The 56992-nt window shown below is 68.3% G+C and carries 48 protein-coding genes, 1 tRNA gene and 1 pseudogene (2 of these 50 cut by a window edge); 21 read left to right on the top strand and 29 right to left on the bottom strand.

Going from position 1 to position 56992, the window contains the following annotated elements; all coding sequences use genetic code 11:
* The 3 genes from EV666_RS11575 to EV666_RS11565 form a co-directional block, all read right to left on the bottom strand.
* A protein-coding gene (locus EV666_RS11575; RefSeq protein WP_132007826.1) for a glutamate synthase subunit beta crosses the window boundary here: on the bottom strand, positions 1-731 show its 5' portion. The gene continues 688 nt to the left of window position 1, outside the view; 731 of the gene's 1419 nt are visible here — the first part of the coding sequence; it begins with the start codon at positions 729-731; its stop codon lies beyond the left edge, outside the window.
* A 270-nt stretch (positions 732-1001) separates the two neighbouring features.
* On the bottom strand, positions 1002-5759 hold the full coding sequence (gene gltB / locus EV666_RS11570) for a glutamate synthase large subunit (RefSeq protein ID WP_132007823.1): 4758 nt from the start codon (positions 5757-5759) through the stop codon (positions 1002-1004).
* Between the two features lie 481 nt (positions 5760-6240).
* The gene (locus tag EV666_RS11565; RefSeq protein WP_132007820.1) at positions 6241-6744 is read right to left on the bottom strand and encodes an Hsp20 family protein; all 504 of its coding nucleotides are present in this window, start codon (positions 6742-6744) and stop codon (positions 6241-6243) included.
* A gap of 173 nt (positions 6745-6917) precedes the next feature.
* Between EV666_RS11565 and EV666_RS11560 the strand changes: the two genes are divergently transcribed.
* Entirely contained in the window at positions 6918-7940 is a 1023-nt protein-coding gene (locus tag EV666_RS11560) for an alpha/beta fold hydrolase (RefSeq protein ID WP_132007817.1), read from the top strand.
* Positions 7941-8007: 67 nt separating this feature from the next.
* Here EV666_RS11560 and EV666_RS11555 read toward each other — a convergent pair whose 3' ends face one another.
* The 3 genes from EV666_RS11555 to EV666_RS11545 all read right to left on the bottom strand — a co-directional run bounded on the left by EV666_RS11555 (position 8008) and on the right by EV666_RS11545 (position 10350).
* Positions 8008-8445 (bottom strand): HIT family protein, encoded by a 438-nt coding sequence (locus EV666_RS11555; RefSeq protein WP_132007814.1) that lies wholly within the window; start codon positions 8443-8445, stop codon positions 8008-8010.
* Positions 8446-8506: 61 nt separating this feature from the next.
* The gene (hisN, locus tag EV666_RS11550) at positions 8507-9295 is read right to left on the bottom strand and encodes a histidinol-phosphatase (protein WP_132007811.1); all 789 of its coding nucleotides are present in this window, start codon (positions 9293-9295) and stop codon (positions 8507-8509) included.
* A gap of 164 nt (positions 9296-9459) precedes the next feature.
* Positions 9460-10350 (bottom strand): N-formylglutamate amidohydrolase, encoded by an 891-nt coding sequence (locus EV666_RS11545; protein WP_132007808.1) that lies wholly within the window; start codon positions 10348-10350, stop codon positions 9460-9462.
* Positions 10351-10690: 340 nt separating this feature from the next.
* Here EV666_RS11545 and cpdR point away from each other — a divergent pair, with 340 nt between their 5' ends.
* The 4 genes from cpdR to EV666_RS11525 all read left to right on the top strand — a co-directional run bounded on the left by cpdR (position 10691) and on the right by EV666_RS11525 (position 12437).
* Positions 10691-11053, top strand: coding sequence for a cell cycle two-component system response regulator CpdR (gene cpdR / locus EV666_RS11540; protein WP_132007805.1), 363 nt, complete (start codon positions 10691-10693; stop codon positions 11051-11053).
* 226 nt (positions 11054-11279) lie between these two features.
* Positions 11280-11354 (top strand) — tRNA-Val (locus EV666_RS11535).
* A gap of 145 nt (positions 11355-11499) precedes the next feature.
* On the top strand, positions 11500-11625 hold the full coding sequence (ykgO, locus tag EV666_RS11530; protein ID WP_132007802.1) for a type B 50S ribosomal protein L36: 126 nt from the start codon (positions 11500-11502) through the stop codon (positions 11623-11625).
* 182 nt (positions 11626-11807) lie between these two features.
* Positions 11808-12437: a tetratricopeptide repeat protein gene (locus EV666_RS11525; protein ID WP_245514367.1), complete on the top strand. Its 630-nt coding sequence runs from the start codon at positions 11808-11810 to the stop codon at positions 12435-12437.
* Positions 12438-12676: 239 nt separating this feature from the next.
* Here the strand turns inward: EV666_RS11525 and pyk are convergent, their stop codons facing one another.
* Together pyk and EV666_RS11515 are read right to left on the bottom strand one after the other, a co-directional pair.
* Positions 12677-14125 (bottom strand): pyruvate kinase, encoded by a 1449-nt coding sequence (gene pyk / locus EV666_RS11520; protein WP_132007799.1) that lies wholly within the window; start codon positions 14123-14125, stop codon positions 12677-12679.
* Positions 14122-14547 carry a DUF1036 domain-containing protein gene (locus tag EV666_RS11515; RefSeq protein ID WP_132007895.1) on the bottom strand — a complete coding sequence of 142 codons (426 nt, stop codon included), beginning with the start codon at positions 14545-14547 and terminating at the stop codon, positions 14122-14124. Before EV666_RS11515 ends, pyk begins: the two co-directional genes overlap by 4 nt.
* Positions 14548-15152: 605 nt before the next feature.
* On the opposite strand from EV666_RS11515, the gene EV666_RS11510 reads away from it, so the two are divergent.
* The gene (locus EV666_RS11510; RefSeq protein ID WP_132007796.1) at positions 15153-15419 is read left to right on the top strand and encodes a DUF2312 domain-containing protein; all 267 of its coding nucleotides are present in this window, start codon (positions 15153-15155) and stop codon (positions 15417-15419) included.
* A 318-nt stretch (positions 15420-15737) separates the two neighbouring features.
* Here EV666_RS11510 and EV666_RS11505 read toward each other — a convergent pair whose 3' ends face one another.
* From EV666_RS11505 to EV666_RS11495, 3 genes are all read right to left on the bottom strand, one after another.
* On the bottom strand, positions 15738-17618 hold the full coding sequence (locus EV666_RS11505) for a peptidoglycan L,D-endopeptidase MepK (RefSeq protein ID WP_245514366.1): 1881 nt from the start codon (positions 17616-17618) through the stop codon (positions 15738-15740).
* Positions 17619-17944: 326 nt separating this feature from the next.
* Positions 17945-20221, bottom strand: coding sequence for a L,D-transpeptidase family protein (locus EV666_RS11500; RefSeq protein ID WP_165909990.1), 2277 nt, complete (start codon positions 20219-20221; stop codon positions 17945-17947).
* Between the two features lie 463 nt (positions 20222-20684).
* Positions 20685-22277, bottom strand: coding sequence for a sigma 54-interacting transcriptional regulator (locus EV666_RS11495; RefSeq protein ID WP_132007790.1), 1593 nt, complete (start codon positions 22275-22277; stop codon positions 20685-20687).
* Between the two features lie 404 nt (positions 22278-22681).
* Here EV666_RS11495 and EV666_RS11490 point away from each other — a divergent pair, with 404 nt between their 5' ends.
* From EV666_RS11490 to EV666_RS11475, 4 genes are all read left to right on the top strand, one after another.
* Entirely contained in the window at positions 22682-24538 is a 1857-nt protein-coding gene (locus tag EV666_RS11490) for a M3 family oligoendopeptidase (protein WP_132007787.1), read from the top strand.
* Between the two features lie 53 nt (positions 24539-24591).
* Positions 24592-25005, top strand: coding sequence for a RidA family protein (locus tag EV666_RS11485; RefSeq protein ID WP_132007784.1), 414 nt, complete (start codon positions 24592-24594; stop codon positions 25003-25005).
* Between the two features lie 85 nt (positions 25006-25090).
* On the top strand, positions 25091-26404 hold the full coding sequence (locus EV666_RS11480; RefSeq protein WP_132007891.1) for an ABC1 kinase family protein: 1314 nt from the start codon (positions 25091-25093) through the stop codon (positions 26402-26404).
* 132 nt (positions 26405-26536) lie between these two features.
* A complete protein-coding gene (locus tag EV666_RS11475) occupies positions 26537-26692 on the top strand; it encodes an aa3-type cytochrome c oxidase subunit IV (protein ID WP_132007781.1) in 156 nt (51 codons plus the stop codon).
* Between the two features lie 225 nt (positions 26693-26917).
* Here the strand turns inward: EV666_RS11475 and EV666_RS11470 are convergent, their stop codons facing one another.
* Positions 26918-27751: a tetratricopeptide repeat protein gene (locus EV666_RS11470; RefSeq protein ID WP_132007778.1), complete on the bottom strand. Its 834-nt coding sequence runs from the start codon at positions 27749-27751 to the stop codon at positions 26918-26920.
* Between the two features lie 422 nt (positions 27752-28173).
* Positions 28174-28392: pseudogene (gene rpsU, locus EV666_RS11465) on the bottom strand (30S ribosomal protein S21); the annotation flags it as partial.
* Between the two features lie 271 nt (positions 28393-28663).
* Between rpsU and EV666_RS11460 the strand changes: the two are divergent.
* Positions 28664-29200: a sugar O-acetyltransferase gene (locus EV666_RS11460; RefSeq protein WP_207906400.1), complete on the top strand. Its 537-nt coding sequence runs from the start codon at positions 28664-28666 to the stop codon at positions 29198-29200.
* Position 29201: 1 nt separating this feature from the next.
* On the opposite strand, the gene EV666_RS11455 is transcribed toward EV666_RS11460, so the two are convergent.
* The 3 genes from EV666_RS11455 to EV666_RS18905 form a co-directional block, all read right to left on the bottom strand.
* Positions 29202-30269: a 5-(carboxyamino)imidazole ribonucleotide synthase gene (locus tag EV666_RS11455; protein ID WP_132007889.1), complete on the bottom strand. Its 1068-nt coding sequence runs from the start codon at positions 30267-30269 to the stop codon at positions 29202-29204.
* Positions 30270-30328: 59 nt separating this feature from the next.
* Positions 30329-30859: a 5-(carboxyamino)imidazole ribonucleotide mutase gene (gene purE / locus EV666_RS11450; RefSeq protein ID WP_132007769.1), complete on the bottom strand. Its 531-nt coding sequence runs from the start codon at positions 30857-30859 to the stop codon at positions 30329-30331.
* Between the two features lie 93 nt (positions 30860-30952).
* Positions 30953-31228 carry a YdcH family protein gene (locus tag EV666_RS18905; RefSeq protein ID WP_132007887.1) on the bottom strand — a complete coding sequence of 92 codons (276 nt, stop codon included), beginning with the start codon at positions 31226-31228 and terminating at the stop codon, positions 30953-30955.
* Between the two features lie 380 nt (positions 31229-31608).
* Here EV666_RS18905 and EV666_RS11440 point away from each other — a divergent pair, with 380 nt between their 5' ends.
* Complete coding sequence (locus EV666_RS11440) at positions 31609-31809, top strand: YdcH family protein (protein WP_132007766.1); 201 nt, start codon at positions 31609-31611, stop codon at positions 31807-31809.
* 334 nt (positions 31810-32143) lie between these two features.
* Here EV666_RS11440 and EV666_RS11435 read toward each other — a convergent pair whose 3' ends face one another.
* Positions 32144-33772 (bottom strand): acyl-CoA synthetase, encoded by a 1629-nt coding sequence (locus tag EV666_RS11435; protein ID WP_132007763.1) that lies wholly within the window; start codon positions 33770-33772, stop codon positions 32144-32146.
* 456 nt (positions 33773-34228) lie between these two features.
* On the opposite strand from EV666_RS11435, the gene EV666_RS11430 reads away from it, so the two are divergent.
* Positions 34229-36109 carry a propionyl-CoA synthetase gene (locus EV666_RS11430; protein WP_280990837.1) on the top strand — a complete coding sequence of 627 codons (1881 nt, stop codon included), beginning with the start codon at positions 34229-34231 and terminating at the stop codon, positions 36107-36109.
* A gap of 332 nt (positions 36110-36441) precedes the next feature.
* Here the strand turns inward: EV666_RS11430 and EV666_RS11425 are convergent, their stop codons facing one another.
* From EV666_RS11425 to EV666_RS11415, 3 genes are all read right to left on the bottom strand, one after another.
* Entirely contained in the window at positions 36442-37392 is a 951-nt protein-coding gene (locus EV666_RS11425; RefSeq protein WP_132007757.1) for an aldo/keto reductase, read from the bottom strand.
* Between the two features lie 197 nt (positions 37393-37589).
* Positions 37590-38321: a DUF1013 domain-containing protein gene (locus EV666_RS11420; RefSeq protein ID WP_132007754.1), complete on the bottom strand. Its 732-nt coding sequence runs from the start codon at positions 38319-38321 to the stop codon at positions 37590-37592.
* 230 nt (positions 38322-38551) lie between these two features.
* Entirely contained in the window at positions 38552-39559 is a 1008-nt protein-coding gene (locus tag EV666_RS11415; protein WP_245514365.1) for an NAD(P)H-quinone oxidoreductase, read from the bottom strand.
* A 145-nt stretch (positions 39560-39704) separates the two neighbouring features.
* Here EV666_RS11415 and EV666_RS11410 point away from each other — a divergent pair, with 145 nt between their 5' ends.
* From EV666_RS11410 to EV666_RS11375, 7 genes are all read left to right on the top strand, one after another.
* Complete coding sequence (locus EV666_RS11410; RefSeq protein WP_132007751.1) at positions 39705-39908, top strand: DUF1192 domain-containing protein; 204 nt, start codon at positions 39705-39707, stop codon at positions 39906-39908.
* Between the two features lie 8 nt (positions 39909-39916).
* Positions 39917-40732: a 2-hydroxychromene-2-carboxylate isomerase gene (locus EV666_RS18665; RefSeq protein ID WP_245514364.1), complete on the top strand. Its 816-nt coding sequence runs from the start codon at positions 39917-39919 to the stop codon at positions 40730-40732.
* A gap of 331 nt (positions 40733-41063) precedes the next feature.
* Positions 41064-42770 carry a 30S ribosomal protein S1 gene (gene rpsA, locus EV666_RS11395; protein WP_132007748.1) on the top strand — a complete coding sequence of 569 codons (1707 nt, stop codon included), beginning with the start codon at positions 41064-41066 and terminating at the stop codon, positions 42768-42770.
* Positions 42771-43042: 272 nt separating this feature from the next.
* The gene (gene sppA, locus EV666_RS11390; RefSeq protein WP_132007745.1) at positions 43043-43999 is read left to right on the top strand and encodes a signal peptide peptidase SppA; all 957 of its coding nucleotides are present in this window, start codon (positions 43043-43045) and stop codon (positions 43997-43999) included.
* Positions 44000-44125: 126 nt separating this feature from the next.
* Positions 44126-44455, top strand: a complete 330-nt coding sequence (gene ihfB, locus EV666_RS11385; RefSeq protein ID WP_132007742.1) for an integration host factor subunit beta — start codon at positions 44126-44128, stop codon at positions 44453-44455.
* A gap of 79 nt (positions 44456-44534) precedes the next feature.
* Positions 44535-44864: a LapA family protein gene (locus tag EV666_RS11380; protein WP_165909989.1), complete on the top strand. Its 330-nt coding sequence runs from the start codon at positions 44535-44537 to the stop codon at positions 44862-44864.
* A 322-nt stretch (positions 44865-45186) separates the two neighbouring features.
* On the top strand, positions 45187-45771 hold the full coding sequence (locus EV666_RS11375) for a DUF1465 family protein (RefSeq protein WP_165909988.1): 585 nt from the start codon (positions 45187-45189) through the stop codon (positions 45769-45771).
* Positions 45772-46037: 266 nt separating this feature from the next.
* Here EV666_RS11375 and rpmE read toward each other — a convergent pair whose 3' ends face one another.
* Positions 46038-46268, bottom strand: a complete 231-nt coding sequence (gene rpmE, locus EV666_RS11370; RefSeq protein WP_132007735.1) for a 50S ribosomal protein L31 — start codon at positions 46266-46268, stop codon at positions 46038-46040.
* A 440-nt stretch (positions 46269-46708) separates the two neighbouring features.
* On the opposite strand from rpmE, the gene EV666_RS11365 reads away from it, so the two are divergent.
* Positions 46709-48505, top strand: coding sequence for an ABC transporter transmembrane domain-containing protein (locus EV666_RS11365; protein ID WP_132007732.1), 1797 nt, complete (start codon positions 46709-46711; stop codon positions 48503-48505).
* A gap of 201 nt (positions 48506-48706) precedes the next feature.
* On the opposite strand, the gene EV666_RS11360 is transcribed toward EV666_RS11365, so the two are convergent.
* The 8 genes from EV666_RS11360 to EV666_RS11325 form a co-directional block, all read right to left on the bottom strand.
* The gene (locus EV666_RS11360) at positions 48707-49729 is read right to left on the bottom strand and encodes a peptidoglycan -binding protein (protein ID WP_132007729.1); all 1023 of its coding nucleotides are present in this window, start codon (positions 49727-49729) and stop codon (positions 48707-48709) included.
* The gene (locus EV666_RS11355) at positions 49729-50820 is read right to left on the bottom strand and encodes a flagellar motor protein MotA (protein WP_132007726.1); all 1092 of its coding nucleotides are present in this window, start codon (positions 50818-50820) and stop codon (positions 49729-49731) included. Before EV666_RS11355 ends, EV666_RS11360 begins: the two co-directional genes overlap by 1 nt.
* 339 nt (positions 50821-51159) lie before the next feature.
* Positions 51160-51975, bottom strand: coding sequence for an inositol monophosphatase family protein (locus EV666_RS11350; protein ID WP_132007723.1), 816 nt, complete (start codon positions 51973-51975; stop codon positions 51160-51162).
* A gap of 292 nt (positions 51976-52267) precedes the next feature.
* A complete protein-coding gene (locus EV666_RS11345) occupies positions 52268-53473 on the bottom strand; it encodes a tetratricopeptide repeat protein (protein ID WP_132007720.1) in 1206 nt (401 codons plus the stop codon).
* Positions 53470-54096, bottom strand: a complete 627-nt coding sequence (locus EV666_RS11340; RefSeq protein ID WP_132007717.1) for a thiamine phosphate synthase — start codon at positions 54094-54096, stop codon at positions 53470-53472. The genes EV666_RS11345 and EV666_RS11340 overlap by 4 nt, the downstream gene beginning before the upstream one ends.
* A 494-nt stretch (positions 54097-54590) precedes the next feature.
* Positions 54591-55607, bottom strand: coding sequence for a class I fructose-bisphosphate aldolase (locus tag EV666_RS11335; protein WP_132007714.1), 1017 nt, complete (start codon positions 55605-55607; stop codon positions 54591-54593).
* Positions 55608-55757: 150 nt separating this feature from the next.
* The gene (locus EV666_RS11330; protein ID WP_132007712.1) at positions 55758-56951 is read right to left on the bottom strand and encodes a phosphoglycerate kinase; all 1194 of its coding nucleotides are present in this window, start codon (positions 56949-56951) and stop codon (positions 55758-55760) included.
* A 5-nt stretch (positions 56952-56956) separates the two neighbouring features.
* Positions 56957-56992: the 3' portion of a hypothetical protein gene (locus tag EV666_RS11325; RefSeq protein WP_132007710.1), read on the bottom strand. It continues 357 nt past the right edge of the window; only the last 36 of its 393 coding nucleotides appear in the window; its start codon lies beyond the right edge, outside the window; it ends in the stop codon at positions 56957-56959.

Raw genomic sequence — 56992 nt, 5'->3', positions numbered from 1 at the left:
AGGTCGCGCGGGTGCTCGGCGCCGCCGGTCAGCACCATGGCGTCGTGATCGGCGAGGATCGAATCAACCGTGACGTCGACGCCCACGTGGACGCCGTAGTGGAAGGTGACGCCCTCGGCCTCCATCTGGGCGACGCGGCGGTCGATCAGATGCTTTTCCATCTTGAAGTCCGGGATGCCGTAGCGGAGCAGGCCGCCGGCGCGGGCGTTCTTCTCATACAGATGCACGTCGTGGCCGGCGCGGGCGAGCTGCTGGGCGCAGGCCATGCCGGCCGGGCCGGAGCCAATGATGGCGACGCGCCTGCCGGTTTTCGCCTGCGGCGGCTGCGGCGCGATCAACCCGTGCTCCCAGCCGTGATCGACGATGGCGCACTCGATGGTCTTGATGTTCACCGGGCTGTCGGTGAGGTTCAGCGTGCACGACGCCTCGCATGGCGCGGGGCAGATGCGGCCGGTGAACTCCGGGAAATTGTTGGTGGAGTGCAGGTTGCGCAGCGCCACGTCCCAAGCGCCGTTGTAAACCAGATCGTTCCAGTCGGGGATCTGGTTATTGACCGGGCAGCCGTTGTGGCAAAACGGGATGCCGCAATCCATGCAGCGCGCCGCCTGGTCACGCACGCCCTGCTCGCCCAGCGGAATGACAAATTCCCTGTAGTGACGGATACGGTCCGAAGCTGGCCGGTACTTGCGATCCTGGCGGTCGATTTCGAGAAAGCCGGTAACCTTGCCCATCGTCTGCGTTTGCCTTTTCCAGGCGGCGTCGAGCCGCGGCGCATTGCGGGAGCGGCCTGGCGCTGGCGCGCGGAACCGCCCGAACCTCTGGTTGATCTGGGACCCGGCCATCCTGACGACAACCGGAACGCACTCAAAAGCATTTCCGGTGAAGCCCGGCTCGCAGAAATGCTATATGTCTTTGGTTTTACGCATTTTCTTCACGAAAACGGAGCCGTTTTCCCGAAAATGCTCCGGGCGACCCGTGGGCCGCCCGGCGGGCCGTGCGCCTTATTCGGCGGCGACGGGGCGCTGGGACTGCTCAATCTCCTGCAGGGCGCGACGGTATTCCACCGGCATCACCTTGACGAACTTCGGCAGGTAATCCGCCCAGTTGTCGAGGATCTGCTTCGCCCGGGCCGAACCGGTGTAGCGCAGATGGTCGGCGATGAGCTGGCGCAAGCGCTCCGCATCCTGGCTGGACATGTTGGCCAGCACGTCGATGCGACCCTTGAAGTCCAGATCGCCGGACTGGTGGCGCTTCTCCATCAGCTCCTCTTCCTCGGTGACCGGTTCAAGGTCGACCATGGAGAGGTTGCAGCGGCTGGCGAAATCACCGGCCTCGTCCAGCACATAGGCGACGCCGCCCGACATGCCGGCCGCGAAGTTGCGGCCCGTCTGGCCAATCACCACCACGACGCCGCCGGTCATGTACTCGCAACCGTGGTCGCCCGTGCCCTCAACCACGGCGATGGCGCCGGAGTTGCGGACAGCAAAGCGTTCGCCGGCGACGCCGCGGAAGTAACATTCGCCCGCGATGGCGCCGTACATCACCGTGTTGCCGACGATGATCGACTTCTCGGGAACGATGCCCGAGTGCGCCGGAGGACGCACGACAATGCGGCCGCCCGAGAGGCCCTTGCCGACATAGTCGTTGGCCTCGCCGGTGAGGTCGAGGGTGACGCCGGCGGCGAGCCAGGCGCCGAAAGCCTGGCCGGCGGTGCCGGAGAGGCGGATGTTGATGGTCCCGTCCGGCAGACCAACGTGACCGTAGCGCTGGGCCACCTCGCCCGACAGCATGGCGCCGGTGGAGCGGTCGACGCTGCAGGTGGTCATGTCGATGTCGACGCGCTCGCCGCGCTCCAGGGCGGGCGCCGCGGCGGCGATCAGCCGGCGGTCGAGCACCGCCTCCAGATGATGGTCCTGGAACTCGTTGTGGTAGATGGCCTTCGGGCCGTCAGCCTCCGGCTTGTGGAACAGCTTCTTGAAGTCCACGCCGCGTGACTTCCAGTGCGCGTCCACCTGGCGGCGGTCGAGCATGTGCATCTGGCCGACCATCTCGTCGAAGGTGCGGTAACCCAGGGCGGCCATCAGCTCACGCACTTCCTCGGCGACGAAGAAGAAGTAGTTGATGACGTGCTCGGGCTGGCCCGTGAAGCGCTTGCGCAGCACCGGATCCTGGGTGGCGACGCCAACCGGGCAGGTGTTGAGGTGGCACTTGCGCATCATGATGCAGCCGGCGGCGATCAGCGGCGCGGTGGCGAAGCCGAACTCGTCGGCGCCAAGCAACGCGCCGATCACCACGTCGCGGCCGGTGCGCAGGCCGCCGTCGACCTGAACGACGATGCGGCTGCGCAGCTTGTTGGCCACCAGGGTCTGGTGGGTTTCGGCGAGGCCGATCTCCCACGGCGAACCCGCGTGCTTGATCGAGGTCAGCGGCGAGGCGCCGGTGCCGCCCTCGAAGCCCGAAATGGTGACGTGGTCGGCGCGCGCCTTGGCGACGCCGGCGGCGACCGTGCCGACGCCGATCTCCGACACCAGCTTCACCGAGACGTCAGCCTTCGGGTTGACGTTCTTCAGGTCGTAGATGAGCTGCGCCAGATCCTCGATCGAGTAGATGTCGTGGTGCGGCGGCGGCGAAATCAGGCCGACGCCCGGGGTCGAGTGACGCACGCGGGCGATCACCGCGTCGACCTTGTGGCCAGGCAGCTGGCCGCCCTCGCCGGGCTTGGCGCCCTGGGCCATCTTGATCTGGATCATGTCGGCGTTGACCAGATATTCCGTGGTCACGCCGAAGCGGCCGGAGGCCACCTGCTTGATGGCCGAGCGCATGGAGTCGCCATTGGCCATGGGGCGGAAACGATCCGGCTCCTCGCCGCCCTCGCCGGTGTTCGACTTGCCGCCGATCCGGTTCATGGCGATGGCGAGGGTGGTGTGCGCCTCCCGCGAGATCGAACCATAGGACATGGCGCCGGTGGCGAAGCGGCGCACGATGCTGGCGGCGTCCTCCACCTCTTCCAGCGGAACCGGCTGGCGGCCATCATCCTCAGCGGTGCGGATGCCGAACAGGCCGCGAATGGTCAGCAGGCGCTCGCCCTGTTCGTTGATGCGCTGGGCGAAGGCCCGGTACTTGTCGCGGGAGTTGCCGCGCACCGCGTGCTGCAGGTCGCGCACGGTGTCCGATTCCCAGGCATGCGCCTCGCCGCGCATGCGCACGGCGTAATCGCCGCCCACATCCAGGGCGCCGAGGTAGATCGGCGCGTTGCCGAAGGCGTCGCGGTGGCGCCGGGCGGTTTCCTCCGCGACCTCCGCCAGGCCCACGCCCTCGATCGGGGTCGCGGTGCCGGTGAAGAAACGGGCGACGAAATCGCTGGACAGGCCAACGCCGTCAAAGATCTGGGCGCCGCAATAGGACTGGTAGGTCGAGATGCCCATCTTGGACATGACCTTGAGCAGGCCCTTGCCCACCGACTTGATGAAGCGCTTCACCGCTTCCTTGCGGTCGACCTCTGCCGGGAATTCGCCCCGGGCGTGCATGTCGAGGATGGTGTCGAACGCCAGATACGGGTTCACCGCTTCCGCGCCATAGCCGGCGAGGCAGGCGAAATGGTGCACCTCACGGGCTTCGCCGGTTTCCACCACCAGGCCCACGGAGGTGCGCAGGCCCTTGCGGATCAGGTGATGGTGCACGGCGGCGGTGGCCAGCAGCGACGGGATCGGAATCCGGTCCGGGCCAACCTGACGGTCCGACAGCACGACGATGTTGTAGCGGCCGCGCACGGCGTCCTCGGCGCGCTCGCACAGGCGCTTCAGCGCCTCTTCCATCCCCTCCGCGCCCTTGTCGGCCGGGTAGGTGATGTCGAGCGTCTTGGTGTCGAACTGGTCTTCGACCGCGCCAATGTTGCGGATCTTCTCCAGATCGCCATTGGTCAGCACCGGCTGGCGCACCTCAAGGCGCTTCAGGCGGGCGGTGCCCTCATGGTCGAGCAGGTTGGGGCGCGGGCCGATGAACGACACCAGGCTCATCACCAGCTCCTCGCGGATCGGGTCGATCGGCGGGTTGGTGACCTGGGCGAAGTTCTGCTTGAAATAGTTGAACAGCGGACGCGGACGGCCGGACAGGGGCGCGATCGGCGTGTCGGTGCCCATGGAGCCGACAGCCTCCTGGCCGGTAACGGCCATGGGGGAGAGCAGCAGCTTCAGGTCTTCCTGGGTGTAGCCGAACGCCTGCTGGCGATCGAGCAGGGCGACGTCGCCGCGCGCGGCGCGCGGCTCCACCGGCGGCAGGTCCTCAAGAACGATCTGGGTGCGCTCCAGCCACTCCCGGTAAGGGTGGATGGTCGCCAGCTCCTTCTTGATCTCGTCGTCGGAGACGATGCGGCCCTTCTCCAGGTCGATGAGCAGCATGCGGCCCGGCTGCAGGCGCCACTTCTCGACGATGTCCTCTTCCGGGAAGGTGAGCACGCCCATTTCCGAGGCCATCACCACGAGGCCGTCGCGGGTGACGAAATAGCGGGCCGGACGCAGGCCGTTGCGGTCCAGCGTCGCGCCGATCTGGCGGCCGTCGGTGAAGGCGATGGCGGCGGGGCCGTCCCACGGCTCCATCAGGGCGGCGTGGTACTCGTAGAAGTCGCGACGCTCATCGTCCATGAGCGGATTGCCCGCCCAGGCCTCGGGAATGAGCATCATCATGGCGTGGGCGAGCGAGTAGCCGCCGCGCACCAGGAACTCGAGCGCGTTGTCGAAGCAGGCGGTGTCCGACTGGCCTTCATAGGAGATCGGCCACAGCTTGGAGATGTCCTCGCCGAACAGGGGCGACGACACGGAAGCCTGACGCGCCGCCATCCAGTTGACGTTGCCGCGCACGGTGTTGATCTCGCCGTTGTGCGCCACCATGCGATAGGGGTGGGCCAGCGACCAGGTCGGGAAGGTGTTGGTGGCGAAGCGCTGGTGCACCAGGGCGATGGCCGAGGTCATGCGCGGATCGTTGAGGTCGCTGTAATACTCGCCAAGCTGGTTGGAGAGCAGCATGCCCTTGTAGATCAGGGTGCGCGACGACAGGCACACGGCGTAATAGCCGGCCATGCGCGGATCCTGCCGGTCATAGATGGCGTTGGAGATGACCTTGCGCACCAGATAGAGGCGGCGCTCGAACTCGTCCGCGCCGGCTTCGCCGGCCTGCATGTCGGCGCCGCGGCCGATGAACACCTGGCGGTGATCCGGCTCGGTCGGCAACACGGAATAGCCAAGGCCGGAGTTGTCGACCGGCACGTCGCGCCAGCCGAGCAGCACGAGGCCTTCAGCGGCGACCTTGTCGGCGACGATCGCCTCGATCTCCTTCTTGCCGTCGGCGTCGCGGGGCATGAAGAAGTGACCGACGGCGTAGTCGCCAGGGGCGGGCAACTGGACGCCAAGCGGCGGGCAGACGGCGGCGAAGAACTCATGCGGCATCTGCAGCAGCAGGCCGCAGCCGTCGCCGGCCTTGGGATCCGCGCCAACCGCGCCGCGATGCTCCAGATTCTTCAGGATCGACAGGCCATGCTGCACGATGTCGTGCGAGCGGTGGTTGTGCATGCTGGCGACAAAGCCGACGCCGCAACTGTCGTGCTCGTTGGCGGGGTCGTACAGGCCGGCCGGGGCGGGGAAGCCCGGATCCGTCACGCGACGGGTCGTCACCGCGGCGGCGTCGACGCTGCGCGCATGGCCAGCCGCGGCGGGGAGGCTGGCGTTATCGTTCGTGCTGGCGAAACGGCCTGGATTGTCGCGCATGTTGTGCTGGCCCTCGACGTAAAACTCTTGCGCCGCCGGCGAGCGGCGGCTCAGCGCCAGATTGGTCCCACGCCGGACATTCGGTCATGTCCATTGCAGGCGGCAGTCATCGAGGGTCGGTCGCTCTGGCCTTGCGCCCGCTCCTCGCGGGCCCGTTGATACCGGTCAGGCCACGCGTGCGTCAGCGATCCGCTCGGTGCGGATGGTAGTTTCCAGGCTTTTTCGCTCAGCCGCGTTCATAGCTTCGCCGATCTGCCTCGCCAGGGGGGGCGCCTGTTGCGCCCGATAATGGACAGTAGCACTGTCCTAAACGCACTTTGGCAGATTTCCAGACTACGCACAAGATACGTGGGGCCAGGAATGTCAGCACAAGTTTTGTGCAGACAAGGCGAACATGCAGGCAAATGCAAAAAGGCGCCCCGAAGCCGGGACGCCCGATAACCTGAACCAGGCAGGACCAGGTCAGACTGTCAAAAGCGCGTCAGTGCGCCGCGCGCGGCGGTTCACCCGCATCAGCGTCGGCCTGCAGGGTGGGGCCGAGGTTCCGGGCCGGGCTGCCGCCAGCGGCGATCGGGATCATGCGCGGCTTCTTGGCTTCCGGAATCTCGCGGACCAGCTCCACATGGAGCAGGCCGTTGTCGAGCCGGGCGCCGGTCACCAGCACATGGTCGGCTACCTGGAACTTGCGCTCGAAGGCGCGGGCGGCGATTCCCTGATGCAGGAATTCCGTGCGGGCGTCTTCGGCCGGCGGGGCCTTTTCGCCGCGAACCGTCAGGGTATTTTCCTTCAGTTCAAGCGACAGTTCGTCAGTCGTGAAGCCGGCGACGGCGACGGTGATGCGGTAGGCGTTCTCACCCGTCCGCTCGATATTGTACGGCGGATAGCCGGACGCGCCGTCAACGGCGGCGAGCTTGTCCAGCATGTTGAACACGCCGTCGAAACCAACGGTGGAACGGTAAAGGGGAGAAAGATCGAAGTGTCGCATGGCATATCCTCCTGTGAGCGACATGCAGTCCGCCTCTTTTGAGCGCGGACAGGCAGGTATTACGCAGCCAGTGTGGCCTGCGCTCCCTTCAGTTCGGGGCGCAACAGCGGTATTTCAAGAGGCGCGGCCAGTCTGGTTGCGCCCGGGCGATGTTTTCATGGGGCGATGTTTTCATGGCGACTGAAGGATGGCGTTTCGCTGAAACCGCAGGCTACCGCCTGCCTGCCGGCTACGAGGCGCTTGCCGTCGCCACCGCCGACGGCAAGACCTTGCGCGCGGTCCGCTGGCCGGCCCGCCTCGATCCGCGGCGCATGCCGGCCCCCCAGGGCACGATCTGCCTGATGCAGGGGCGGGCCGAATTTATCGAGAAATACGCCGAGACTGTCGAAGACCTGTTGCAGCGCGGCTTCGCCGTGGTGACGTTCGACTGGCGCGGGCAGGGGTTGTCGGACCGCGACCTGCCCAACCGGTCGAAGGGGCACATCGCCGATTTCCACCTGTACCGGAACGACCTGGAGGCGGTGATCGCCCAGACGGTTCCGGATTACTGGCCGCGCCCGCTGTTTGGTCTGGCCCATTCCATGGGCGGCGCCATCCTGTTGCAGGCGCTGGCGCATGGCTTCAATCGGTTCGCCCGGGTGGCGCTGACGGCGCCGATGGTCGATATCGCCCTGCCCATGGCGCCGGGCGCCGCCCGGGGGCTGGCCCGCGCCCTGAACATGGCCGGGCTGGCGCGCTCCTGGATTCCCGGCGGCGGCGCCCAGTCGATTTCCGTGAAGCCGTTCGAAGGCAACCCGCTAACAGGGGACGCCGGGCGCTATGCCCGCAACGCCGCCCTGCTTGCGGCGGCGCGGGAGGCCGGGCTGGACATCGGCGTCGGCGATCCCACCGTGGGCTGGCTGAACGCCGCTTTCCGCTGCATTGCCGGCATGGCGGAGCCGGCGTTTACGCGCGCCATCGCCACGCCGGTGCTGATTGTCGCCGCCGGGGCCGATCGCATCGTGTCCACGCCGGCGATCGAGCGGCTGGCGCTGCGACTGAAAACCGGCCGGGCCATCGTGTTGCCGGAGGCGCGGCACGAAATCCTGATGGAGCGCGATGATATCCGCGCCGCCTTCTTCGCCGCGTTCGACGCCTTTATTCCTGGCAGCGCCGCCGAATTCGCGCCGCAACCCCTGCGCGGCGGCAAGGTTTGAGCGGCGGCATTTTCCTGGTCGTCCGTGGACCAGCGCCGCCCGTGGACCAATACCGTCGTAGCCAGGGTCAGGCCGGATTGAGCACGGCCCTCAGTTTTTCACCGGCGGCGCGCAGCTCCTCGGGCGTCGCGCGCGGCGTGGGGCGGAATGTCAGTTTTTCCTCGGCGATGTAGCGCCGCGAGGTCAGGTCGGTGGTTTCGTGCATCGGCACGACATGGGCGTGGACGTGCGGCACGTCGACGCCGGTGAACAGGAAGCCGGCGCGCGCCACCCCATACAGCGCCTTCTGCGCCCTGGCGATTTTCTGCCCCATGGCCACGACTTCCGCCGCCAGCTCCGGCGGCATGTCATCGAAGAAGGGGTAGTGCCGGCGCGGAACGATCAGCGTGTGGCCCTCGCGCACCGGCTGGATGTCGAGGAAGGCGACGAGGTTTTCGCTTTCGCAGACGATCTGCGCCGGGATGGTTCCGGCGGTGATGGCGCAGAAAAGGCAGCCGTTGCTCACGGGTCGTTCCCCCTGATTTCCTGATTGAAGGTTTTTTCCTGGCGGGCGGCGGCGGCCGGAATCAGGCGGCGCCGGCCAGCAGCCGCATGGCCGCCGCGTGGAGGGTGGGATCGCCGGCGGCGATGATCCGTCCGCCATGGGTGGCCGGCTGGCCGTCCCAGGTGGTGACGACGCCGCCCGCGCCCTGAATGATGGGAACCAGCGGCGCGATGTCGCACGGCTTCAGTCCAGCTTCAATGACCAGATCGATGTGGCCGGCCGCGAGCAGGCAATAGGCGTAGCAGTCGGCGCCGTAACGGGTGAGGCGCGCGGCGCGGCGCACCCGGTCGAAGGCCCCGGCCTCGGCTTCACTGAACAGGTGCGGCGAGGTCGAGGACAGGGTGGCCTCCGCCAGCGAGGCGCAGCGGCGGGTGCGGATGACGCGGGTTTCCGCGCCGCGCTGGTAACGGCTCTGGCCGCAGTCGCCGTAGAATTTCTCGCCGATGAACGGCTGGCACATCATGCCGTAAACCGGCGCGCCATTGCGCTTGAGGCCGATCAGCGTGCCCCACAGCGGCAGGCCGCTGATGAAGGCGGCGGTGCCGTCGATGGGGTCGAGCACCCAGACGTATTCGGAGGAGGCGCGTTCATCGCCGTATTCCTCGCCCTCGACGCCATGGGCCGGAAATGTCTGGCGGATGCGGGCGCGCATTGCGGCTTCGGCGGCGCGGTCGGCTTCCGTCACCGGGTCGAAGGCGCCGTGCCCGGCCTTGTTCTCCATGGTCATGGCCGAGCGGAAAAACGGCGCGATGGTGCGGGCCGACAGGTCGGCGAGGTCGTTCACGAACGCGGCGAAATCAATGGCCGTCACGATGCTGTCTCTCTCCACCGGCGTTGGCGCGGGCGCGCGCCCCGGGCGTGACGCGGGGCCGGGTCGCATGGCGCGGGAATCCACGCCCTGCCCCATACCTTTGCGTCTGCCCCCGCGTCGCCCATTCATGCCACAGCGGTGAGAAAATTGCGATGTCGGAAGCCCTATTCGGCCGCAAGCCGCTGCGTTGGCAGGCTGGCGGTGAGCATGGGCAGGAAGCCGGCGAACACGCCCAGCAGGTTGCGGCTGAACGCGGCCCAGCCAGGCCCGGGCTCGATCCGCTGCTCATCCATGTAGAGCGACCGGTTGATCTCGACCTGCACCGCGTGGCGGCCGGCCAGCGGCGCGCCGTAGTGTTCGGTGATGAAGCCGCCGGCATAGGGCGCGTTGCGGGTGACGCGATAGCCGGCGTCAACGAAACCCTGTTCCAGGGAATCCATGATCGCCGGAGCGCAGCTCGACCCATACCGGTCGCCCAGCACGATGTCCGGCGTGCCGCCGAGACGGCGCGGCGTGCTGGTGGACGGCATCGAATGACAGTCCACCAGCACCGCGACGCCGAATTGCCGCTGGGTGCGGGCGAGCAGCCGCCGCAAGGCGCGGTGATACGGTTTGTAGAGGGTGTCGATGCGGTGCAGGGCGGCTTCCGGCGGCAGGCGCTCGCGCCAGATGGGGCGGCCCTCCGCGACCACCCGCGGGATCGTGCCGAGACCGCCGGCGACGCGGGGTGAGCGGGTATTGGCCCACGCCGGCAACGGGGCGCTGAACATCTCCGGGTCCAGCTCCCAGGGCTCGCGGTTCAGGTCGAGAAAGGCGCGGGGGAAGCAGGCGTGCAGCAACGGCGCGCCCAGTGAAACCGCCGGCGCCGTGAGCAGATCGACGAAGGCGTCTTCCGAGCGGCGCAGCTCCAGCGCGTCAAGCTGGCTGGCGGCGACGAACTCCGGCGGATAGTCTCTGCCCGAATGCGGCGCGTTGAACACCACGGGAGCGACCTGCAGCATGGGTTCGGTGACCACGAACGGGGGATCGAATACGGGCTCCGTTGCAAGGGGCATGCATCAGGTCCTGCGGTGGTCGGGCCGGAAAGCGGCATGAACACGGACAATGGCTCAACCGGAGTTGGGGCCAACGGCCGGTTCGGGACGCCTTCTTGCGCCATCGTCGGCGCGCCGTCGTTCCGTGGTGGCGGCCAAGGCTATAGTGGACTGCAGTCGCGGCGGCTTGTCCAGAGCGCAGCCGCCGGATCACGGTCGCCATCGCCTTGTGGGGCTGGCGTCCTTTTGGGCTTCGGGTCGGGGTTCGGAAGGCGTTTTGCGCCAGAGGCGAAAATTCACCGCTTCTTTACGGCGACGTGGTTAAAAACTGTAGCGAGACAATGGGCGACATGTGATCCCGATGATGAACAAGATCCTGCTGGCTGAAGACGACAACGACATGCGTCGCTTCCTGGTCAAGGCGCTGGAAAACGCCGGCTATGAAGTTGCGTCGTTCGACAACGGTCTTTCAGCATACAACCGGCTGCGCGAGGAGCCGTTCGAACTTCTGCTGACGGATATCGTCATGCCCGAGATGGACGGCATCGAGCTGGCGCGTCGCGCCACGGAGCTCGATCCGGATCTCAAGGTCATGTTCATCACCGGTTTCGCCGCCGTGGCGCTGAATGCGGACTCGCAGGCGCCGCGCGACGCCCGGGTGCTCTCCAAACCATTCCACCTGCGCGATCTGGTGGCCGAGGTGGAGAAAATGCTGGCGGCGTGATTTTTCCCCAGCCGTGAAGTTTTCCCGGGTGATGTGAAGTTATCAACACAGGGGGGTGTTGCCAGCGGTCAGGGGAGGGGCTATTAGCCCACTCACTTGCTGAGCGCCCGGCTCTGCAAGGCTCCAGCAGGCGGGGCGCCGCAAGGCGAACCACACGCTGGTGATAAAAATTCCTTTCCGGATGACTTGTCATGGCCCCGGTTTTGGGGCAGACAGCGGCGGAAATGGGCGCGTAGCTCAGCGGGAGAGCACTACGTTGACATCGTAGGGGTCACAGGTTCAATCCCTGTCGCGCCCACCATTTCATTAAAGCACTGTGAGGCCGCAACCGGCCGGCGGGGCTTTGAACCCAGTCAGACGTGTTTCATGGTTCGCGACGCAAGGCGCTTTCTGTGAGATGCGCCAACCGGCGAGGCGGTTGCGTCGCGCCATACAGGAACCGGAACATGAAGGTCCGCAATTCTCTGAAGGCCCTGCTCGGCCGCCATCGCGACAACCAGCTGGTGCGTCGCAAGGGCCGCGTCTTCATCATCAACAAGACCCAGAAGCGCTACAAGGCCCGCCAGGGCTGATTGGCCGCCGCCGGCAAGCCCCCAGAGGCCAGCCGGCGCGCCAGATACGCTTTCAGGACGCCCGCGCTTCGCGCGGGCGTTTTTTTTGTTGCCGCGCGGATCAGGTTTTCCGTCCGTCGCGGTCGGGTTGGCGCAGGCCGCGTTGCTTGAACGGGTTCGGGGCGCTGGCGTACTATGGGCGCATGACCTTGCGATCCCCCGTCTCCGCGTTTTCCATCATGCTGGCCTGTGTGCTGCTGGCTGGCGTTGCTCCAGCGTCTGCGGCGCCAGCCTCGCAGACGGCTGGGGAAGGCGCGGGCGTGAAGGAGGAGAAGGCTGCGCCGCAGCCGGGCGGCGACCCGGTCGATCGCCTGTTCGAACGCCTCGGCAAGATTACCGACGAGGAGGAGGGCGAGGGCGTCGCGCGCCGGATCGAGGAGCAGTGGCTGCGCTCGGGCAGCCCGACGGCCGACCTGTTGATGCGGCGGGCCGTGGCGGCGACCCTGGGCGGCGACCAGGCGCTGGCGGTGGAGTTGCTGGACCGGGTGATCGTGCTGCGCCCCGGCTGGGCCGAGGCCTGGAACCGCCGCGCCACGCTGTTCACCCTGCTGGGCGACGACCAGCGCGCTGCTGTCGACCTGAAGCGCGCCCTGACACTGGAGCCGCGCCACTATCAGGCCCTGGCCGCCCTCGGCGTGATTTTCAGCCGCAATGACGACAGCCGCAACGCCCTGAAGGCGTGGCGCCGGTCACTGGCGCTGAACCCGTTCCAGCCGGAGCTGAAGCAACGCGTCGACCGGCTGGCTCCCGACGTGGACGGGCGCGACCTGTAGCTGTTCGCGCCCGGAACGCGCATTTGAACGGATTGCAGGGGGCATGCCCGGGCGCGCAAGGCCCGGCCATTTCATGCGCCTGCCTGGCGTCAGATCGCGCACGCTGCGGCGCCCGCGACCTGCAAGGCTCACATCAGAAGGCTCACATCAGCGAGAGCCTGCCCCCACGGCGCATGGCTTGCGCCGCCAGGGAGCGCCAGCCCCTTCTAGCAGACCCGGCAGGAGCCCAGGGGGGCGCGTCAGGCCGCGCCCTTGCCGGTGGAGCCGATGAAGGCCATGCGCAGCATGTTGGTGGCGCCGGGGGAGCCGAAGGGCACGCCGGCGACGATCAGCACCCGGTCCGCTGGGGCGGCGAAGCCTTCCGAGCAGGCGAGGGCGCAGGCGCGGCCGGTCATGTCGTCCACGTCATGGGCGTCTTCCGTCACCACCGCGTGCACGCCCCACGCCACCGCGAGACGGCGGGCGGTGGTTTCGCGCGGGGTCAGGGCGATCATCGGCGTTTGCGGCCGCTCGCGGGCGATGCGCAGGCCGGTGGCGCCGGACGCGGTCCACGCCACGATGGTGCGGATGTCCACCGTTTCGGAAATGGTGCGGGCGGCGGCGGCGATGGCGTCGGCGCCGGTGGATTCCGGCTGGGTGCGCTGCGCCGTAATGATGGTGCGGAAGTTGGGATCGCTCTCCACCTGCTCGCCGATGCGGTTCATGGTGGCGACCGCTTCGACCGGGAACTGGCCGGCGGCGCTCTCCGCCGACAGCATCACCGCGTCGGCGCCCTCGAACACGGCGGTCGCCACGTCCGACACCTCGGCGCGGGTCGGCACCGGCGAACTGATCATCGATTCCAGCATCTGCGTGGCGACGACCACCGGCTTGCCGAGGCGGCGGCCCATGCGGGTAATCTGCTTCTGGATGCCGGGCACCTGCTCCAGCGGCATTTCCACGCCGAGGTCGCCGCGCGCCACCATGACCCCGTCCGCGAGTTCGAAAATCTCGTCGAGACGGGTCACCGCCTGCGGCTTCTCGATCTTGGCCATCACCAGGGCGCGGCCGCGCGCCGTCTTCTTGACGTCGGCCACGTCCTCGGGACGCTGGACGAACGACACGGCGATCCAGTCGACGCCGCATTCCAGCGCCGCGTCGAGGTCTGAGCGGTCCTTGTCGGTGAGGGCCGACACCGGAATGGTGGTGTCCGGCAGGCTGACGCCCTTGCGGTTGGAGACGGCGCCGGGAACGACAACGGTGGTGGCGACCGCGACCTTCTGCTTCGTGCGCTTCACGCCCGTCACCACCAGCTCGACCTTGCCGTCATCGACGAGGATGCGGTGGCCGACGTCAAGGGCGTCGAGAATCTCCGGGTGAGGCAGCCTGACCCGGTCAACGTTGCCCGGGGCGTCGCTGTTGTCGAGGGTGAAGCTCGCGCCCCGGTCGAGGGTCACCCTGTCGCCGGCGAAGACGCCGAGGCGCAGTTTTGGCCCCTGCAAGTCGGCGAGGATGCCGATCGGCCGGCCAACGCGGGCTTCCACGGCGCGAATGTCGCCGACGCGCTCGCGCAGGGCGTCGCGGGAGGTGTGGCTCATATTGATGCGGAACAGGTCCGCGCCGGCGCGGAACAGCGCCTCGATCCTGTCGGCGGTGGAAGAAGCCGGGCCTAATGTGGCGACAACCTTGACCCGTCGCATACGTCTCATCTGGAATTCTCCGGCGTCCTTGGCGTGTCGGTCAGCTGGATGGTCCAGCTTTTCTGCTCTCCGGTGTCCACCTCGAAGAAGCCATTGCGGTCGTAACCCCGCGCCAGGCAATTCTCGACGCCGCGAATGGAGAACTCGCGGTCGCGGGTGCACATGAAGGCCTTGCCGGACCATTCGCCGCCGCGGTCGTAATCAACCGCATATATATAATAGAAGCGGGCGGCGAGCGCTCCGCGCAGCAGGGTTTCACAACCTTTCGCCCCGAGATTCCACCACCCTTCGGTGATCCACCCCTGGGCGTCGCGATAGCCCAGCGCGACGCCGATGCGACTGCCCGTCATGTTGCACATGCGCAGATCGGCCCGCGCGGCCCCGGCGGCCAGCGTCAGCGCGCCCCCAGCCACAGCCAGACACAGCGCCATGCGGACGCCCGCGCGAATGGCTTTTGCCGGAAAACCTGGCGACGACATTGCAAACAGCTCCACGCTGAACCTGACAGGGAAAAGGGACGGCGACATGACAACCGGAGCGGGAACTCCGCGGGGAGAGAAAAATTCCGTCTGACCGGACAGAGTTTTTCCTCTATTCTCTGTGACTTCACGCGTTTTCCGGCGGCAGGGCGGCGGGCGCCCCTGCCGGGAAACGCTCCAGGGCAAAGCGCAAACTGCGCCCGGGCGGCGGCGAATATGTGGCGCCGGGCGCGCGCCCGGGGAAACGGGCGTCTGGCGCCGGCGGGACGAATCGCCTGCTGTCATCATGCCTTTCAGGGGGCTGCGCGGCCAGACTGAAGTTGCACCGCTGCAACGCCACGGCGGCGCCAGCCTGGGTATGGACGGGAAGGCGATCCGCCGCCCCGGAGCCGGCCGTTTCGGGGGCGCCGCGATTAACGGATTTGATTTATTTGGCGCAGTATATAACCGCGTCATCCCCGGCCGGGCGCGCGCCCGGCCCGAGGGCGCTTCTGGCGTCAGGCCCGTGAGCCCGCGCGCCGGACGCGCCGTCATCCACACAAGGAAACCGGACACCCATGAGCAATCCTGGCATGGCTGACGTCGCCGACTCCGGCGTCGCGGCGGACGAGCTGAAGCAGTTCATTGAGCGCCTTGAGCGCCTTGAGGAGGAGAAGGCGGGCATCGCCGGCGATATCAAGGAAGTGTTCGCCGAACTGAAGGGACGCGGCTTCGACGCCAAGGCGGTCCGCCAGATTCTTCGCATTCGCAAGAAGGATCAGGCTGAGCGCCAGGAAGAGGAGGCGATCCTCGAACTGTATCTCCAGGCGCTCGGCATGGCGTGAGCCCGGCCGGCGCGCCGGCTCCGGCGGGCAAGGCCCTTCCCGCCGGGCGGGGCGCCGGCGCGCCGTCATCCCGCATGATGGGCATGCCTACCGCGGCCCTGATGCCAATGACAAAAAACCCTGGCTGGCCAGGGTTTTTTTATGGGCGGCTCCGGGTTTCCTGTCAGGGGCGCGACAAGCCCCGCCTGGTTGGCGTGATCCCGCCTGGTGGGTCTTGCCTGGAAATCTGCCCCGCCTGATCTTGCGGCGTGACGCGGCGTGACGCGGCGTGCGCGCAGCCGCGCCCATTGGCCGGCGCGGCTTCTGGCGCGACTGGTGTCAGTCGACCTTGCGGCGCGCCAGCAGGGCGCGGGCGAATGCGGCGCCGGTGTCATCCTTCTCCGCCTCGCTGGAGAACGTGGCGTCGGAATAGGCGTTGGCGATGCGATCCGGCAGGCCGCCGGTGTTTTTTTCCTTCTTGCGCGCCGGGGCGCTGGCGGTTTCGGGCTGACGGCGGGGCTGCGTGGTCGGGGTGCTTCTGGCCGCCGGTTGTTTCCGTTCAGCTTTCGGAGCGACGGCGGCGCCGCGCAGCTCCATGGGCCGCATGGGCGGCAGGGGCGAGAGGGCCGAGGTCGTCTCAGGCGAGGCGGCGTAGGCGAGGGCGTCGCCGGCCAGGTCCGACCTGCGCCGGCCGGACGTAATGGCAGCCACGGCGCGTGCCTCGGGCGACGGTCCGCCCAGGTCCGCCGGGCGCGCGGGCGGCAGGGGCGCGGCTGCGACGGCGACAGGCGCGGCCTCATCCGTGGCGATATCCGTGGCGATGTCCGTCGCGGGCGCTCCCTGGCCGGAGGCGCCGCCGAGGCCATGGGGGCGGACGGGCGGCAGCGGCGCCATGGCCGCGTCAATGGTGTTGGCGGCCACGGCGTCGGAGCTGAGCGCGGCGGTGGCCATATTGAGCTGCGGATCATCCGGGCGGCGCGGCGGCAACGGCACGATGCCCATCTGCCCCGTTTCCGGGCTGGCGTCCGGCTGGCCGTCGTCGTCAGGCCGCATGGCCGCCAGCGAGGCCGGGTCCTGCGGCCGCGCGGCCGGAACAGGGGCCATTTCGGCAATGCGGGTGGATTGCGGCTCCAGCGGCGGCAGACGGTCGGCGGACGGCGGCGGCGCGGCCGCCACGGCGACCGGCTGGGCCTGCTGCTGTTTGCCGCCGCCAAAGAAGCCGAGCAGGCCGGCGTCGCCCGTCGTCTGGTTGCCTTCGGCCCAGGCCACCTGCTGGGCAGTGGCGGCCGCTTCCTTCGCCGTGCGCGGCTTGTAAGGCGGTGCGGCCGCGATCGCCTTCTGTTCGGCGACGTCCTCGCCCTCATCGGCGCCGCCGCCAAACAGTCTGGCCCAGAAGCTCTTCTTCGGCGCGTTTTCCTGCGCGGCGTAGGCGGTGGCCCCGGCCACCGAGCCGCCCCGGGCGAGAATCTCGGCTTTCGCCTGCTCATAGCGCGCCATCGGCCGGCCGTTCGCCGGAATGTGCACCGTCTTGCCGTCAGGGAAGATGCTGGCCAGCTGTTCATAGGACAGGCGCGGCCAGGCCCTCACCGAACCCACGTCGAGGTGAACGAACGGGTTGTACGAGGACGGATAGTAGCCGACGCCGCCGCGTTGCAGGCGCACGGCCGCGGCGCGGATGCGGGCGGCCGGCACGTCCGGCAGGTAGAAGTCCATCGCCTTGCCGAGCATGTGCTGGCTATGCTCCGCGACGCGGCTGGAACGGCGCCGCAACATGGCGTTGGTGGCCGGCGCGCGGTAGGCGGAGAGCACGTGAATCGTCTCGCGCGAGCCCAGTTCGCGATGCACTTCCCACACCAGGTCGAACAGGCGCGGGTCCATGTTCGTGGGCTCTTCGCGGCGCCAGTCGCGCAGGAACCAGTTCAGCTGCTTCAGCGCCGCCCGGTCATAGGAGCCGAAACGCTTGAAGGTGACGGAGATCGTCTCCTTGGTGTGGGCGTAATACAGGTTGAGGGTGCGGGTGTCGCCATTGGCGATGGCGTTCTGGGTTTCCGAGGCGCCGGTGAGCGTGGCGCCCGCCAGCGCGACGGCGCCGAGCCCCACCCTGAAGCCGCCCGAGCCCGTCAGGCCGCTGATCCGCCGCCAGAGGCCGCTGGCGCGGGACAGGCTGGCCGCGCGCGCGGCCACAGGACGGAAAGGAAAATGGAGCCGTGGCAACGACAAGCTGGTTCACCCCTGATGGATGACCGGCGGGCGCGCGCGCCGCATGCCGGCCATATAACCAGCCCTTGGGCCAGTTGACTGTTCCCGCGCCGGGCAAGGAAGCCGCCGGCACGATTGCGTATCCCTGCGCCAGACTTTTCGACCAGAAGCCTTAACGCGAGGTTAGCCTGCTTCGCCGTTTCCCGCCATAAAGCTGGGCGCCCGCGATGAATTTTTCGACAAATCGCTGGCAGGTAACGATTTTCCCGCGCGGCGCCTGTGTGTCATTTCCGAACGGGCGGCTGGCGCCCGTCCGCTGCATGGCTTTCGCGGCGCCGCATTGGCGACTAACGGCGCGTCTGGCCGAGCGCCGCCTGCATGCGGCGGTCCAGCCCGTAGATATCCTCGCGGGCGTGCAGCTTGCCGGCCGCATCCACGGACGCGGTGAAATAGGCGAGGTGGATCGGCAGCGGCTCCTGCAGGCGCACCGTGCGCTCACCGCGACCGATCAGCTTCCTGATTCGCGTCTGCGGCCATTGCGGGCCGAGCACCAGTTCGGCGAAGCGCAGCGGATTGTCGACGCGCACGCAGCCATGGCTGAAGGCGCGCCTGTCGCGGCCGAACAGGGCGCGTGAGGGCGTGTCGTGCAGATAGACCGCGTGATCGTTGGGGAACATGAACTTGATGTGGCCGAGGGCGTTGCGCTCGCCCGGCGGCTGGCGCACGTGGATGCTGTTGCCGCGGCGAACCACTTCGTAGCCGCGCCGCGCCGCATAGTTCGGGTCGCGGGCCAGCCCCGGCAGGAATTCCTTCTTCAGGATCGACGGCGGCACATTCCAGTACGGATTGACCACGGCGTATTGCATCGTGTCCGAGAATACCGGCGTCGGCGTTTCCGCCTTGCCAACCACCACGCGCGCCTCGTGCGCCAGATGGCCGTCGCGCACGACGCGCATGCGGTATTCCGGAATGTTCACGAAGATGTAGTTGGGGCCCAGCTCGCGCGGCAGCCAGCGCCAGCGCTCCATGTTGACGATGAGGGCGGCCTCGTCCTGCGCGGCAAGCTGGTCGAACCGCACGCGGTCACCCGCCATGGCCACCACGGTCTGCCGGGTCAGGACGCCGGTGGGTTTCAGCCCGCTGCGGCGCTGGAACCCGGCCACCGCCGCCGCCAGCTCGCTGTCGTAGAGCACATCTTCGGAGGGCGTCAGGCCGAGGCGGCTGCGCACCAGCGAGACGCGCGGATCGCTCATGCCGACCCGCAGCGCCGGGCCATCGGGGATCCGCGCCGTGGGCGGCTCCGGCGGACGGGCCGCGCGCAGCTCGATCAGCTTGCCGCGCAGGGCCAGATAGCCAGGGTGCTTCGGATTGTAATCGCCAAGCAGGGCCGCGACGTCGCCATTGTGCGCTGATGCGTCGGCGAGGCGGCCCAGCACGCTGGCGGCGCCGGGCAGGTCGAGCTTCGGGGTGATCAGTCGCGACAGGCGCGGCAGGTCGATGCGACCGCCCGACGCGTCACGGGCGTATTTCACCGCATTGACCGACTGGCGGACTTCTGCGGCCGCAAGCACATCGGGCGATGCGGCGACAGCGGGCAGACCGGCGGCCGGGTAATCCGCCGGCTCCATGCCCTCTTCCCAGGCCCGCTCCAGCTTGTCCTGCACGGCGCGGGCGGCTGCCGTCCACTGGCCGCGCCCGATCCACAGCGGCGCGGTGCGCTCCGCATAAAACTTGCGCAATTCCGCCTGCTGGGCGGCGTCGAGGCGGCTGCCCGCGAACGTGGCGGGCGCGTCGAGCAGGGCGCGGGCCTGCAAAAGGATGGTGTCGGCCAGCAGCGCGTTGGCGTCGACTTCAGGCGGCGGCGGAAGCTCCGGAAAGGCTTGCGCCGCGTTGTCGTTGGGGAGCGACGCTGTTTGCCCGCCCGGCGCGGGCGCGCTGGCATCGCCGGCTTCTGGCGGCGCGATGGTGGGGCGCATGGCGTCGGCGGCGCGGGGCATTTCACCCGGAAGGGGCGCGGCGGCGTCCGGCGCGTCGCGTCCGGCGTCGGCCGATGGCGCGCGGCTGATCGAGGCAGTGACGTCAGGGCTGGCGCCCGCCGGCGGCGCGCCAGCCTGGGTCTGGCCTGGCGCTGGCGCGTGGGGGAGCGGCGTCCGGTTCGGTTCCGGCTCATGGTAGAGGGTGATGATCTGCTGCGACCGGTCCATGCGCCGGGTCTGCTGCATGTCTCCGTTGTCGGCGCCGTCGGGCGCGTCCGGGGACTGTTGCTCCTGCTGATGCCCCTGCCCCTGGCCGTGCCCCTGTCCCTGGTCCCACTCATCGCCGGGTCGTGCGTCGGGGTGCTCAGGCGGCGTGGGCGCGCGCCAGTCGTCCTGTTCGCGCTCCTCTTCGCGGGGGGCGGGGTGGTCCCGGGGCGTCTCTTCCTGGGGCGACCGGTCAAGAAACTCCCGCTGATCCGGCGCCTCGCCCTGGAAGTCCTGCTCCGGCTCCCCGGGCTCCGGTCCGTCCCAATCCCTGGCGTCGTCATCATCGCCGGACTGCGCATCCTGCGAATCCAGTATCCACGCCTGGGCTGCATCCCGGGGCAACGGCCGGGCGTACGGTTGCGCCCCGGCGGCGCCGCTCACGGCCAGCGCCGTGGCGAGGGCAAAGACGCTCAGGGCCTGTCTGAAAAGCTCAGGCGGGTTGGCCCGGCGGCTTTCTTCCCGCCCCGCGGCGCCGGCAATCCTGCCCGCGTCAATGGCTGTTGGCGGCGGGCGCCTTCCGGCATGGCGCAAGAATTCCCCGTCGGATCCCCGCCGCTGAATTCCCAAACAGGCTCTCAGAATCGACCTGTCAGCACGCAGCATCATGCCAGCACGGCTCCCCAAACCTTGTATGTGCGCGCCGCTCTGGTCTGGCGCTGTCCCGGCGAAGCGTCCGCCTTGTGAAACGTTTGCCTGTGAAACGTCGGCCGGCGTATGTTCTGCCGGCGCATGTTCCGCCGGTGCGTTTCCAGCCCGGCGAGTTCATGGTGATTCGCCTGGCATTACGTAAATCGGCGCGTAAATCGGCGGCGTCGGTGGCCCCGGCGCCCCCGCGGGGCCTCGTTCAGGAGGGCTGGGCCGCCGCGCCCTCGGGCCAACTGCGGGCCGCGTCGCAATCCGCCAGCGCGTCCCGCTCCGGCATCATGTCCAGATCTTTCAGCTTCCGGTAGAGCGTGGAGCGACCAATCCCCAGGCGGCGGGACACCTCCGACATCTGGCCGCGATAGTGCCGCACGGCGAAGCGGATAACGCCGGCTTCAATCTCCGCCAGCGGTCGCAGATCGCCCTGACCGTCAAAAATATCCAGAATGTCGTGAATCTGACCGCATGGCGTCGGCGGGCCGGCGGCGTGGGCAGCCTGGCTGACAGCGGCCTCGTCCATCAGCCAGAAACCGTGGTCGCCGGTGGGTTCATCGTCGCCGGCAAGTTGATTGGCGAGGCGCGGCGGCGCGACGTGGTCCGCGGTGATGATGGGACCAGCGGCCGCATGAGCGGCGCGCATCACCCGCGCCCGCAACTGGCTGGCGTTGCCTGGCCAGTCTTCGGATTGCAGCCGCTGCAATGCGGCGTCGCTGAAGGCGTCGGGCATATCGCGCTGCAACGGCGCGGCGCGGCTGGCGCGCAGGCGCTCCAGCATGGCCTGGGCCATGCCGGAAATATCTTCCGGGCGCAGGGCCAGCGGCGTCAGGGTCAGGGGCGCCACCGAGAGCAGGTAATACAGGTCCTCGCGAAACCGGCCCTCCCGCACCAGATCGATCAGCGGCTGGCGTGAGCCGGCGAAAATGCGTAACGGCGCAACGGCGGCGACGCGGCCATGGCGGGCGCCGCGACGCCGCAGCAATTCCGCCAGCTCTGCCTGGGCGACCGTTGGCCAGCGGTCGACGTTGCGCAGATACAATGATCCGCCAGCTTCGTCGTTGATCAGGCCGCGCTCCACGTCGACGCCCATGGCGGCGGTCGCGGCGCCAAGACCGGCTTCCAGCATCGGCGCGTCGAGCTGCCGCAGCGGGCGCTGGCGACGCATGCCGGCGGCGTGCAGGGCGCGGACCAGGGTGAGTTTTCCGGCGCCGCTGGGCCCCTCCACCAGCACCGGCAATCCGGCGCCCAGGGCGCGCCGGCCCTGGGCGACCGCCCGGGCCATGGTTTCGCCAGTGGCGGCGAGATCGTCCAGCGACAGTTCAGCGCGGCGCTCGCCGCGCCGGCCGCCGGGGGCGTCGCCCGCGGCTTGCAGCCGTTCCTGCAAACTGCGCATTTGCCGCTCGGGGGTGACGCCAGCCAGGAACTCCACGCCGGCGTCCTGCAACGCCGCCGCCTCCGCCGGGGTCAGCGCCGCCGGGGCCGCCAGCAGCGGCGCGCTGGCGCCGTGCATCCGCAAGATTTCCAGCAGGTCGAGCACCGGGGCCGCCGTGTCCGCGTCGGCGGCGACCACCGCCCTGGGCGCCCGCGTCTGTGTGGCCAGAATATTCCGCGCGGCGGCAAGGCTGGGGGCGATCTGGAGCACCACGCGCGCCTGTGCGGCCAGCCCGGCGAGGGCGGCGCGCAATGGCCGCTCTGGCTGGCCATTGCACACCACGAGCACCACGTCGTCTCCCGGCCCGTCCGCGGGAAGCCGCGCGCCGCTGACGGGGGACGCGGTGTTGCTGGGCTGTATCGCCATAACCGGGATCGCCATGCGCGGCTGTCGCTTTCATGCTCCGGGCGCAACGCCAGGCTGACCGGCGGCTCGCCCCCTGTCCATCCGTCCATGGGCAGCCGTCGGGCCAGGCGGCCGGCCGACGGAAATTGCCGATGGACTCGCGGGTGTGTCGTTACGGGGCATGCTGGCGCACAACGGTAAAGTCCGTGTTAACGCTGTCGGCAGATTTTCCAGATTGCCGATGGAATATGCGAAGCCGCGCTGCATGGAGCCGGGGCCGCGCGCGCGCCAGCAGGGCGCGGGGATTTTTCGAGGGCTTCGCGGATGCGCCGACGCATTGCCACATGGCTTCCGCATCGCCACCTTAGGGACGCGGCGGCCGGTTCCCGGTCGCATGACCCTGGAAAGAGATCTGGAGAGTTTTGATGTCGCGCGCCGTTTCTGTGACGAGCAGGTTGTCCGCCGCCCGCAGCCCGGAAAAGGCGGGCGCCGGCGTCGCGCCCGAACTGGGCGACCTGCCGCGCTGGGATCTGTCGGCGCTCTATCCAGGCATGGATTCGGAGGCTTACAAGGCCGACTTCAACGGTATTGAAGGGCGTTGCGCTGATTTCGCCGACGCCTGGCGCGGACGCATCGCCGCGCTGGCCGGAGAGGCTGATGGCCCGGGGGAGCTGGACAGGGCGATCCGCGCCTTCGAGGCGATTTCCGAAACCCTCGGCCGCATCATGTCCTACGCCGGGCTGATTTATTTCGGCGACACCTCCGCGCCGGCCCACGCCAAATTCTATGGCGACGCCCAGGAGCGCGCCACCGCGGCCAGCGCCCATCTGCTGTTCTTCCAGCTGGAGCTGAACCGTCTCGACGACGCAGCCTGGGGGCGTCTGCGCAACAGCCCGGAACTGGCGCACTGGCGTCCGTGGCTGGACGACATGCGCAAGGAGAAGCCCTACGAACTGTCCGACGACATCGAGCGGCTGTTTCACGAAAAATCGGTGACGGGCGTCAGCGCCTGGAACCGCCTGTTCGACGAGACGATCGCGGCGCTGCGTTTCGAGGTCGACGGCGCCAGCCTGTCGATCGAGCCGACCCTGAACCTGTTGCAGGACGCCGATCCCGAAAAGCGCAAGGCGGCCGCCGCGGCGCTGGGCAAGGTGTTCTCCGACAATATCCGCACCTTCACGCTAATCACCAACACCCTGGCCAAGGACAAGGATATCTCTGACCGCTGGCGTGGTTTCAGCGACGTCGCCGACGCCCGCCACCTGGCCAACCGGGTGGAGCGCGAGGTGGTTGACGCCATGGTCGCCGCCGTGCGCGACGCCTATCCGCGCCTGTCGCACCGCTACTACCGCCTGAAGGCGCGCTGGTTCGGCAAGGAGCAGCTCGACTATTGGGACCGCAACGCGCCGCTGCCAAAGGCCGCGCAGCGGACGATCGGCTGGGACGAGGCGCGCGATACGGTGCTGTCGGCCTATGGCGAATTTACCCCTGAGATGGAACGCATCGCCCGCCGCTTCTTCGACGAAAACTGGATTGACGCGCCGGTGCGGCCTGGCAAGGCGCCGGGCGCCTTCGCCCACCCGACGGTGCCCTCGGCCCATCCTTATGTGATGCTGAATTATCTGGGCAAGCCGCGCGACGTGATGACCCTGGCCCACGAACTCGGCCATGGCGTCCACCAGGTGCTGGCCGCCCGCCAGGGCGCGCTGATGGCTCCGACGCCGCTAACCCTGGCGGAAACCGCCTCGGTGTTCGGCGAGATGCTGACCTTCCGCCGCATGCTCGACGCCGCGCCGCCGCAGGAGCGCAAGGTCATGCTCGCCGCCAAGGTGGAGGACATGATCAATACGGTGGTGCGCCAGATCGCCTTCTACAGCTTCGAGCGCAGGGTGCATGAGGCGCGTCGCCAGGGCGAGCTGACCAGCGAGCGACTCGCGGCCTTCTGGCTGGAGGTGCAGACGGAGAGCCTTGGTCCGGCGATCCGGCTTGACGACGATTATGGCGTCTGGTGGGCCTACATTCCCCACTTCATCCATTCGCCGTTCTATGTCTACGCCTATGCCTTCGGCGACTGCCTGGTGAATTCGCTCTATGGCGTCTATCAGAACGCCCGCGAAGGCTTCGCCGGGCGCTATCTGGAGATGCTGGCGGCCGGCGGCACCAGGCACCACTCGGAACTGCTGGCTCCTTTCGGCCTCAACGCCGCCGATCCGGCCTTCTGGCAGATCGGCCTTGGCATGATCGAGGGCTTCATCGCCGAGCTCGAAAGCCTGCCGGACTGAGCGTCGCCTCGGGCGGCGGCAACAAACGCGCAACGACAAACGGGAGGAAACATATGTCGGACATCGGTTTCACGGCGGTTTTGCCGGAAGGCTGGCCGCGTCCGCGCGGCTATGCCCAGGGCGTGGTGACCACGGGCGGGCGCGTGCTGCGCGTCGCCGGCCAGACCGGGGTTGCTCCCGGCGCGCAGCATGTGGCGCCGGACGCTGATTTCGGCGCGCAGTTCACCCAGGCGCTGGCCAATGTCGTGGCGGTGGTGCAGGCGGCGGGCGGCAAGGCGGAGCACATCGTCTCGCTGCGCGCGTATCTGACGCAAATTGGCGACTTCAACGCCCACGGCGCCGCGGTGGGCGCTGCCTGGGGCGCATCGCTTGGCCGGCATTTCCCCGCCATGACCATCGTTGGGGTGACGGCGCTGCTCGATCCTGCGGCGCGGGTGGAAATCGAGGCGGAAGCCGTGCTGCCGTAAGGCGGGCGGGGAAGAGCCCAGGGTTACGGAAAGGACGAGGGTGAGCGGCGAGCAGGACAGGGAAGGCAACCGCTTCGGCGCGCGCATGGCGCGTTATGCCCGCGTCGGCGCCGGGCTTGGCGGCGCGGCGGCGCGCGTGGCCGGGGCGCGGCTGCGCGGCGGTGATCCGGCGGCCGAAGCGGTGGCGCTGGCCGGGGCGCTGGGCGGGCTGAAGGGGCCGCTGATGAAGGTGGCGCAACTGGTCGCCGCCATTCCCGATCTGGTTCCGCCGGAATATGCGGCGGAGTTCCAGAAATTGCAGTCGCAGGCGCCGCCCATGGGGCCGGCCTTCGTGCGGCGGCGGATGATGGCCGAGCTGGGCGCCGGCTGGCGCGAACGCTTCGCTGATTTCGACCTCACTCCGGCGGCGGCCGCCTCCCTCGGCCAGGTGCACCGGGCCCGCAGCCTCGATGGCGAGAGCCTCGCCTGCAAGCTGCAATATCCGGACATGCAGTCGGCTGTCGCCGCCGATCTGAAACAGCTCGACGTGGCGTTGGCGCTGCACCGGCGCATGGGCGCGGCGATTGATACCCGCGACATCGCCGTGGAGCTGGCCGAACGTTTGCGCGAAGAGCTGGATTATGTGCGCGAGGCGAAGCATGTGGCGCTCTACAACCACATGCTCGCCGATGTGGCCGAGGTGCGCACGCCGCGCGCCCGGCCCACGTTGTCGACCGGGCGGCTGCTGACCCTCACCTGGCTCGACGGCGGGCCGATGCTGGAGCGGCGCGATGAGCCGCAGGAGACGCGCAACCGGCTGGCCCGCGCCATGTTCGCGGCTTGGTGGCGGCCGTTCGGCCGGTTTGGCGTCATTCACGGCGACCCGCACCCTGGAAACTATACGGTGTTCACCGACGGGTCGGGGGACCCGGCGGGCGTCAATCTGCTCGACTACGGTTGCGTCCGGGTGTTTTCGCCGCGGTTCGTTGGCGGCGTCGTCGACCTGTACGAGGGACTGCTGCACGACCGCGCCGATCAGATCGCCCATGCCTATGAAACCTGGGGCTTCGCCAATCTGAACGCCGATGTGATCGCGGTGCTCAATGTCTGGGCGCGCTTCATCTATGGGCCGCTGCTCGATGACCGGGAGCGCACGATCGCGGATGGCGTCGCGCCCGGCGCCTACGGGCGACGCGAGGCGTTTCAGGTGCATCAGGCGTTGCGGCGGCTCGGGCCGCTGCGGATTCCACGCGAATTCGTCTTCATGGACCGGGCGGCGGTGGGGCTGGGAGCGGTGTTCCTGCACCTCGACGCCCGGCTGAATTTCCACCGGCTGTTCGCGCAGACCATCGCCGGATTCACCAGGGAGGGGCTGGCGGAGCGTCAGGGAGCCGCCCTGGCGCAGGCGGGCCTGTGCTGAGGGCGCGCCTCATGCAACAGCCATTTGCAAGCCGCCCGCGCTTCGGCTAGATCAGCATTGAGTTTTTGCGTCCGCCGCCGCGTGGACGGCCGCACGATAACGAAACGCTCTCAATCGGGGAAAACCAGCAACATGGCGAACCATTCGAACGCCGTCACGACGGGCGGACATCCGGACATGGACTATCCGGCGCATGAGAACACCTATGCGGGCTTCCTCAAGGGCTCCAAGTGGGGCATCGGCGCCATCATCCTGATTCTGGTGCTGATGGCCTGGTTCCTGCTCTGAAGCGCGCAGGACCCGCGGCCTGGCCGCGCGAGACCTTATCCATATAAAAATGCCCGGCTCCGTGAGGAGCCGGGCATTTTTGTTTGCGGCGCCCAGGGCGCGCCGCAGACTGGAAAAGACGCGCCGCAGACCGGAAAAACCGGCGCAGGCCTCTGGAGGCTGCGCCCTGCGCCGGGTCGCGGCGGCGCGCGATCCGCGACCACGCAGGCCGCCGCCGGGTCAGACTCAGCTGCCGAGACGACGCAGCGCGGCGCGGGCGATCTCGTTGTTGGGATCGACGCCGAGGGCGCTGTTGAAGGAGCTGCGCGCCTCCTGGACGTTGCCCAGCTTTTCCTGGGCGAGGCCGCGGCCGGCCCAGGCGTCGGCCAGCTTGTTGTTGACGTTGAGCGCGGCGTTGAAATCCTCCAGCGCCTTGTCATTGCGCCCCAGCGCCAGCTCGCTCTGGCCGCGCGCCGCATAGGGCGCCGCGACGAACGGATTGCGGTCGACGGCCGAGCTGAAGTCCTGCACCGCCTGAGCGTGGCTGCCCTGGCGCTGGTAAACGAGGCCGCGCGAATGCCGCGCTTCCGCCGATTCAGGGTTCAGGCGGATGGCGTTGTCGAGATCGGACAGGGCGCCGGTGAGGTCGTTCTGGGCGCGGCGCAGGTTGGCCCGGGCGATGTAGGCCGGCGCATAGTTCGGGTTGGCGGTGATGGCGCTGGAGAAATCCTGCGCCGCCGCCTGGCTGTTGCCGGTCTGGCGGTGGGCGAGGCCGCGATTGTTATAGGCGGCCGCGTCGTTCGGATCGAGGCGGATGGCCTGGTTGAAGTCGTCGATCGCCTTGCGATAGTTGCCGGTGCGGGCGTAGGCGGCGCCGCGGGTGTTGTAGGCGCGGGCGTCGTTGGGATTGGCGCGAATGGCTTCGCTCAGGGAGCCGATGTTGGCGCCGGTCACCGCCGGGTCCTGGTTCACGACCTCGGCGATATTGGTCGAACGCTGCGGATTGACGGTTTCGCCGCAGGCCGCAAGGGCAAGGGCGAGCGCAGCGGCGGACAGGGCCGCGACGGCTGGTCTGGACATGGACAGTGGCACGGCGATCCCCCGAACAGATACGGCTGGCGACGCTTGCCGCCGGCGACCCAAACTGAAAGCTGGTTCATTGTCCATGCAGCCAATCTGGGCAAGCTTGTGGCGAACGTTGAACCAGGCGCCCGCCAGGCGCGCGCTGACAGCGTGGCGTGGCCGCGCCGCACCGGTCCAGGTCAGGCCGTTTCCAGCATATGATGGATGCTGGTTAACAAACCGGCGCCGACTTCGCGAGACAGCAGCCCAGAAACGACAAACGGCCCCGTGGGGCCGTCAGACGCGTCTGCGCATTGCCTGAATGTCAGACCGGCGTTCATGGGCGGACGTCGCCCAAACCGCCAGGCCCTTCGGCGAACCGCCGCAGACACGCGAAACCACGGCGCCAGGGCCGTGGCTGGCGGGCCTTAGCGGCTGGCGCGCGCCTTCATCGGCAGCAGGCCTTCGCGCTGCAGCTTCTTGCGGGCCAGCTTGCGGGCGCGGCGGACGGCTTCAGCCTTTTCGCGGGCGCGCTTCTCGGAGGGCTTCTCGTAATGGTCGCGAAGCTTCATCTCGCGGAAAACGCCTTCCCGCTGCAGCTTCTTCTTCAGGGCCCGGAGGGCCTGGTCGACGTTGTTGTCACGGACAAGTACCTGCACGCGAAATCGTCCCAAGGTTTGAATTGAAAAAAGGCCACCGTTCGGAGCGAACGATATATGGCTCCGTTAGGCTTGCGGTACCAGATAACCGCCATCGTGTCCATAGAGCATGATGCGTTTGCGCGTTTCTGGAGCCGCTTGCGGGCAACGGCTGAATCAGCGTCTCACGCCGCTGCCGGCCGACACGAAATCGCCGCGGCGCCTGTTTATGGCCGGAGCGACCTGGCGGGAAGAGGAGCCGGCCGTGACGCAGCGCAGCGAGAAACAGAAAATGCTGGCCGGCGACCCCTACGACCCGGGCGATGCGGAATTGCAGGCCGAGGCTGGGGCGACATTCGCCTGGCTGGCGCGCTACAACGCCGCCCTGGCGGCGTCGCCGGAGGCGCGCCGGGCCCTGCTGGCCGAGCGGCTGGGCGGCGTGGGAGCCGGGGCCGTGGTGCGGCCGCCATTTCACTGCGACTATGGCTTCAATATCACGCTGGCCGACGGCGTTTTCCTGAACTTCAACTGTGTCATTCTGGACGTGTGCTCCGTGGCGATCGGCGCGCGCACGCAGATCGGCCCCATGGTGCAGATCTATGCGGCGGATCATCCGCGCGACGCGGCGAGCCGGGCCAGGGGAATCGAATTCGGCCGGCCGGTGCGCATTGGCGCCGATGTCTGGATCGGTGGCGGGGCGATCATCACCCCCGGCGTCACTGTTGGCGACGGGGCCATCATCGGCGCGGGCGCGGTGGTGACGCGCGACGTGGCCGCCGGCGTCACGGTGGTCGGCAATCCGGCGCGACCTGTCAGGCTGCCGGAGTGACCTATTCCGGCAGGATCCGGGTGACGTGGCCCATCTTGCGGCCCGGGCGGGCTTCAGCCTTGCCATAGAGGTGGAGGCTGGCGCCTGGCTCGGCCAGGATTGCCCGCCAGGCGTCGATATCGTCGCCGATCAGATTGGTCATGGTCGCCCGGCCCAGCCGCGAGGTGTCGCCCAGCGGCCAGCCACAGACGGCGCGGACATGCTGCTGGAACTGGGAGGTGCGGGCGCCTTCGATGGTCCAGTGGCCGGAATTGTGCACCCGCGGCGCGGTCTCGTTGACCAGCAGCGTCTCGCCATCGGCCAGCACGAACATTTCGACGGTCAGCACGCCGACATATTCCAGCGCGTCGGCGATGGCGCGCGCGGCGGCGACGGCCTTCTGCCGCAACGGTCCTGGAACCGCGGCGGGGACGGTGGTGACGTCGAGGATATGGTGACGGTGAACGTTCTCGCAGACGTCGAAGGCGGCGAATTCGCCTGTGGCGCTGCGGGCCGAGATCACGGAAATCTCGCGATCGAACGGCACGAAGCCCTCGAGAATCGCCGGCGCCTGGCCGATGGCGGCGAAAGCGGCGGCGGCGCTGTCGCCGTCGTTGATACGGACCTGGCCCTTGCCGTCATAACCGAAGCGGCGGGTTTTCAGGATCGCCGGCCGGCCCAGTTTTTCCAGCGCGGCCTCAAGGTCGGCGACGCCATCGACGCGGGCGAACGGCGCCACGCCGACGCCAAGGCTGGCGACGAAGGTTTTTTCCGCCAGCCGGTCCTGCGAGGTTTCCAGCGCTTTCAGGCCGGGAGCCAGGGGCTTGCGCGCCATCAGGAAGGCGACGGTCGCGGCCGGGATGTTCTCGAATTCATAGGTGATGACATCAACGCGGGCGCAGAAATCCGCGAGCGCCGCCTCGTCGTCCCAGGCGGCCTGGATGTGGCTGGCGGCGACCTCGAAGGCCGGACTGCCGGCGTCCGGGCAATAAACGCATGCCTTCAGACCGTAGCCGGCGGCGGCGATGGCCATCATCCGGCCGAGCTGGCCGCCGCCAAGAATGCCAATGGTTGCGCCTGGTTGCAGCATCACGTTTCAGGTCTCTCCGGTGCGCGCCGTCGCGCACGGCCGCTGTCAGGGGGCGGGTGTCAGTCGTCCGTGGGGAATTGCGCGACGCTGGCGGTCTGGCTGGCGCGCCACGCGTCCAGGCGGTCGGCGAGGGCGGCGTCATTCAGGGCGAGCACGGCGGCGGCGAGCAATGCGGCGTTGATGGCGCCGGCCTTGCCGATGGCCAGGGCGCCGACCGGCACGCCGCCCGGCATTTGCACGATGGAGAGCAGGCTGTCCTGGCCGGAGAGGGTCTTTGATTCGACTGGCACGCCGAACACGGGCAGGGGCGTCAGCGCGGCCGTCATGCCAGGCAGGTGGGCGGCGCCGCCAGCGCCGGCGATGATGACCCTGAAGCCGGCGTCGCGGGCGCCGCGGGCGAAGTCATAAAGACGCTCCGGGGTGCGGTGGGCCGAAACGATGCGGCTTTCATGGTCGACGCCCAGCGCCGCCAGCGTTTCCGAGGCGTGTCGCATGGTCGCCCAGTCGGACTGGCTGCCCATGATGATGGCGACGGGAACCGTCGCGTCAGCGCCCTTTTTCGGGGACCTGTCGCCCGTGCTTCTGGCCATTAAAATCTCTCACGCAGAAAAAGGGCTGTTATCGGGAGGCAGGGCGGCGCGCAAGTCTTTTCAGGCGAACGGTCTTGCGGCGGGGGCGAACCGTCAGGCGATGATGTCGGGGGTGAGTTCATCCTGCAGACGCCGGATGCGGTCCTTCAGCAGGAGTTTGCGCTTTTTCAGCCGTTGCAGCTGCAGCAGGTCGACGCTGCCGGCTTCGCTCAGGGCGACGATGGCCGCGTCGAGGTCGCGGTGCTCCTGGCGCAGGCGCGCCAGCTCGGCGCCGAGCCGGTCAGCGAGGTCCTCCGTGGCGGCGTTCGCGGCCCGGCCGGCAAGGGCGAGCGCCGCGGGTTCGGAGCCTGGCTCGTTGGACTCGATCATCATGCATCCAGATCGTTACTGCGGGCATTGGTGACGGAGCTGGCGGGCAAGCTGCAGGCAAGCGCCAGCTTGGGGCGAGGCAGGTTTCATGCTGTCGCGCCGGGCAGATTTTCCATCCCGGATTATGCGGTCCAGCGTCCTGGAGAGCAAGATGTCACAATCTCGTGATGCGCCGCGTCGCCGGTTTGGGCGCGCCTGTCGCGATCCGCAAACGGGCCGGGCGCGAACCGGGGGAAACGCCACGAAACTGTCCCGCGTCGCAATGCGCTCAGGGATGGAGCCCGCAGATCGATGTATCCAGTCGCCCGAACGGGGGGCCTTCCAATGGCCATCTTCAGCATGTCACACTTCCGTCGTCCGCAACGACGAAAGGATACGCCATGAGCGTGCAGTCCCATCTGTCCGAACTGGAAAAGCGTCATCGCGCTGTCGAACGGGAACTGGAAGTCGCACGGAGGCAACCTGCGACGCCTGATGTCGCCCTCAGCGAGCTCAAGCGGAAAAAGCTGCAACTGAAGGACGAGATCACGCGCTTGCGCCAGCAGGTGGATGCTCCGCTTGCGGCGTCCTCCCTGCACTAGCAGGCCCGCCGCGCTGTCGCGGCCGGTTCGCAAATGGGCCAGACATATGGGCCGACAGGAACGCCGCGCAAGCATCGCGTCGGGTTTTGGTGATCTTTCAAGTCTGGGGTTCGGCGGACAGCGCCGCGCCCTTTTTTATTGCCCGGTTGGCGCGAAGCAGGTTCTCGCGCCCAGGCTGCGCAGGGACGTGGCCGCGCAGCGCATGCGGTGTGATGCGGCGGCCGGGGGCTGGCCATTGGCCGGCGCCTCGACGACCTTGGGGCCTGACTATCTGGCGACCGGTGGCCGCGCCTGGTCCGGCCGCTTGCCGTGAGGCTCCCGCCGGGTTTCGCTGTTACGGCAGGTTGCGGGCTTTCTCGCGCAGCTGGAATTTTTGCAGCTTGCCGGTTGAGGTCTTCGGGATCTCGGCGAAGACAATGGTCCGGGGAACCTTGTAGCGGGCCAGGTTCTGGCGGCACCAGTCCAGCAGTTCCTCCACCGTCGCCGTCTTGCCCGGCTTCAGCTCGACGAAGGCGCAGGGGGTCTCGCCCCATTTGTCGTCAGGCTTCGCCACCACGGCGACGCTGGCGACGGCCGGGTGCTTGTAGAGCGCGTCCTCCACCTCGATCGACGAAATGTTCTCGCCGCCGGAGATGATGATGTCCTTGGAGCGATCCTTGAGCTGGATGTATCCGTCGGCATGCATGACGCCGAGATCGCCCGTGTGGAACCAGCCGCCGGCGAAGGCCTTCTGCGTGGCCGCCGGGTTCTTCAGATAACCCTTCATGATGACGTTGCCGCGCATCATCACCTCGCCGAGGCTTTCGCCATCGGCGGGCATGGGCTCCATGGTGTCGGGATGCAGCACCGCGAGGCCGTCCAGCACCGGATAGGGCACGCCCTGGCGGGATTTCTTCGCCGCCTGCTCCGCCGCCGGCAGGGCGTTCCATTCTTCATGCCATTCATTGACGACGGCGGGGCCGTAGCTCTCGGTGAGGCCATAGACGTGGGTGACCTCGAAGCCGGCGGCGGCCATGCCGGCCAGCACCGCCTCGGGCGGCGGCGCGGCGGCGGTGGTGAAGGACACCTTGTGGCTGAAGGCGCGCTTCTCATCGTCGGGCGCATTCAGCAGGGTGGCCATGACGATCGGCGCGCCGCACAGATGGGTGACGCCGTGATCGGCGATGGCGGCGTAAATGGCGCCGGCGCGCACCTGACGCAGGCAGACATGGGTTCCGGCCACGACCGACACCGTCCACGGGAAGCACCAGCCGTTGCAATGGAACATCGGCAGCGTCCACAGATACACTGGATGCTTCTGCATGCCGCAGCTGATGACGTTGCCCATGGCCAGCAGCGCCGCGCCACGGTGGTGATAGACGACGCCCTTGGGATCGCCAGTGGTGCCGGAGGTGTAGTTGAGCGAGATGGCGTCCCATTCGTCATCCGGGTGGGCCCAGGAGAAATCCGCGTCGCCAGCGCCGATGAACGCCTCATAGTCCTGCGGCCCAAGACGGTCGCCGCGTCCGTCGAACTCCGGGTCATCGACGTCGATGACCAGCGGCGAAACCTTCGCCAGTTGCAGCGCCTCCTTCACCACCGCGGAAAATTCGCGGTCGGTGATCAGCACCTTCGTTTCCGCGTGGTCCAGCGTGAAGGCGAGGATGGCGGCGTCGAGGCGCGTGTTGAGGGTGTTGAGCACCGCGCCGCACATGGGGACGCCGTAGTGGCACTCCACCATTTCGGGCGTGTTGGTCAGCATCACCGAGACGGTGTCGAGGCGGCCGACGCCGGCCTGGCGCAGGGCCGAGGCGAGGCGGCGGCTGCGGGCGTAAAGCTCGCGGTAACTGCGGCGCAGGCCGCCATGGATGACGGCGGTGTGATCCGGGAATGTCGCCGCGGCCCGCGCCAGATAGGTCAGCGGCGTCAGCGGCTGGAAATTCGCCGGAACGCGGTCGAGATCGCGAGCGTACATCGACGTCATGGCAGCAGGTCTCCGGAAGGCAGCGTTTTCTGGCGGAATGGACACCTTTCGGCGCGCGCTGGCAATCCGGCGAAGGTCGAAACGGAAAAATGTTTTCCGGTGCAAGGCGCGGATCATCGCCGCCAGGCGTCTCGCCCTGATCCTGGGGGGCGTCATGCACAGGTTGAGGGTGCGCTGGCGCACGGCTGGCGATATGATCGGGGTGGTTCGCGCCAGCGGCGACGCCGGTCACGCCCGGTACAGACGGGCTCCGGGAGGTCGGAAACACGCTGCGGGCGCGGGCGACCGTGCGGCTGACGCCGGCTGGCCATGGGCTTCATGTCCTGCCTTCCGGCGCCGCCGCATCGTTACCCAGGGCGCGTTGCGTTGGCGCGCGCTCCAACCCTGAGGAACAACGTGATCCAGAAGTCGGGGGCCGCGGGCGCGCCAGCAGCGAACGCCAGCAGCTATTTCAGCATCCGGGAACGCGCCATGCGCAACCCGGAGGAATTCTGGAAGGAAGCGGCGCAGGGCATCGACTGGATGCGGCGGCCGGCCAAGATTTTTGATGCATCCGCCGGCGTCTATGGCCGCTGGTTCGAGGGCGGGCGCCTGAACGCCTGCTATAATGCGGTGGACCGCCACGTGGAGCGCGGTCGCGGCTCCCAGCCGGCGATCATCTATGACAGCCCGGTCACCGGCGCGAAACGGGTGATTTCCTACAATGGCCTGCTGGCGGAAGTCACGCTGCTCGCCGCCGTGCTGCACGATCTGGGCGTCGGCAAGGGCGACCGGGTGGTCATTTACATGCCGATGGTTCCCGAGGCGGCGTTCGCGATGCTGGCCTGCGCCCGGCTTGGGGCCATCCATTCGGTGGTGTTCGGCGGCTTTTCCGCCCGCGAGCTGGCGACGCGCATCGCCGACGTCAAGCCCAAGGTGGTTCTCGCCGCATCGTGCGGGATCGAAGGGGCGCGCATCGTGCCCTACAAGCCGCTGCTGGACGACGCGCTGGAGATGTCGGAGGCGAAACCTGGCGCCTGCGTGATCCTGCAACGTCCGCAAGCCGAAGCGAAACTGTGCAAGGGCCGCGACCACGACTGGGCGACGCTGGTGGACAGGGCCCGCGCCGCCGGAAAGTCCGTCGACTGCGTGGCGGTGGACGCCACAGCGCCGCTCTACGTGCTCTATACCTCCGGCACGACTGGCAAGCCCAAGGGCGTGGTGCGCGACACCGGCGGCTATCTGGTCGCCCTCAACTGGTCGATGAAGGGGCTTTACGGCATCCGGCCGGGCGAGGTGTTCTGGACCGCTTCGGACGTGGGCTGGGTCGTCGGGCACAGCTATATCGTCTATGCGCCGCTCGTCTATGGCGCGACCAGCGTGCTGTATGAGGGCAAGCCGGTGAGCACGCCCGACGCCGGGGCGTTCTGGCGGGTAATCTCCGAGCACGGGGTGAAGGCGCTGTTCACCGCGCCGACGGCGTTGCGCGCCATCCGCAAGGAGGACCCCGAGGGCAAGCTGATCGCCAAATACGATCTGAAGGACTTCCGCACCCTGTTTCTCGCCGGCGAGCGCGCTGACCCGGAAACCATCCAGTGGGCCGAGAAGGTTCTGAAGGTTCCGGTGATCGACCACTGGTGGCAGACGGAAACCGGCTGGGCCATCGCCGGCAATCCGGTGGGGCTTGGCCAGCTGCCGGTCAAGTATGGCTCAACCGGCGTGCCGATGCCGGGCTACGACGTGCAGATCCTGGACGAGGCCGGCAAGCAGGTTCCGGCGGGGACCATGGGCTCAGTGGCGATCAAATTGCCGCTGGCGCCGGGCTGCCTGCCGGACCTGTGGCGTGACGAGGCGCGGTTCCGCTCCAGCTATCTGGAGGATTTCCCTGGCTACTACCGCACGGGCGACGCCGGGTTCATCGATGCGGATGGCTATATCTTTGTCATGGGCCGCACCGACGACATCATCAATGTCGCTGGCCACCGGCTGTCCACCGGCGGCATGGAAGAGGTGATCGCCATGCATCCGGCGGTGGCCGAGTGCGCGGTGATTGGCGTGAAGGACGCCATCAAGGGCGAGATTCCCTGTGGCTTCATCGTGCTGAAAAGCGGCGTCAGCCAGAGCCCGATCGATATCGAGAAGGAAGTGGTGGCGCTGGTGCGCGAGAAGATCGGCCCGGTCGCGGCGTTCAAGACCGTGGTCACGGTCGGGCGGCTGCCAAAGACGCGCTCCGGCAAGATCCTGCGCGGCACGATGAAAAAGATCGCCGACGACGAGGCGTGGACCATGCCGGCGACCATCGAGGACGCGACGGTGCTGGATGAAGTGGCCGACGCCCTCGGCAAAACGCGCGGCTGAGGCGCGAGAAACTGGGGCGCCGAGACAGGGGCGCGAAACTGGGGCGCGAAACTGGGGCAGGCTCCGGGGCGAGGTCGCGGTTGTTTTGCCTTGCCGCTGTCGCCGGGCCTCTGCTGGGGAGGCGCCAAGAAGCGGGGGTTGCTTGAATGGCCGGACCTGTTCCGGCCATTTCGCGTCTGCAAGCCGTGAAAACCCGACACGCCCCCGGGCGTCGCCTGTCAGACAGGGGGCGGGGGGCTGCGCCGGATCACGGCCGGGGCATGGCCGGATCACCGCCCCATGGGGCCCTTGGACCTCTTGGACCTCTTGGACCCCCTGGCCCCCTGGCAACCTCAGGCGGCGCTGGCGGCGTCGAGGTCGCGCAGGTCGGGGGCGGTGAGCCGCAATTGCGACGCGGCGACCAGTTCCTGCAACTGGCTCAGGCTGGTGGCGCTGGCGATGGGCGCGGTGATGGTTGGTCGCGCCATCAGCCAGGCCAGGGCGATGCGGGCGGGGGTGGCGTCATGGCGGGCGGCGACGGCGTCGAGCGCATCGAGGATGCGCAGGCCGCGCGGGTTGAGATATTTCTGGATTGACCGGGCGCCCCGGGCGCTTTTGCCAAAATCCGCCTCCGAGCGATATTTGCCGGTGAGAAAGCCGGCGGCGAGGGCGAAATACGGAATGACGCCGAGCCCCTGGGCGGCGCACAGCTCCTGCAACGGGCCCTCATAGCTGTCGCGCGCATAGAGATTGTATTCCGGCTGAAACGTCTCGTAGCGGGGCAGGCCCCGGCCGCTGGCGGCCAGCGCCGCAGCCAGGCGCTCCGCCGAAAAATTGGAGGCGCCGATGGCCCGCACCTTGCCGGCCTGGATCAACGCGGCGTAGGCCTCCAGCGGCTCTTCCACCGGCGTGTCCGGATCGTCGAAATGCGACTGGTAGAGGTCGATGTAATCGGTGCGCAGGCGGCGCAGGGAATCCTCGACGGCCTTTTCGATCCACGCCCGCTTCAGGCCCTTTTTGTCCGGCGCCAGCTCGGCCCCGACCTTGGTGGCGATGATCATTTTGTCGCGACCGCCGCGCGCCGCCAGCCAGTCGCCGATCACCGTCTCCGATTCCCCGCCCACATGACCAGGCGCCCAGACCGAATAGACGTCCGCCGTGTCGATGAAATTGAGGCCCGCTTCACGCAGCCCGTCGAGCAGGGCGAAAGAGGTGGTGGCGTCCGCGGTCCAGCCAAAGACATTGCCGCCGAAGCACAGCGGCGGAACGTGAATGCCCGAACGACCCAGTTCCCGCTTTTCCATGAAACGTCTCCCTGCCGGTTGGCTGCGCCGCGTGGCCGCGCAAGTCATGGCGGGCAGGGTGGACAACGCCGGCGCGCGGCGCAACCGGGAACAGCCGTTTCTCCGCAAGTTGAAAGGCGCCGGGTCTTTGAAATGAAAAATGGCCGGGCAAGTCGCCCGGCCATTTTGCCGTTATCCCTGCAGCCCTGAACCGGGCCTCAGAGGTCGTCGTCGTCCTCGTCATGGCCGCGCTTCGAGGCGCCGCCCAGCTTCGAGAACACCGAGCCGACGTCGATTTTCTCTTCCTCGCGGCGCGGCGGCTTGATCTCGCCGAACGGATTGCCGCCAAACGGGCTTTCCGGCGCGGCGGTGGTGACTTCCGCCGGCAGCAGGGTCTGGCCGCCTTCGTCCATGGATGGCGGCCGGTCCTTGGCCGCCTTGCTCACTTCCAGGTCCAGGTCGATCTGCGAAGCGAGGCCCAGGGTCACCGGGTCCATCGGGCTGAGCGAGGCCATGTTCCAGTGGGTCCGCTCGCGGATCTGCTGGATGGTGTTCTTGGTGGTGCCGACCAGGCGCATGATCTGCGCGTCCTTCAGCTCCGGGTGGTTGCGCAGCAGCCACAGGATGGCGTTGGGGCGGTCGTGGCGACGCGACACCGGCGTGTAGCGCGGACCACGCGACCGCTTCACCTCCGGCAGACGCACGCGCGATTCCTGCAGCTTGAGGCGGTAGTCAGGGTTCTTCTGGCCCTTCTCGATTTCCTCGCGGGCGAGCTGGCCGCCCGTCACCGGATCGAGGCCCTTGATGCCGGCGGCGACTTCGCCGTCGGCGATGCCCTTCACCTCAAGCGGGTGCAGCTTGCAGAAGTCGCCGATCTGCTCAAAGGTCAGGGAGGTGTTGTCCACCAGCCAGATGGCGGTGGCTTTCGGCATCAGCGGTCCGGCGGACATGAATCAATTCCTCCGATGGGTTCTCGACGCGCCGCGCGCGGAGAACGGAAAAAAGCAAACTCCTCCTGTGCTCCGACCCGGCTTTCGGCCGGAGCGCGTATCGCGTGGATACGAAAATCAGAACGGGAGGGGAACGTGACAGATATAAACCCCGGCGGGCCGGAGCGCAATGATGTCCGCGCCCCGTTCCCGGGTTTCCTGCCGGCGCCCGGCGTAAAAGTGAAGCCGGATCAGGGAACCAGCACGATCTTGCCCACATGGGCGCTGGATTCCATCAGGGCGTGCGCCGCGGCCGCCTCCGCCAGCGGAAACCGGGCGTGGATCACCGGGCGGATGGTTTTGGCCGCCAGCAGCGGCCACACCTTTTCCTCCAGCGCCCGGGCGATCGACGCCTTGGCCGCCACCGGGCGGGCGCGCAGGGTGGAGCCGGTGTGGGTTAGCCGCTTCATCATCAGCCGCGTGAAGTCCACCGTGGCCTTCGGGCCGTTGAGGAAGGCGATCTGGACGATGCGCCCGTCCATGGCGGCGGCCTCGTAGTTCTTCTGGATGTAGTCGCCGCCGACCATGTCGAGAATGACCTCGACGCCGCCGCCGCCGGTGGCCGACTTCACCTCCTTCGCGAAATCCTGGGTGCGATAGTTGATGGCGAGATCAGCGCCGAGGCGCAGGCACTCCGCGCATTTCTCATCGGTTCCGGCGGTGGCGAACACCTTCGCCCCGAAGGCTTTCGCCAGCATGATGGCCGTGGTGCCGATGCCGGATGTTCCGCCATGCACCAGCAGGGTTTCGCCGGCGACAAGGCCGCCGCGCTCGAACACATTGGTCCAGACCGTGAAGAAGGTTTCCGGCAGCGCCGCCGCCTCAATGTCGCTGAAGCCAGCGGGGACGGGCAGGGCGTTGCTCTCGTGCACGACGGCGTATTCCGCGTAGCCGCCGCCGGCGACGAGCGCGCAAACCCGGGCGCCGACAGGAAAACGGCTGGCGCCGTCGCCGGCCGCCACGACCTCGCCGGCGATCTCCAGGCCCGGCAGGTCGGAGGCGCCGGGCGGCGGCGGATAGCCGCCGGCGCGCTGGAGCACATCCGGCCGGTTGACGCCCGCGGCCGTCACCCGCACCAGGATTTCGCCGGCGCCCGGCGTCGGGACCGGGCGCTGCGTCAGCTTCAGGACGTCCGGGCCGCCCGGCGTGGTGATTTCGACGGCGTTCATGGTTTTCGGCGGGACATCGGGCGTTGACATGCGGAAGGCTCCGTAAAGCTGCGGCGGGCAAGGCCGTATGGGCGACAGGGGAATCAACCATCGACCCGGCCTGTGGCTGGGGCTACCTTGTTGCAAACGCCGCCGCCGGACAATGGCGGCTTCCGGAGCGTGTGAGGAGGGCGAGATGAGCGATCCGTTCGGGGATGAGCCCCGCAGCCGGCCCGGCCAGCAGCTGGAGCACCAGATCGGACAGGACCTGTCGACGTTGTCACTGCATGAGCTGGACGAGCGCATCGCCCTGCTCCACGCCGAGATCGCCCGGCTGGAGCAGACGCGGGCCGGCAAGACGGCCTCGCGTGAGGCCGCCGCTTCCGTTTTCAAGCTCTGAGGGCGGAGATGAGCCAGTCGCCCGACGCAAAATCGCCGCGCCCTGAAGCGCGGAGCGGCCATCAGCCCCGCCTGCAATTCTGGTATGATTTCGCCAGCAATTATTCGTGGATCGCCGCCCGGCGCATCCAGGCGGCGGCGCGGGACGCCGGGGTGGCGCTGCAATGGAAGCCGTTCCTGCTGGGGCCGATCTTCGCCGCCAGCGGCTGGAACGACTCGCCCTTCAACGTCTATCCGGCCAAGGGGGCCTACGCCTGGCGCGACGTGGCCCGGCTGGCCGATGGGCTCGGCCTCGCCCTGACGCGGCCGCAGCCCTTTCCACAAAACTCGTTGCAGGCGGCGCGCCTCGCCCTCGCCCTGCCGGAAGCGGCGCTGCCGGCGTTCACCGTGGCGCTGTTCGCCGCGGAGTTCGAGCAGGGGCTTGGCCTGTCGGAGGCGGCGTTGCGCCAGGCGCTGGCGGCAGCCAGCGCAAACATGGAATCTCCGCTGGCGGCAGCCAGCGCAAACCTGGGCCTTCCGCTGGCGGCGGCCAGCGCAAGCCTGGAGCCCTCGTTGGCGGCAGCCAGCGCAAGCCTGGAGCCCCCGCTGGCGGCAGCCAGCGCGGGGACGGCGGGCGCGCCTGCGGCTGGCCTGGATTTGGCGGCGGCGCTGGCGGCGGCGGGCTCCGACGCCGTGAAGCGGGCCTTGCGGGCGCAGACGGAGGCGGCCGTGGCCGCCGGCATTTTCGGCGCGCCGGCGTTCATCGCCAGCGATGGCGAGCTGTTCTGGGGCAATGACCGGCTGGAGCAGGCGCTGGCCTGGGAGCTTGGCCTCGCCGACCGCTGAGGCCGGCCCGACGTCAGGAGCGCGACCCGAATCACAAAAAGCCGCGCAGCGTCGGTGGGTCGGCGGGTGGGTGTCGGCGGCGATGCTTGTGGATGGGCGCGTTTTACCGTATATCAGCGCCCATCTGGCATGATGGCGGCAAGGTATGGGCGCATTCCCGGGAATGCGCCGCTTTCGCCATTCGCCAGTGCGTTTCCGCCGGCGGTTCAATTGATTGCGTCGGCCTGCCGCAAGGCAGAAGATCCGGCCCTCCAGGCCGCATCGCCGCAGGTGGAACGGAACCCAACGCCAGCCGTCGACGCATGGGCCCCAAGGGGCTCCAGGAGCATGCATGTCTTCAGTTTCCTCCGCCTACCAGCCGTCGCATGAAGATTTCGCGGCGCTGCTCGAAGAATCCTTCGGCCGGTCCGAAGCCCAGGAAGGCTCGGTCATCAAGGGCACGGTCGTTGCGATCGAGAAGGACGTCGCCGTCATCGACATCGGTCTGAAGACCGAAGGCCGTGTGGCGCTCAAGGAATTCAACGGTCCTGGCCGCGACCAGCCGCTCGCCGTCGGCGACGAGGTCGAGGTCTACCTGGAGCGCATCGAGAATGCGCTCGGCGAGGCCGTCATCAGCCGCGACAAGGCGCGCCGCGAAGAGAGCTGGATCAAGCTCGAGCGCGCGTTCGAGAACAACGAGAAGGTGCAGGGCGTCATCTTCAACCAGGTCAAGGGCGGTTACACCGTTGATCTGGACGGCGCCGTCGCCTTCCTGCCGCGTTCGCAGGTTGACATCCGTCCGGTTCGCGACGTCACCCCGCTGATGGGCGTGCCGCAGCCGTTCCAGATCCTCAAGATGGACCGCCGTCGCGGCAACATCGTCGTTTCCCGCCGCACCGTGCTGGAAGAGACGCGCGCCGAGGCCCGTTCCGAGCTGGTGGCCAACCTTGAAGAAGGTCAGGTCATCGAGGGCGTCGTCAAGAACATCACCGAGTACGGCGCGTTCGTCGACCTCGGCGGCATCGACGGCCTGCTGCACGTCACCGACATGGCGTGGCGCCGCGTCAACCATCCGTCCGAGGTGGTGACCATCGGCCAGAACGTCCAGGTCAAGATCATCAAGATCAACCACGAGACGCACCGCATCTCGCTTGGCATCAAGCAGCTGCTGGCCGATCCGTGGGAGGGCATCGCCCAGCGTTATCCGGTTGAGTCGCGCCTCACCGGCCGCGTGACCAACATCACCGACTACGGCGCGTTCGTTGAACTGGAGCCGGGCATCGAAGGCCTGATCCACGTCTCCGAAATGTCGTGGACCAAGAAGAACGTCCACCCCGGCAAGATCGTTTCGACCAGCCAGGAAGTCGACGTCCAGATCCTCGAGGTCGATCCGGTCAAGCGCCGCATCTCGCTGGGCCTCAAGCAGACCCTGCAGAACCCGTGGGAAGCTTTCGCCGAAGCGCACCCGGTTGGCTCCGAGGTCGAGGGCGAGGTCAAGAACAAGACCGAATTCGGTCTGTTCATCGGTCTCGACGGCGAAGTCGACGGCATGGTTCACCTGTCGGATCTCGACTGGAACCGCCCTGGCGAGCAGGTCATCGAAGAGTTCAAGAAGGGCGACGTCGTGCGCGCCCAGGTTCTTGACGTCGACGTTGACAAGGAGCGCATCTCGCTCGGCATCAAGCAGCTTGCCGGCGACCCCTTCGTTGACGCTGGCGAACTGCGTCGCGGCCAGGTGGTCACCTGTGAGGTGCTCGAGGTCAAGGACGGCGGTCTGGAAGTGAAGATCGCCGACAGCGACCTGACCTCCTTCATCAAGCGCGCCGAACTGGCCCGCGATCGCGCCGACCAGCGCCCCGAGCGCTTCGCCGCCGGCGAGAAGGTCGACGCCCGCGTCGTGCAGTTCGACCGCAAGGCCCGCCGCATCCAGCTGTCGATCAAGGCGCTGGAAGTGGCCGAGGAGAAGGAAGCGATCGCCAACTACGGTTCGTCCGACTCGGGCGCGTCGCTTGGCGACATTCTCGGCGCCGCGCTACGTCGCGCCAACGAGAAGAAGTAAGACGAAGAAGCAGGACATCGTCGCGACAGCCTTCGGGACCGTCGCGACATGATCGCGCAGACGGCCAGGCTCCCGCAGCCTGGCCGTTCGCGTTTGGGCGGCGCCGGCCGTTCCCTGGGCTGGCGGTCGCCGCCGTGGCGATCGTGAGCGAGGAAAAACCTCCCCCCGCTGTAATTTCTGCGCTTTTTTGGGTGACAGATCGCGCCGGGACGGGCAAATGAGGCATGCGCTCCGGTTCGCGCGGGAGCGGCAGACCTGTGGAGCCCTGGCAAATGTTGTCGAACGCCGAACTGCTCACCGACCGGCGCGCCCTGCGCCGGCGCCTGACTGGCTGGCGGGCGCTCGCCATTCTGGCCGTCATCGTCGCGGTGGCGGCGGTTGGCCTGGCGGCGGCGCGGGACCGGTTGCCCGGCGGGCGGCATGTGGCGCGGGTCAGCCTCAGCGGCATGATCACCGGCGCGCGCTCCACCCTTGATCTGCTGAAGCAGGTGGGCGAAAGCCACAACGTCCAGGCGGTGGTGATCTCCATCGACAGCCCCGGCGGCACCGTCGCCGGCTCGGAAGATGTCTACAACGCCATCCGCGCCCTGGCGGCGAAGAAGCCGACGGTGGCGGTGATCAACACGCTTGGGGCGTCGGGCGCCTATATCGCCGCCATGGGGGCCGATCGCATCGTGGCCCGGCAGACCTCGCTGGTTGGCTCCATTGGCGTCATCATGCAGTTTCCCAATTTCGCCGGCCTGCTTGACCGCGTTGGCGTGAAGGTGGACGAGATCAAGTCCAGTCCGCTCAAGGCGGCGCCGAATCCGTTCGAGCCGGCGTCGCCCGCCGCGAAGGAGGCGATGGCGGCGGTGGTTGGTGATTCCTACGCCTGGTTCCGGGCCCTGGTGCAGGCGCGTCGCAAGCTGGAGGGACCGGCGCTCGGCGAAGTGGCCGATGGGCGGATTTTCACGGGCCGCCAGGCCCTGCAACTGCGCCTGATCGACCAGACCGGCGATGAAAAGGACGCGGTGCGGTGGATGGAGGCCAACCGGGGTCTGGCGAAGGATCTGCCGGTGCGGGAGTGGCGTCGCCGTCAGAGCATGGGTTTCAGCCTCACCGGCGTCAGCGCCGGGATCGCCCGCGCCGCGGGTTTCGGCAATCTGGCGACCACGCTGGAGCGCGGCCAGCTGGACCGGGCGCAGATGGACGGCCTGCTGGCCTTGTGGACCGGCCCGGCCGGTCAATGACAGTTTTCCGGGATGCGGGGGGCCGCCGGCAGGGCGGCCCGCGCGTCTGATGATGCAAACAGCCCGGGCGCAGGTCGGGACGGCGCGCCGTCTCCCTGACGCCGGCGCGATACAAGGGGTGTGTCCATGATCAAGTCAGAACTCGTGCAGCGCATCGCGGAGTACAATCCGCACCTTTACCAGCGCGACGTCGAGAACATCGTGAGCGCCATTCTTGATGAAATCACCCAGGCGCTGTCGCGTGGCGACCGGGTTGAACTGCGCGGTTTCGGCGCTTTCTCGGTCAAGACCCGCGACGCCCGCGTCGGCCGTAACCCGCGTACGGGCGAATCGGTCGAGGTTGAACAGAAGGCGGTGCCGGTGTTCAAGACCGGCAAGGAAATGCGCGTGCGCCTGAACCAGTCGCCGGTCACCGGCAAGGGCAAGGGCAAGGTCAAGGCGGCGGCGCAGGGCTGACCCGCCCGGCCTGACCTGATTATGCGACCGGCGTCTGCTATGGTGGCTTGTGATCTGGAGCGCCTGTTCGGAGGGAAGCTTGGCCACTTTCGTGAAATATCTGGTGCTGGCGCCGCTGATCATCGTTCTGGCGCTGATTGCCGTCGCCAACCGGGCGCCGGTGACATTCTCGCTTGATCCCTTCGCCGCCGGCGCGCCCAGCGTCGGTTTTTCGGCCCCGCTTTATGTGATTGTGCTCGGCGCCGTCGCCGTCGGGGTCGCGCTTGGCGGTTTCGCTTCCTGGCTGGTTCAGGGGCGCCATCGCCGCGCCGCCCGCGCCAACCGCAAGCAGGTGGAGCGGCTGGAAGCGGAGGCGGTTCGCCTGCGCGCGCAGGCCGGCGTCCCGGCGGCGCAGCAGCTCGTCCGCTGAGGCGTCGCGCGGCCGGGCGGTCGCAGGTTGCGCCAGATGTTCGTTGGGGTTGCCGGCGCCGCCGGCTACCGTCGCCATGCCCGCGCGCCGCGGGCACTTTTTTGCGTATCAGGGCGCTGGTCGTTGGCTGGTTAGCGCCTGCAAGCGCTTTGCATCGTCATCCAGAGAAAGCGCCTGTTAAACTTAACGGACGGTAAAGCTGGCCCGGTGGTCTTGCCTGGTTAAAGTCCTGCTAACGGCGTTTCGCAGCGTCCACACGCATGGACGGGCGGAGCGCGGCGGAATTTTCTTGCCGGGGATCTTGCCGGGGATGACGTCAACCATGTCAGCTGTCGCCACGCCTGTGCCGTTCGGCGCGCGTTACGCCACCACGCCGGGGTTTGTGGCCCTGTTCAGCGAAGCCAACAGCCTGGTGGAGCAGACCGCCGCCTATCTCGACGGGGCTGGGCGCCGGGACGCGGCGTCGCTGGAGCCGGAGGCGGCCCACGCCTACGCCCAGGAGGGCATGCGCCTGACGACGCGGCTGATGCGACTGATGAGCTGGCTGATCCTGCGGCGGGCCGTTGCCGACGGCGACATGACGCCGGAGGAGGCCGACGCCGAGCGTCGCAAGAGCATGGGTTTCGTGGAGCCGACCCCGACCCTCGAAACCATCGCCATGCTGCCGGAGATACTCGGCGCGCTGATCGGCGCCGCCGCGCGTCTGGAATTGCGTATCCTGCACATTGACGCCAGCGAGGCGCTCGACGCGCCGCGTCCCTCGCCGGTGCGGCGGGAGCTCAGCCTGCTGCGGGCGGCCTTCAGCGGCCAGCCGCAGACGCCGCGCAAGGCGTCGCGCGGGCTCGTGGCGCCGCCGGCGGTCAACGCCAATGGCGACTATCCCCCGGGGCAGATGATGGGGGCTTGAGGGCCTCCGCCCAGGCTGTTTTGCCAGAGCGCCGGCGTCGTCCGGCGCTTTGCTGTTTCCGGGGCTTCCCCGCTGCAGGCCGGCGTCGGACCGACAATCCGGCCGGGCGGCGCGTTTCGCTTCCTCTTTCTGAGCCGGGGTGCGTCCTGAGGCTCACCTGGCCCGAGGCGGTCACTTGGCCCGAGGCGGTCACCTGGCCCCGACGCCCGCGCCTATAAAAAAACCCCGGCAAAGCCGGGGTTTTTCATGTGATCCGGAACCGGAGCTTACTTCTTGCCGAAGCTCAGGCCGCCGAACTTGTTGGTGAAGCGCGACACGCGGCCGCCACGGTCCATCAGCTGCTGCGAACCGCCGGTCCACGCCGGATGCGAGGACGGATCGATATCGAGGTTGAGCTGGTCGCCTTCCTTGCCCCAGGTGGAGCGGGTGACGAATTCCGTGCCATTGGTCATCACGACCTTGATGGTGTGGTACTGGGGGTGGGTGTCAGGCTTCATAACCACATCCTCGTGCCCCGCCCGACGACGGGGCAGGCGATTACGTATCTGGAAAATATCCGAATTGCCGGCTCCTATAGCCTGGCGAGCGGCTGCTGACAAGGCGTTGACGCCCTTGCTGGCCCACAGAAACGCGGATTTGTCGCCGCGCGCCGGGCGCGGCTGTGTCTACGGGGCCGCCCTGACCCATGCGGCGCGGAGTGGCGCCGGATCGCCGCGTCCAGCCTGCTGGATGGCGGAAAACCAGGCTGCGGGCGGTCCCGCCGTTGGACACGTTGTCGCTGATTGCGCACGCGCCGGGGTTCGGGTGTATACGGGGCCGGTATTTCCGGCGCCGCCGGGTGGGCGCAGGGGCGAAGCGATCGCGCCTGGCGTGGCCCCGGATGGGCGCCTTATCGACGCGCACTGCAGCAAATGGCCGGCTTCCGGCAGGGTGGATCATGAGCAACGACACCGTGGGCGCGACGCCGCAGCGGAAAAGCCGCCGGGTGGACTTCGCGGCCTTGCGCGCCATCTGGCCGTTCGCTGTCGCCTATCGCGGCCGCATGCTGGCGGCGCTGGCGGCGCTGATCGTCGCGGCCGCCGCGACCCTGGCGTTGCCGGTGGCGGTGCGGCGGCTGGTGGATTTCGGCTTCGATCCACGGCAAGGCAATTTCAATTCCTATTTCCTCGGTCTTGGCGGCGTCGCGCTGGTGCTGGCGATTGCCAGCGCCGCCCGTTATTACCTGGTCATGACGCTGGGCGAGCGCATTGTCGCCGACGTGCGGGCGGCGGTGTTCCGCCACCTCACCCGTCTCGACGCGGCGTTCTTCGACAGCGTGAAAAGCGGCGAGGTGGTGTCGCGGCTGACGGCTGACACCACGCAGATCAAGGCGACATTCGGCGCCAGCGCCTCGGTGCTGTTGCGCAATCTGTTCATGTTTTTTGGCGCCGCCGTGATGATGGTGGTGACCAGCCCGCGCCTGTCGCTGCTGGTGCTGGGGGCCATACCGCTGATCGTGCTGCCGCTGATCTTTTCCGGTCGCGGCGTCAGTCGCCGCTCGCGCGCGGCGCAGGACCGGCTGGCTGACGCCTCGGCCTATGCGGTGGAGGCCATCGGCGCGTCGCGGACCATGCAGGCCTTCGGGGCCGAGGGGGCGACGGCGCAGCGTTTTGGCGCAGCTTCGGAATTTGCTTTCGACGCGGCGCGCGACGCCATCGGGGCGCGGGCCCTGCTCACCGGTTTCGCCATTTTCCTGATCAGCGCCAGCGTGGTGGGCGTGCTGTGGTATGGCGCCCATGACGTGCTGACCGGCGGCATGAGCGCCGGCCGGCTGTCGCAGTTCCTGCTGTTCGCCGTGCTGGCGGCCAGTGCGCTTGGCCAGTTGAGCGAGGTGTGGAGCGAGATCGCCCAGGCCGCTGGCGCGGCGGGGCGGCTGGGCGAACTGCTGGCGACGAAGGCGGCGATTACCGCTCCGCCCGCCCCGACGCCGATGCCGGAGCCGGCGCGCGGCGCACTGGTCTTCGACGACGTCTGGTTCTCCTATCCGGGCCGGCCAGACGACCGGGCCCTGCGCGGCGTCAGCTTCACCGCCGCGCCTGGCGAGCGCATCGCCATCGTTGGCCCCTCGGGCGCCGGCAAGACCACCATCATCCAGCTGGCCCTGCGGTTTTATGATCCTGCCAGAGGCGCGGTCCGGGTCGATGGCGTCGACGCCCGCGCCGCCGACCCGGCCGACTGGCGCGCCCGTTTTGCCCTGGTGGCGCAGGATCCGGTGATCTTCGGCGCCAGCGTCGCCGACAACATCCGCTATGGCCGGCCGGACGCCAGCGATGCGGAGGTGCGCGACGCCGCCCGCTTCGCCGCCGCCGATGGCTTCATCTCGGCTCTGCCGGAAGGCTATGAAACCCAGTTGGGCGAGCGCGGCGTCACGCTCTCCGGCGGCCAGCGCCAGCGCATCGCCATCGCCCGCGCCGTGCTGAAGGACGCGCCGGTGCTGCTGCTGGACGAGGCGACCTCCGCCCTCGACGCCGAAAGCGAGCGGCTGGTGCAGGAGGCTTTCGACCGGCTGATGGTCGCCCGCACCACGTTGGTGGTGGCGCACCGGCTGGCGACCGTGCTCTCGGCCGACCGCATTCTCGTCATGGATGGCGGCGTGCTGGCGGAGCAGGGGACGCACGCGGAGCTCACCGCCGCCGGCGGTCTCTACGCCCGGCTGGCGCGGTTGCAGTTCGGCGGTCAGAGCGACGCGGCCTGACGATGGCGTTCCCGGCGGTTATCGCGCACGCCAGATGATCAGGTGATCCGGCGCGCCGGACATGCGCGGTCCCGCGCCGCGCATGGCGCGGGCTGGCGTTAGGCTTTTCCTGGATTTCCCCTGGACTTCTCCTGGACTTCTCCTGGGCGTCTCCTGCCCTTCCATTCAGGAAAGGCAGGCTCCAGCTTTCCTGACCATGCCTCAGCGTTCCGTCAGCTTCATCTCGATGCGGCGGTTGCGGGCGCGGGCCTGGTCGCTGTCGCCCAGCTCCAGCGGCTGGTATTCGCCGAAGCCGGCGGCCAGCAGGCGCTGGGGCGGCACGCCCTTGCCGGCGAGATATTGCACCACGGCGATGGCGCGGGCGGCGGACAGGTCCCAGTTGCTCCTGAACTGCCCGGCGCCGGACAGCGGCCGGTCGTCGGTGTGGCCGTCGACGCGCAGCACCCAGGGAATGTCGGCGGGGATAGTGCGGGTCAGTTCGGTGATGGCGCTGGCGATCTTGTCGAGCTCGGCGTGGCCGCGCGGGCTGAGGGTGGCCGAGCCGGTGTCGAACAGCACCTCCGACTGGAAGACGAAGCGGTCGCCGACAATGCGGATGTCGTCGCGCTCGCCAAGAATCTGGCGCAGGCGACCAAAGAAATCCGAGCGGTAGCGCGCCAGCTCCTGGACGCGCTGGGCCAGCGCCACGTTCAGCCGGCTGCCGAGATCGGCGATGCGGGCCTGGCTTTCCCTGTCGCGCGCTTCGGAGGCGGACAGCGCCTGCTCCAGCGCCGCTAGCTGGCTGCGCAGGGCGGCCATCTGCTGGTTCAGCAATTCAACCTGCGACAGGGCTTTGGCGGAAATCTGCTTCTGGGCGTCCAGCTCGCCGGTCACCGCGCCAAGGCGGCCGGCCGCGCCGGCGGCGCCGTCAGCCAGACCCTGCAGGCGGTTTTTTTCGGCGTCCAGAGCCGCGAGCGAACTGCGCAGCCGGTCAAGCTCCAGCATCTGGTTGCGGCCACGGGACTTTTCCAGCGCCAGCAGATCGGTCAACTCTGAAATCTGCCGGTTGAGGCGGGTCAGGGCGGAATCCTTGCCGCTGATCTCCTGGCCCAGGTAATACTGGAGCACGGCGAAAATCGACAGCATGAACACCACGGCCAGCACCAGCGTCGACAGGGCGTCGACGAAGCCGGGCCAGTAGTCGAGGGAACGCCGCTCGCGGCGGCCGCGCGCCAGCTGGGGCATCAGTCATCTCCGGCGGGGCGGCGGAGCAGATGGTCGAGCGAGGCCTGGATGCGGCGCTGCTGTTCGGCCTGGGATTCCACCCAGTCGCGGATCAGTTGCTGCTCGCGGCGCATGCTCTGCACCAGGTCGGTGATGCCGTCGGCGAGGCGGCCAATGGCCGGATCGGGCTGGGGCGTGGCGGTTGGCAGCCTGGGCTCGGCGCGCGCGGCCAGCGCGTCCGCCGCCTGCCTGGCGGCTTCCTGCGCCGCCCGCCCATGGCTGGAGAGGCTGTGGGCGGCGTTGACGAGGGCGGCGCTGGCGGCGGCGATGTTCTCGTTGAGTTGCCCCAACTCGCCCAGCAGCGCTCCCGACGGCGCGCCGTTTTCATCGATCGGCGAGGCGGCGAGGCCGTGGGCCAGCCATTCCTCAAGGCCGTTGTAAAACCGGCCCTGGGCCTGGCCCAGTTGCAGGTCGAGGAAGCCCAGCACCAGCGAACCGGCCAGACCAAACAGCGAGGACGAAAACGAGATGCCCATGCCGGAGAGCGGCGCGGCGAGGCCGGCCTTCAGTTCCTCCAGCAGCACGCCGGCTTCGCCGCCGCCGCGCATGGCCTTGATGACGCCGCCAACCGAACTCACGGTTTCCAGCAGACCCCAGAAGGTGCCGAGCAGGCCGAGGAACACCAGCAGGCCAGCGAGATAGCGCAGGATGTCCCGGGCGTCATCGAGGCGAAAGGCGATGGAATCGAGGATCGCCCGCATCAGCGTCGCGTTGACCGGCGTTTTGTCATCGGCCAGCATGACGGCGACCGGCCGCACCAGCGACGGCGGATTGCGACCGGGACGCAGTTGCTCGCCAGGGCGGCGGCTGGCCCAGTGGGCGTTGATCCAGCCGGCGGCGATGAACAGCCGGACCACCTGGGCCAGCGCCAGCACGACGCCCACGGCGAGGCAGACGCCGATGAGGCCGTTCAGACCCGGATTGTTGAGGAACGCCGCGCGCACCGGCTGTTGCAGGATCCAGGTCAGGAAGCCGACAAGGATCAGGAACACCACCATGCGCACGAGGTGGATGCGCGGCGTCCGGACTATGGTCTGATCGGTCCCGTCCATTACGTTCCTGACCTCCATGGCTCCGCATGCGCCGCGCGCCGCGACGCCGGGCGATGTAACCACGCCTGGCGGTGATGCGCGACCCGTCGCGGGCGAACTCACCGGAATTTTTCGTGAGGCGCCCCCGGCTGCCGGCAGGGAGAACCCGCGACCGGCGCGGCCCACGTCGCGGTGGCCACATGATTCGTTGCTACATGATTCATGGTCGCGGACGCGTCTCCGCCATCCGGCCAGGGTTGTGGCCGGATGGGCTGGTTGACGTCTGGTAGGGCGACAAAAAAAACCCTCCGGCGTCGCCGGAGGGCTGGTCGTTCAGGCTATCGCCGGCCGAAGCCGCGCTCAGGCGCCCTTCGCCGCCGAAGCCGGATTGGCGCGGCGGAGGATCTTCAACAGCTCGCGGTGGATATATTCGTTGCCGCAGGCAACCGCCCCGGCGCCGGCCGGGTTATCGCCGCCTTCCGGGTCGGAGGCGAAGCCGCCAGCCTCGCGCAGGATGCACAGGCCAGCCATCATGTCCCAGGACTTGAGGCCCCGCTCCCAATAGGCGTCGGCGCGGCCGGCGGCGACGTAGCACAGGTCGAGCGCGGCGGAGCCCTGGCGGCGGATGCCGGCGAAGTTCACCATCATGTGCGACAGCTCGCGCAGGAAGCGCTCATGATCGCCCCGGCCAATGTGCGGGATGCCGCACAGCAGCACGGCCTGATCCAGCGACTGGCGGCCGGCGACGCGCAGGCGGCGGTTGTTCAGGAAGGCGCCCTTGCCCTTCTCGGCGATGAACCATTCATCGCTGATGGGGTTGTAGACCACGCCGGCCACCGGCTGGCCGTCACGCTCCAGCCCCACCGAAATGGCGAAGTGCGGCAGGCCGTGCAGGAAGTTGGTGGTGCCGTCGAGGGGATCAACATGCCAGCGGTGGGTGGCGTCGGAGCCTTCGATGACGCCGCCTTCCTCCAGAATGAAGCCGTAGCCGGGGCGGGCCTTCTCCAGGGCGGCGCGCAGGATGTCCTCGGCCTTGCGGTCGGCCGCCGAGACGAAATCGCCCGGCCCCTTGCGCGACACCTGCAACTGCTCGACCTCGCCGAAATCGCGCTTCAGCGATTTGGCCGCCTTGGACACGGCGTCGGTCATGACGGTCATCAGGGGGGAACGGATCATGGTGCGGGCTCGTTCAGGTCAGGCGCCGCGAATGGGAGGCGCCGCATTGTCTGGGCATTCCAGTGAAACCGGTTCACGGAACAATGCCCTATCGATGGGTTTCGCGCATCTGCCGGACGAAAGGCGGAAGCGCCTTTGCCGAAAACGCTCTGGCGCCCGGCGGGAATACAGGATGCCTCCGGGCGGCGCGGCGAAAGCCCGCCCAGAGGAATCCGGCTCGCGCCGGAATATGTTGGGGACGACAGATTGTGACCCATGTGCCCCGCGCGCGGCGGGGCGTCAAGCGCCGGAATTACCGGGTGGCGCCAACCAGCGGCTCCCGGTGTTTCGCGGCGAAGGCTTCCGCCTTGCTGCGTTCAGCCGGGGTGAGACCTTTCAGCGCTTCGTCGAGCCAGGCGTCGTCCAGCCCCTGGCCCGAGGCAAGCAGATGCCAGCCGGCGGCCTCGATCAGGTTGCGCGGCGCGCCGCGACCGACGGTGAGCAGACGGGCCATGCGATTTTGGGCCACCGCGTTGCCGTCCAGCGCCGCCTTCAGGAACAGCCGCGCCGCGCCGGCCTCATCCTTGTGCACGCCGTTACCGTTGAACAGGGCGATGGCGTACTCTACCTCCGCCGCCAGCAGCCGGTTCTCCGCCGCCTGGCGCAACAATTGCGTGGCGCGGATGTCGTCCGCCGCAATTCCACGCCCTTTCCGGTAAAGCGTCGCCAGCATGTACTGCGCTTCCGGCGTTTCGGCGTCGGCGGCGCGCTGCAGCAGCTTCACCGCCTCGCGGTCGGCATCGGGAGAGCCAACGGACAGGCGGACCAGCGCCAGATTGTAGCAGGCGGAGGGATCGCCCGCCGCCGCGGCTTTTTCCAGCAGCCGCTTGCCCTCGGCTTCGTTTTTGTCAACGCCGCGACCTTGCAGGGTCATCATGGCAAGGGAAAATGTCGCCGCAGCCGAGCCAGCCCTGTCAGCCTGCGCGTACCAGTGCGCCGCTTTGGCGAGGTCGAGCGGCGCGCCGAGGCCGCGCTCGTACAGCAGGCCGAGAAGGGTGGCCGCCGCCGCGTCCCGCGGATTTTTCTTCAGCCGCGCCTCGGCCTCTTTCATCGCTGTCGCGTAATAGCCGCGCTGATAGGCGCCGTAAGCGAGATCGGCGCCAGGGGCCGGGGGCAGCTTCGGCTGCGGCCTGGCTTTCGCGTGACCCGGCTCCGAGCGCCCTGGCTCCGCCAGACCGGCGTCAGCAAGGCCGGCGTCGATGGGGTTGGGCAGTTGCGGGCCGTTGACCAGCCGTTCGCCGGTCACCGGGGCTGGCGGCGGCGCCGGCTGGGCGAAGGCGGGGGCGCCTGGCTGGCCCGGCTGCAGCGATGGGCGCGGCAGGGTCACGCCATCAGGCGGCAGCACCGGCACCTGGGTTCCTGAAGGCGTTTCGAAAGCCCTCTGGGCGTTGGCCGGGGCGGCGACGCCCAGCGCCAGCGCCAGCGAGACGGCCGCGCTGGAAAGTTTGCGCGCTGTCATGCGGTCGCGACCTCCGTGCTTGCCAGAATCTGCAACGCCTGCCGCACGGTCGCCGCCACGTCGCCGTCAAATGCCCAGGGGCCGAGGGCGACGAATTCCGCGCCCGTGGCGGCAAGCGGCCCAACCTGATCCATGGAGCTGGCGCAGGCGACGCAGGGCGTGGCGAAAACGCCGGCCCACCACCCGGCCTGCTCCAGGGTCGCGGCGTCGTCCTGGTGTGGGCCGCCGAACATCAGGTAGTCCACGTTGGCCTCGCCGGCGACCATGGCGTCGTGGCGCAGCTCCGCGCCTGCGACGCTTACGCCGACCACGCGATCCGGCTGCAAGGTTTCAAGCGCCTGCTCCAGGGTTTCCTGGTCGGGGGCGGTGAGGTGAACGCCATCGGCGCCGCCGCGAACCGCCGCCTGCGGGGCGGCGTCAACCAGCACCGCCGCGCCGTGCTGCTGGGCGAGGGGCGCCAGTTGCTTGATGCGGTTGATCTGGGCGCGGTCATCCGCCGGCGCGAGACGCAACAGCAGGGCGGCCACTTCACCGGCGCCGCAGGCGGCTTCGAGCGCCGGCGCAAAGGTGGCGGCGTCGCTGACGACCGGGGTGACGAGATAGAGGCGGGCAGTGTCTGTCATCGATCGTGTTCCAGAAGCATTTTTCAGCGGGGCGGGCCGGGGCGGCGGCGTCTGGCCGGAAAATGCTTCATTTCAGAAGCCAGGGCAAAATTCCGGTCCGGCCGGCCTCCGCAGGCGCGGCGGACGACGGCGGTCCGCCACGCCGGGGGTGATCCGGCTCCGGCCACACCCTGATAGCATCCTTCGCCGGCCGGATGTATCCGCATGCGGGAGACTCTGGCGGACTGCCGGGTGGATGCGGCTTTGCTCCATGAACCGCAAACAAGGCGGAAATGGCGCCAACCATATCGTTGGGGCCAGCCGATCCGGAAGCTTTCCCGGGTTTGCCCCCTGCGGCCGCGCCCGGCCGGCGGGCCCTGGCGAAAGACGCTTCCCGACCCTGCGCCGCCGGCAGCCATTGTGGCGCCGGGCCCAAAGAAAAACCCGCGCCGGAGCGCGGGTTCTGATGGCAAGACGGCGCGACGGCGCGCCGCCGGATCTGGCTGTGCTGGCAATCAGCCTTCCAGGCCCTTGTTCCACTCGCCCTTCGAGGCGAGGCCGTTCATGCGGGCGCGGTGGGCGAAAGCCTGCTGGGCCGCCGCGACGTTCTCCTGCTTGCCGGCCCAGGCCTTCTGCGGAGCGGCCTGCAGGGCGCGGCCGTAGCTGAAGGTCATCTTCCAGGGGAAGCCGCCGAGCTTGTTCATGGCGTCGAGGTGCGCGGTGGCGTCGACGTCGCTCTGGCCGCCCGACAGATAGGCGATGCCAGGCACGGCGGACGGTACGGAGCGCTTCAGGACCTTGATGGTCTCCTCGGCGACCTGCGCGACCGAAGCCTGCTGCGGGCACTTCTTGCCGGAGATGATCATGTTCGGCTTCAGCACGATGCCTTCCAGCGCCACGCGGGCGTAGAACAGCTGCTGGAACACTTCCTTCAGCGTCCACTCGGTGACTTCGGCGCAACGCTCGATGGTGTGATCGCCGTCCATCAGCACTTCCGGCTCGACGATCGGCACGATCTGCGCTTCCTGGCACAGGGCGGCGTAGCGGGCCAGGGCCTGGGCGTTGGCGTTGATGCAGTTCCAGCTCGGGATGCCCGGAGCGATGTCGATCACCGCGCGCCATTTGGCGAAGCGGGCGCCGAGCTTGTAGTACTCGGCCAGGCGCTCGCGCAGGCCGTCGAGGCCTTCGGTGACGGTCTCGCCGGGGCTGAACGGCAGCGGCTTGGCGCCAGCGTCGACCTTGATGCCCGGGATCGCGCCGGCCTGCTCGATGACGCGGGCCAGCGGCGTGCCGTCTTTCGCGTTCTGGCGCAGGGTCTCGTCATAGAGGATGACGCCGGAGATGTGGTTGCTCATCGCCTCGGTGGCGCGGAACATCAGCTCGCGGTAGTCGCGGCGGTTCTCTTCGGTCGATTCCACATTGATGGCGTCGAAACGCTTCTTGATGGTGCCGGAGCTCTCGTCGGCGGCCAGGATGCCCTTGCCGGGCGCGACCATCGCTTCGGCGACCTTGTTCAGTTCAGCGAGATTCATGTGTGCCTCCGGGAGATTTGGGGGCCGCGTCGTCGCCTGCTGGCGTATCCGCGCGTCCTGTTGTGGTGCGGAAGCGCCAGATCCCTGGCGCGCCCGGTTGGTGCAGTCTTCCAGCCCCAAGCGGCCGGTGGGGCCGCGGATGGTGAGAAATCAGGCCTTGCGCAGGGCCTCGACGCCGGGCAGCTCCTTGCCTTCCAGCCATTCCAGGAAGGCGCCGCCGGCCGTGGAGACATAGCTGAAGTCGTCCGCCGCGCCGGCGTGATTGAGCGCCGCGACGGTGTCGCCGCCGCCGGCCACCGACAGCAGCTTGCCAGCCCTGGTGCGGGCGGCCGCGTGCTGGGCCGCCGCCACGGTGCCGCGATCGAACGGCGCGATCTCGAAGGCGCCGAGCGGGCCGTTCCACACCAGGGTGGCGGCGTCGTCGATCACCGCGCGCACCCGGTCGATCGACAGGGCGCCGACGTCGAGGATCATGCCGCTGGCCGGAATGGCGTCAACGCCATAGGTCTGCGAGGGCGCGCCGGCGGCGAAGGCTTCCGCCACCACGGCGTCCACCGGCAACACGATGGCGCAGTTGCTTTTCTGCGCCGCGGCGAGAATGCGCAGGGCGGTGTCGGCCAGATCCTTCTCGGCCAGCGACTTGCCGACGGACAGACCCTGGGCGAGCAGGAAGGTATTGGCCATGCCGCCGCCAATGATGAGGGCGTCGACCTTGCTGACCAGGTTTTCCAGCAGGTCGATCTTGCTCGACACCTTGGCGCCGCCAACCACGGCGACGATGGGATGAACCGGCTTTTCCAGCGCCTTTGACAGCGCCTCCAGTTCGGCCTGCATGGTGCGGCCGGCATAGGCGGGCAGCACGCGGGCCAGGCCCTCGGTGGAGGCGTGGGCGCGATGGGCGGCGGAGAAGGCGTCGTTGACATAGATGTCGCCATTGGCGGCGAGCGCCCTGACGAACTCAGGATCGTTCTTCTCTTCGCCCGCATGGAAGCGGGTGTTCTCCAGCAGCAGAACCTGGCCGTCGGCCAGCTTCGCCACGGCGTCGGCGGCGGCGGGGCCGATGCAGTCGTCAGCGAAGGCCACGTCCTGGCCGAGATGGCTGGCGAGGGCGGCGGCGATCGGCTTCAGGCTGTCCTTTTCGCTGCGCTGGCCCTTGGGACGGCCGAAATGGGCGAGCAGGATGACCTTGCCGCCGGCCTTCACGATCTCCTGGATCGTGGGCAGGATCCGCTCAATGCGGGTGGCGTCGGTGACACGGCCGTTCTCGACCGGGACGTTCAGGTCGACGCGCAGCAGAACCCGCTTGCCGGCAAGGTTCGCGTCATCGAGCGTGCGAAATGTCATGGAGCTTATCCTGTCAATCCAAAGCGCTGGACAAGGGCGAT

The organism is Camelimonas lactis (assembly GCF_004342915.1).
Classification (GTDB): domain Bacteria; phylum Pseudomonadota; class Alphaproteobacteria; order Rhizobiales; family Beijerinckiaceae; genus Camelimonas; species Camelimonas lactis.
Note: the sequence above shows the minus strand (reverse complement) of the source record. Positions and strands in the feature narration are given on the sequence as shown.

Excerpts from the sequence above, each read along its gene's own strand:
- gltB (WP_132007823.1), bottom strand. The coding sequence starts at position 5,759 with ATGCGCGACAATCCAGGCCGTTTCGCCAGCACGAACGATAACGCCAGC.
- EV666_RS11565 (WP_132007820.1), bottom strand. The coding sequence starts at position 6,744 with ATGCGACACTTCGATCTTTCTCCCCTTTACCGTTCCACCGTTGGTTTC.
- EV666_RS11560 (WP_132007817.1), top strand. The coding sequence starts at position 6,918 with ATGGCGACTGAAGGATGGCGTTTCGCTGAAACCGCAGGCTACCGCCTG.
- EV666_RS11545 (WP_132007808.1), bottom strand. The coding sequence starts at position 10,350 with ATGCCCCTTGCAACGGAGCCCGTATTCGATCCCCCGTTCGTGGTCACC.
- cpdR (WP_132007805.1), top strand. The coding sequence starts at position 10,691 with ATGATGAACAAGATCCTGCTGGCTGAAGACGACAACGACATGCGTCGC.
- ykgO (WP_132007802.1), top strand. The coding sequence starts at position 11,500 with ATGAAGGTCCGCAATTCTCTGAAGGCCCTGCTCGGCCGCCATCGCGAC.
- EV666_RS11525 (WP_245514367.1), top strand. The coding sequence starts at position 11,808 with ATGACCTTGCGATCCCCCGTCTCCGCGTTTTCCATCATGCTGGCCTGT.
- pyk (WP_132007799.1), bottom strand. The coding sequence starts at position 14,125 with ATGAGACGTATGCGACGGGTCAAGGTTGTCGCCACATTAGGCCCGGCT.
- EV666_RS11515 (WP_132007895.1), bottom strand. The coding sequence starts at position 14,547 with ATGGCGCTGTGTCTGGCTGTGGCTGGGGGCGCGCTGACGCTGGCCGCC.
- EV666_RS11510 (WP_132007796.1), top strand. The coding sequence starts at position 15,153 with ATGAGCAATCCTGGCATGGCTGACGTCGCCGACTCCGGCGTCGCGGCG.
- EV666_RS11495 (WP_132007790.1), bottom strand. The coding sequence starts at position 22,277 with ATGGCGATACAGCCCAGCAACACCGCGTCCCCCGTCAGCGGCGCGCGG.
- EV666_RS11490 (WP_132007787.1), top strand. The coding sequence starts at position 22,682 with ATGTCGCGCGCCGTTTCTGTGACGAGCAGGTTGTCCGCCGCCCGCAGC.
- EV666_RS11485 (WP_132007784.1), top strand. The coding sequence starts at position 24,592 with ATGTCGGACATCGGTTTCACGGCGGTTTTGCCGGAAGGCTGGCCGCGT.
- EV666_RS11480 (WP_132007891.1), top strand. The coding sequence starts at position 25,091 with ATGGCGCGTTATGCCCGCGTCGGCGCCGGGCTTGGCGGCGCGGCGGCG.
- EV666_RS11475 (WP_132007781.1), top strand. The coding sequence starts at position 26,537 with ATGGCGAACCATTCGAACGCCGTCACGACGGGCGGACATCCGGACATG.
- EV666_RS11470 (WP_132007778.1), bottom strand. The coding sequence starts at position 27,751 with ATGTCCAGACCAGCCGTCGCGGCCCTGTCCGCCGCTGCGCTCGCCCTT.
- EV666_RS11460 (WP_207906400.1), top strand. The coding sequence starts at position 28,664 with ATGCTGGCCGGCGACCCCTACGACCCGGGCGATGCGGAATTGCAGGCC.
- EV666_RS11455 (WP_132007889.1), bottom strand. The coding sequence starts at position 30,269 with ATGCTGCAACCAGGCGCAACCATTGGCATTCTTGGCGGCGGCCAGCTC.
- purE (WP_132007769.1), bottom strand. The coding sequence starts at position 30,859 with ATGGCCAGAAGCACGGGCGACAGGTCCCCGAAAAAGGGCGCTGACGCG.
- EV666_RS18905 (WP_132007887.1), bottom strand. The coding sequence starts at position 31,228 with ATGATCGAGTCCAACGAGCCAGGCTCCGAACCCGCGGCGCTCGCCCTT.
- EV666_RS11440 (WP_132007766.1), top strand. The coding sequence starts at position 31,609 with ATGAGCGTGCAGTCCCATCTGTCCGAACTGGAAAAGCGTCATCGCGCT.
- EV666_RS11435 (WP_132007763.1), bottom strand. The coding sequence starts at position 33,772 with ATGACGTCGATGTACGCTCGCGATCTCGACCGCGTTCCGGCGAATTTC.
- EV666_RS11425 (WP_132007757.1), bottom strand. The coding sequence starts at position 37,392 with ATGGAAAAGCGGGAACTGGGTCGTTCGGGCATTCACGTTCCGCCGCTG.
- EV666_RS11420 (WP_132007754.1), bottom strand. The coding sequence starts at position 38,321 with ATGTCCGCCGGACCGCTGATGCCGAAAGCCACCGCCATCTGGCTGGTG.
- EV666_RS11415 (WP_245514365.1), bottom strand. The coding sequence starts at position 39,559 with ATGTCAACGCCCGATGTCCCGCCGAAAACCATGAACGCCGTCGAAATC.
- EV666_RS11410 (WP_132007751.1), top strand. The coding sequence starts at position 39,705 with ATGAGCGATCCGTTCGGGGATGAGCCCCGCAGCCGGCCCGGCCAGCAG.
- EV666_RS18665 (WP_245514364.1), top strand. The coding sequence starts at position 39,917 with ATGAGCCAGTCGCCCGACGCAAAATCGCCGCGCCCTGAAGCGCGGAGC.
- rpsA (WP_132007748.1), top strand. The coding sequence starts at position 41,064 with ATGTCTTCAGTTTCCTCCGCCTACCAGCCGTCGCATGAAGATTTCGCG.
- sppA (WP_132007745.1), top strand. The coding sequence starts at position 43,043 with ATGTTGTCGAACGCCGAACTGCTCACCGACCGGCGCGCCCTGCGCCGG.
- ihfB (WP_132007742.1), top strand. The coding sequence starts at position 44,126 with ATGATCAAGTCAGAACTCGTGCAGCGCATCGCGGAGTACAATCCGCAC.
- EV666_RS11375 (WP_165909988.1), top strand. The coding sequence starts at position 45,187 with ATGTCAGCTGTCGCCACGCCTGTGCCGTTCGGCGCGCGTTACGCCACC.
- rpmE (WP_132007735.1), bottom strand. The coding sequence starts at position 46,268 with ATGAAGCCTGACACCCACCCCCAGTACCACACCATCAAGGTCGTGATG.
- EV666_RS11365 (WP_132007732.1), top strand. The coding sequence starts at position 46,709 with ATGAGCAACGACACCGTGGGCGCGACGCCGCAGCGGAAAAGCCGCCGG.
- EV666_RS11360 (WP_132007729.1), bottom strand. The coding sequence starts at position 49,729 with ATGCCCCAGCTGGCGCGCGGCCGCCGCGAGCGGCGTTCCCTCGACTAC.
- EV666_RS11355 (WP_132007726.1), bottom strand. The coding sequence starts at position 50,820 with ATGGACGGGACCGATCAGACCATAGTCCGGACGCCGCGCATCCACCTC.
- EV666_RS11350 (WP_132007723.1), bottom strand. The coding sequence starts at position 51,975 with ATGATCCGTTCCCCCCTGATGACCGTCATGACCGACGCCGTGTCCAAG.
- EV666_RS11345 (WP_132007720.1), bottom strand. The coding sequence starts at position 53,473 with ATGACAGCGCGCAAACTTTCCAGCGCGGCCGTCTCGCTGGCGCTGGCG.
- EV666_RS11340 (WP_132007717.1), bottom strand. The coding sequence starts at position 54,096 with ATGACAGACACTGCCCGCCTCTATCTCGTCACCCCGGTCGTCAGCGAC.
- EV666_RS11335 (WP_132007714.1), bottom strand. The coding sequence starts at position 55,607 with ATGAATCTCGCTGAACTGAACAAGGTCGCCGAAGCGATGGTCGCGCCC.
- EV666_RS11330 (WP_132007712.1), bottom strand. The coding sequence starts at position 56,951 with ATGACATTTCGCACGCTCGATGACGCGAACCTTGCCGGCAAGCGGGTT.